The sequence below is a fragment of the Bacillus sp. SH7-1 genome (assembly GCF_008042405.1).
GTDB classification, from domain to species: domain Bacteria; phylum Bacillota; class Bacilli; order Bacillales; family Bacillaceae_G; genus Bacillus_A; species Bacillus_A thuringiensis_N.
Map to the genome: position 1 here is coordinate 1 of NZ_QNUD01000052.1, position 50,280 is coordinate 50,280.

Here is a 50,280-nt window from a genome sequence, read left to right on the forward strand (position 1 = left end):
TAAAAAAAGAATTGATATTGGTTTTTTCATGACATTTATCGACAAATTATTTACTTTTATCAATTATCAATTTATAATAATTACAACTTAATATACATACTACACAACATGTAATAATTACTTAGTTGAGCATATAGTTACCACTGGAGAGGGTTTGAAAAAAATTCAAAAATGATGGACGAGTACTCATACGGATTAATTTATATAAATATAAGGGGAATGAAACTGTAGAAAAGATGCGTGATTAGTATGCTCTAGTTTAAAAGGTTACTAATCGGTTGGGGAATTTTAGGTGATAAAACAGAGTCATAGATTTAATTGGATGTACAAGACTTGACTTGAGATTTATATAAAGTAGGTTATGACTCTTTTGTTTATTGTCCAAATGGATTTATTGCATAGTATTTTAGGTTCGCTATGGTAAATATAAAAGATATATTTATAGATTAATTCACGGACCCTATTTCAAAAAATGAAATACAAACGATTTTTAATTATTGACAAGCAATAAAACTAAATATATATTAAATTATAATAATTATTATAAGAAAATAATTATCGTTTATAAATAGGAGGTTCCACTTCATGAATCCAAATAATCGCTTAACAACAAACCAAGGTGCTCCAGTTGGAGATAACCAAAATTCTCGTACAGCTGGTCGCCGTGGACCGGTATTATTAGAAGACTATCATTTAGTAGAAAAATTGGCTCACTTTGATCGTGAACGTATTCCAGAGCGTGTTGTACACGCACGTGGTGCAGGTGCTCATGGTGTATTCGTTACGAAAAATAGCATGAAGCAATATACGAAAGCAGCATTTTTACAAAATGAAGGAACTGAGACGCCTGTATTCGTTCGTTTCTCAACAGTTATTCATGGCCAAGGCTCTCCCGAGACAGCACGTGATCCGCGTGGGTTCGCTGTTAAATTTTATACAGAAGAAGGAAACTACGATATCGTAGGTAACCATTTACCAGTTTTCTTCATTCGTGATGCAATTAAATTCCCTGACATGGTGCATTCTTTAAAGCCAGCACCTGATACAAATATTCAAACACCAGATCGTTATTGGGATTTTATGACGTTAACACCAGAATCTACTCATATGATGACATGGGTATTTTCTGATTATGGTACACCAGCCAACTATCGTGAAATGGAAGGATTCGGAGTCCATTCATTTAAATGGATTAATGCAAAAGGTAAAATTGTTTACATTAAATATCATTGGAAACCACAGCAAGGTGTACGAAATTTAAGTGCAAAAGAAGTAGAACAAGTACAAGGTAAAGATTTCAATCATGCAACTCGCGATTTATTCGATGCGATTGAAAAAGGAAATCATCCAAAATGGGATCTACACGTACAAGTGATGCAATTAGATCAAATGGATTCTTTAGATTTCGATCCATTAGATCCAACAAAAGTATGGCCAGAAGATTGTTTCCCACTCATTGAAGTAGGGACAATGACACTAAATCGTAACCCACAAAACTTTTTTGCGGAAGTAGAGCAAGCAGCCTTTACACCAAGTGCAACTATACCTGGTATTGAACCATCTGAAGATAAACTATTACAAGGTCGTTTATTCTCTTACCCAGATACACAGCGTTACCGACTTGGTGCAAATTATTTACAAATCCCTGTAAATTGCCCATACGCAACTGTTCGTAATCAACAACGTGATGGTGCGATGCAAGTAAATCAAAACCCATCTACAATAAACTATGAACCGAGCCGCCATACTGAAAATCCAGTTGAAGACTCAGCATACCGCGATTCAACTATGAGAGTAGGAGGCTATGTATCTCGTGAAAAAAATGAGAAACCGAACGACTTCAAACAAGCCGGTGAGCGTTATCGTTCATTCTCTAAAGAAGAGCAAGACAACTTAATTGCAAACTTAACTAATGACTTAAAAGACGTAAATGAACGTACGAAACTACTAGCTATTTGTAACTTCTTCCGTGCAGATCGCGAATATGGTATTCGCTTAGCAGAAGCATTAAAGGTTGATATTTCATCGTATGTAGGAATTTCTACAAAATAATAACATGCTTAATTTTATTTTACTCTCAAATTTAACTTAAAATATGTGAGAAAAGAAGTTGTCTCAAAAATTCGTTAAAAAACGACTTTTTAGGGACAACTTCTTTTTTTAGTTCTCTTCATCAATAGATAGGATTATTAATATTTGTTCATACAATTTATGCAGCATTTCCAAATTATTATTTTATTTTTGCTAATCCTACAATTGCAATGCAGGCATATAGGTAACATATATTAGCTGTATTTTTTTATTATCGTTATAGCAAGGTTCTACACGCTTCCCTATGGATATATTTTCATTTAGGGAATCTTGGCGAAGAACTAATGTATACTTGATATCTTTGTGAGAATAAATACTGAAAAACAGATAGTTAATCAATTTTAATTATGTAAAAAATACACAATTATAAACAGTGGTAATAATGGATTAATACTTCTCGTATCTAGGGGGAAGTACCTAATATCCTGAAGAGAGATTTCAAGGCATCTGATATTGAGGATAATAATTTGTGGGTATGCTTCAATTTGCTTGATAGAGTAAAGAAATGAGATAGAATAATAGATTTTATGAAAAGAGCCCTTAGGAGATAGGGGCTCTTTAGGGCACGCCTAATCACATGAATTGATTAGGAGGAATATAAATATTTTAACATATAGCTGATTCATTTGAAGGTAACAAAAAAATTACAGAATTTACGATACGAGAAAGCCCACGCAGGACTTTAGTCCTTCTTTAGACGTGGGAGTGTCAATCTTTCCATTGTTTCAATTTGAACTCCTGATCCAGTCTTACTTTTATTAAATGCACTGAGGTACTACTATTTTAGTACCTTTTTACATTTACAACCAAAAGTAATTATCATACCTGCAAGAACCAACAATATGCCTATTGCTGCACTGTTATTTGTAGTTGCACCTGCTTTTGGAAGCTCTTTATACGTATCTTCTTTTCCATCAGAATTACTGTTGTTAGAGATATTATTAATACCATTTTCTTTATCTTTCACTACCACTTTTTGTATTGTAATTACCTCATTACTACCAGAGTTACGACCAAGGAATTTTACCTCGGAAGTACCAGTTTTAAATATATCTATTTCACCAAAATGTCTTACTTTATCAGTAATATCACCATCTTCTTTCTCAATAGCGTTAACCCCAGACATTAGTGCAAATTTGTCTCCTACATTCATATTCACTTCAGTAGGTGCAGTTAACTCAGGCTCTTGAATCTCAATAGGTTTTTCTTTTTCTTTAACTGTTACAGTTTGTTTTTGAGTTGCCAAATGACCTGCAGAATCTTTAACTGTGTATTTAATCGTGTAAGTGCCAGGTGTATTTGTATCTACTTCACCTTCATATTTTATTTCTGATGTAAGGTCACCATCTTCTTTATCAGTAACACTTAAATCTCTCATTGGATCGAATTTATCTCCTTCCGAAATTGTAGTTTCTGAGGGTACTTTTAGTAATGGCGGCTCATCTTTTATTTCTTCTCTCTCTTTAACCGTTACCGTTTGTTTTGCGTTTACCTTATGACTTTTAGAGTCTTTAACTGTGTAAGTTAACTCGTAAGTTCCTGCTTTAGAGGTATCTACTTTACCTTCAACTGTTATTTTATTAGTAAGGTCTCCGTCTTCCTTATCAGTAGCAGACACTCCTGACATTGGATCGAATGAATCACCTATATTAATTGTCGCTCCAACAGGTACTGTAAAATTCGGTTTCATATCTGGAGTTTCTTCTACAATTACAGGTTTAGAATCTGTGGCTTCCCAAATAGGTGCGGTTAATATCGGATAGTTCAAAGCTTCTATTTTTTGTCGCGTTTCTTGCGATGCTTTCAGTCCCCATTGATCAAAAAACGGGAGTACATTTTGTTTCGCTACTTTGGATGTATTGTAAATAAATGCTTGAATTTTTTCTTCATCCGTTTTTGGAAGTTGATCCTTTGGTAACTCTCGATATAATTTGTGAAGATTCGGATAAAAATCTTCACCATATGCGAGATGAAGTTGCCAAAGCATAACAAGTTTCACAAACAAGTCATTAATATTTTTATAGTCTTTATCTGTTTGTTTTAAGTATGCAAAAGCTTTATCGTAATCACCTGATTTTTCTAAGCGTGTCGGTTGATTCGGGAATAATCGCTTTTGTGCAGCTAAAGAATATAGATTAACAGTTACTTCACCCATCCCTCTTAAATCATTCCACGTCCATGGATGTTGTTGTCTTGCATGTCCCGCTTCGTGCATTTGTCCCCATCCAAATTTATTTACATTTAAAGCACTTTCGATCGCGTTACCAGCAGTAGTAAATGCACCTCCATCTAGACTTGCATACATGCCCCATGTTGGTCTGTTAGGGTTTTCTATAAAGGCCCAAATACGTTGAGTCGAACGATGTAAAGGATTAGGATCTGTTTCAGATAATCCAGATATTTTATCTTGTGCTCGAATCATTTCATCATATGTTTCTAATAATGGGATAGGATCTTGATTTACTATATGCCTCTTTGCACTATCTTGAGTAACCGTAAGTACTGCTTTCTTTGATTTTAATTGAACAGCATGTGCATTTGGATACTTGTCCATCATCGCAATCCAGTCTGCTTTCGTATGCTTTCCTAATTCAAAGAACGGGACATGGCTCCCGCCTTGTGCGACTTTCACCTTAACTGTTCCTGTAGTTTGATTATTATCAAGTCCTAATAACCCACCATTTGGAGATGAAATCTTATTCGTACCAGGAGAAAGTTTAATTTCTTTTCCCCATTCTTTATCATAGCCATGTGTTCCAATAATCGCTCTAATCTTATTCGTTCCTGATACTTCAACTGTCACTTCTTCATTCGGTTGTATGTAAATTCCAGTTGGTGTATAGGTTTTTTGTTCACTTCTTCTCTCTCTTGTTGCTTCATCCTGATAGCTTCCTGTAGCTGGTAGGTCAAACTCCCGTAGTTCATACTGGTTTGTAGTTTGTTGATTAACTGTTTCAGCGTGTACATTTAAATTGTTTGTTATAATAGGTGTAAATAATGTAGTTGTCAAAATAGCAGATGTCGCAAGTACTTTCATCGGTTTTTGAAATATATAATGATTCCTTTTCTGCATATAAATAATCCTTTCTTTTTCAATTTGTTCCATTAAACTCCTTTTGTTGAATGAATGTAATTAATTTCAATCTCCTGGCGAGTTAATATTTCTGAAATTTCAGAAATATTAACTTGGAAATCTTTTTATAGTTTAATAAATATAAAACATACCAGAAGAAAGAAATTTTCAACCCTGTTTATACTAAATAATTACAAAAGATAAGGTATGAGAATGAAACGAACTCATTTCCTTTTTTCTTATTAATAAGAATTTAACATCGAACAAGTCTTACTGCAATATAATTTGACAATTATATCTTTTTTTCGACAATTTCCTTATCTTACTAAATGAGTATTCTCACATCTCTTAACAAAAAATTTAAAAAATATAAGCGACTTATCATAAGTCACTTATACGTAAAAACTTATTTTATTTTGGTCAATACATCTCAATTGACTCACCGGTCTTCCCACATGCTGATACATCATTTTATTCTCTAATATTCCGATTTCAGTCAAAAACATGACATACTTTCGAATAGAAACTCTTGAAACCCCTACTAATTGCGCCATTTCATCTGTTGTAAACGTCCGTCCATTCAGTGACTCAATTTTCTCCCAAATTAATTGTAACGTTTGTTTCGTTAACCCTTTTGGAAGCTCTTTAGTGACAATAGGCTCTCTTTTTTCCTTTTGTAAAATTAAAGAATCTAATTCCGATTGACTAATTTTTTGTTGTTCTTTCATGAAAGTAAGTTTTTCTCGATATATAGTTAATGCCTCTTTAAATCTTTCAAATGTAAAGGGTTTAATTAAATAATCTACTACGCCATAATGTAATGCTTTTTTAATACTCCCCATATCATGTACAGCTGAAATCATTATAATATCAATTTCTTTCTCTTGATTCCGAATATACATTAAAAGCTCAAATCCAGTCTCTTCAGGCATAAAAATATCAAGTAATACCAAATCTACTTGCGATTTCTCTAATACTTCTATCCCTTCTTTAACTGAGTTAACTGCTTGAACAAGTTCAAACCCTCCTACTTGTTCTAAATAATGTGTATTTAACATTGCTACCATCGGATCATCTTCTACAATTAAAACTTTAATCATATTTGCCCCTCATCCCTACTATTAGGTATTTCAATTGTTATCTTTGTTCCCTCTCCTAACGATGAATGAATATAAATCTCCCCATTTATTCGCTGTGTACTTTCTTTTACAAGATATAAGCCATAACCGCGATTATCTCCCTTTGTGGAATAACCTTTTGTAAACAATTTATCCAGCATATCTTCTGGTATTCCACTGCCTGTATCTTGTACTGTTATCATTAAGGCATCTCCATGTTCTATTCCAACTTCAACTTGTTTTTTCTCACAATTCATTACTGCGTCAAATGCATTATTAATTAAATTTCCAACAATCGTAATAAGTTCATGGATGATACAATCATCATATATATCTGGTAAGTCCGATTCTTCACTTATAATTAACTTTATATTTTTCTCCCTAGCATAGCTAAGTTTACCCAGTAAAAAACCAGCAAATACTGGACTTTTAATTCTTTTCATAACCCCACCAATTTCATATTGATGTTCTGATACCATACGACTTACATATTTCTGCAATTCTTCATACTGTTTCATATGTGTTAGCCCTAAAACGACATGCATTTTATTCATAAATTCATGAGATTGAGCCCGTAATGCTTCCGCATATAGCTTAATGCCAGTTAGTTCTTCTGCTAATTGTCTAATCTCTGTTTTATCACGAAATGTTGCAATTGCGCCAACTATTTCTCCCTTTACGTATAAAGGAACACGATTCGTAACAATTGTAATCCCATAAACAGTTTGTTCCTCGTTTAATTGTACATCTCCTGTTTGCAACACTTCTTTTATACGTGAATTTGGCGTATACACTTCAAGATTTTTACCGATAATATCTCCTGTAAGTCCACCTTTCTTTAATATTCGTTTTGCTTCATTATTTATCAAAGTTACATTGGCATCTTTATCTACAGCAATAATACCCTCTTTCACCGAAAGTAACATCGCATTTCTTTCTTCAAGAATTTTCGCTATCCTATGTGGCTCAAGACCAAATAAACTTTTCTTTATATGTCTAGCTAGCAATATCGCCCCTATAATACCAACTAATATTCCTACTCCAACACCGATATAAATAATATGTCTACTTTTTTTCACACTCTCTTTCACATTATCAGCTGAAATGCCAACAGCGACCGCACCAAGTTGCTGACCTGTTTCAGCAAAAATAGGTACGAATACTCGCATAGAAACCCCTAAAGTTCCTTCTGCAAGTGAAACATGTTCCTGTCCCTTCAATACAGGTCCCTCATCTCCTCCAATAAAATGATGACCTATTTTCTTTGGATCTGGGTGAGACTTTCTTATTCCGCCCATGTCCATAACGACAATAAATTGAACATCTGTATTTTTTAATATCCTATTTGTATACGTTTGGATTGCGGAAGTATCTGCTTTGCCAGTTAAACCATCGATTACAACTGAATCATTCGCCACAATACGTGCAATTATTTTTGCTTTCTCTGCTTGGCTATCCTCTGTTACCCGTTCTACATTATGACTAATTAATATATCTGTCACAAGTAAAGAAAACATTACAACTGTACACACTAATAATGTGATTGTTTTCCATAAATCCAATAGTCTTTTCCTTTTTTTCATCTCTTCATTGGCTCCTCTAATTCTTCTACGCGATCTTTGTTAAATATAAAATAAGTAAGCTGTTATTATACTTTAAATTTACTCGTTATTTTTTAAAGTTTTTCTATCGTTTCTTCTAATTTTTGACTAGCTACAAAATTTATCCTATAAAAAAAATAAAATAAGAAAAATTAAACATTATCATTATTTTTATAGCAAGGAGTATAAAATGATTACTTTAGTAAACCTATACTTCTCACAAAATACTTCTAAATTGCTCATAAAAGTTAATCTATCGTCTTGCCATCTAGCTAAGAAATACAATCTTTCATAAAGAGCTGAATCCTTATAAATAACTGTATAGTTATAAAGTTTTTTGATTTTATGAATACCTCAAAATACTAAATTGATGAACATAGGATGGAACCCTTAATTAAAGAAGAGAAAGCTCATATAGGTACGGACAAAAAATAGATTAATACATAAAAAAGGCTCCATTGCTGGAGCACTCAAGAAATGATATACACAAATGAATTAAAAGAAATAACAGACAGTTAAACTATACAAATAAGTCATAAATAAATCTATATATATTTTTAAAATTACATGTAAAATTTTTATTTTTAGGTGCTTCTTAAATAGATATTACTTTATTCATACAGCTACAAAAGATGAAGAAAATAAATTTCTATCTATTCGGGACGGACATAACTCTTATTATGTCGGTAAATCCGGTGAAATACTCAAATAGATATTATAAGCATAAAAAAATTAATTAATATATATCCATTTTGTCAGGTTGCTATAAAAAAGCTCCCTTTCTAGGGAACTTTTTTATTATCTTATTCAATGGTATATCGGCTATCTTCTGAAACATATAAACTTTTTGAATTAATTTCTATACTACAATCCCCTAATCGCCGCTTTACTTCTGATAGTAATTTTTCATTTGCTTCTTCTAAAGAACTTGCTGGAATCACCGTAGATTGTGAGCTTGATACTTTACCACTATACATCACTGAAAAATTCAATTCATATTGATGTATCAAAATTTCTCCACTCCCTTTTTCCCTAAGTTTTCTCACAGATCATTCTTATTTGTTGATTACAATTATAATTTTTGAAGATAGGTACACACTTTGATACATATCAGATTTTTCTTAGTTAGGTGATAGCACACCGCAATCTTGCACGTCAGCGATGCCAGAAATGGACTTCTCCTTTGGTAGCAAGAATCCCACTGACGTTAGTCAGCTGACCCTTTAGGGGTAGGAGTATTAATTAATTAATTAATTATATGCAATAACTTTTAAAAAAATCATTGTTCCATCTCAGTTCCCTCATAAATTTATTTAAACTATTTAAAACCTCGAATAACATATCAGATTTTATATCAATATCGAAGTTTATTGATATATGGTAATTCATCAGATAGAGAATAGTCTGTTAAAACTAAAAGTTTCTTAGCTTCTCTAATTTTTTCACTTTGTATATATCTACTTAAAGACATGCCAACCTCTTTTCTAAATAGGGGCCACCATATCAAAAAAAGAAAATTGTACATTAAGGAATATTTTTACATATAATTATGAAATAAAAACACAGAGAAAATGATTTTCCCTGTGTTTTTATTTCTGCTTTATTCTGCTGCTTTACGATTACTTGATTTATCAATCTTTCCTTAAACACAAATAATTTTACGATTTTATAGTCAACCTCTGAACTGGTATTTATCGCAAATAAATACATACAAATATAAAAAAATGGATAAAATCACTTGTAAAAATTCCCACTACTTATTCATGAATCTTATGAATTCACCACTTTATACACATTAAGAATTCCATTCCCGAATAAACTCCTCCTGTTTTCAACAGGATCCACTCCCCATTTATACAAATATTCCACCGCTTGATTAGGTTTATCCTTTAAATTTCGTTGCCCCACTATTAACGCTAACGCACCCGATACTTTCGGAACTGCTGTAGAGTTTCCTGCATCATAAAAATAATCTTGATCTGGACCAGTGCTAATTACTTTTTCTTTCTCATACATTTTTTGCTCGTCCCAAATATTAAAATCGAACTGTTTAAATAATCTATTATCTCCTCCTGGAGCTGCAATATCTATAAATCCATCTCCAAAGTTAGAAAACAGAGAAAGTTCCTTCGATGGTCCTATAGAGGAAACCGTCACCACACCTGGTAAGGATGCCGGAACATCTAAGAGTTCTCCATCTAATTTTATGCCATCATTCCGTAGTTTTTTTTGCAAAAATTTATACATTACATCTTTATCATTTACATCAAGCGAATTATTCCCAGCAGCTGCAACAACAATGCTTCCCTGTTCTTCCGCATACTGAATCGCATCTTTAAATGCTTTAATTTCAGCAATATTCGTTTTTGAGCCTTGTTGTTCAAGATAAGCTACACCATCAATTAAATAGTCTCCTAAACTCACATTAATAACATCTACATCATCCTTAGCAGCTTCAATAATCCCTTTAACAATCCACAAAGATTCAGCCGTTCTTTCCCCAAATACCCTATATGATTTTATCCCTACATTTGGTGCGACTCCCTTTAATTTTCCATTAGCAGCAATTTGCCCTGCAACATGAGTTCCATGCCCTAATTTATCAGTTAATTCGTTGGAATCCCCTGATTCATCACGCTCTTTCCCGCGAAATCCATTTTTCGGAACTAAATTTTTAGAACCTCCTACAATATTATTTTTTAAATCCGGATGCTCCATATCTAATCCTGAATCTATAATACCAACCGTTACATTTTTAGAACCAGAATATATCTTATAACTTTCTCCGTTGTTTGTAATCCCATGCATATCCCACTGCTTATCCCATAAAGAACCTTGCAGATTCGTTTCCATCTCTTTTTCCATATTCATTTTTGAGCCTAATGTCCGTAAAGATGGATTGTATGTATCAATTAATGAGTTTTCACCCAACACTTTGACTTTTTCTTCATTCCCCTTCACCTGTAATAGCCCTAACTCCTCAATAGAATAGACAACTTCTATATTATTTTTCTCTGCCAATCTGACTACATCATTATAGTTATCCGTTTCTTTCAGTAGAATAGTGTAATAATTATCTTCTTCAGCAGCACTAACGAAGTCATAAGGTAGTAAAAAAATCAACAAGACCATAAACAGAACTATTGTTTTTACCCTCTTAAAATTTTTCATTCGTTTTAAATCCCACATAAATTCCCCTCCTGAAATCTTATATTTAAATATAAAGTTACAACGAAAAAAATATCATTTGCCTCCAAGATTGTCAATATCAAGAAAAATGATCATTTCATCGAGAAACAAGTTATTTCACGTGATTAAAATTTAACCTGATAAAAAATGGAAATATTAATCTTTTTTTCCTTTTTTGTAAAAAATGATTGCACTTTCCAAGTAGTGCATGTTACATTCAAATAGTTAAGTTTAACAATAACTGGATAACTTAATATTTAATTTTAGATTTAAATTAGGGAGGAATTTTATTATGAAAAGCAAAAAAATCATTGCAAGTGCACTAACAGTTTCTTTACTATCTACTGGATTCATTAGTACAAAAGCTGCGGCTGAAGAAGTAGGTAACAATGTACCAAAGCACACAGCACAAGCACCTGTACAGACAGTTAATTTCAATCTAAAAACAACAATGGAAAATAACCTTTTAGTTCAATCTATTAGTCCTTCGGACCTTAAAGATATTGAAGGAATTTCCGAATATTTCAATTTAACACCCGAAGAAAAACAAGTGTTTTTAGATGCCGCAGCTAATAAAGATGATAGTGGTTTTGAAACTCGTGGAAAATTAAGTTGGGCTGCTAAAGCTATTAAAAAATTATGGAATGAGCTTCCAGGTCCTGTAAAAGATAGACTAGGAAGACAAAGTGCCTTAATTACTATCGCAAACAGAGTAGAACATTATACTGGCGCTTTAGAAGATGCGATTTATGCTGGTGTATTAGATGTTGTTGGTAATCCAACAGCTGCATGGTGGATCACTAAATCAATCACCCTATTACTGTAATCAATAGATTTTACTGGTTAATTGGTTAGAAATTTCATATAATTTTTGTAGTTACATCATCAACTGCAAAGGAGTAAAAATGAAAACTCAAACTTCAAAAACAAAATATTCAAGTTACATATTTAGATTTTTAGTTTGTTTTATTGTCCCTATAATTGGATTGATTTATATTTTTGTTAATCGGAGGAAATGGAGCAAACTTGATATAACCTTTTATCTTTTGATTGCTTTAACCAATCTTTCTTTAACTATAACCGTTACATTTTTTACACGTGACTTTTGGATAATTTCTATACATAATTTGATTTGTTTCATTATTTGTATAGTCTTTATCTTATGTAAAAGACGGTCAAAGTAATAAGGACTAATAATTCACAATCAATCTAACAAAAAGCTATTCTTTCTATATATTCATAGAAACGAATAGCTTTTTTTATGGTAAATAAGTAAGTAAATATAATGAGGGGTTAACGCACCTATACCCATCCTCTGAAAAGGATATCAAGGTAAAGTATTCTATAATAGGTGTAAGTCAAGTCGCTTTATATGGAAAATTAGGGATATTTAAAAAGTTGAAAAGGCGACTCTTTAAATAAAAAAGAACTGCCTTTTTTATTTAAAAATATTCCTTAACGTACAATTTTCTTTTTTCGGTCGTGTGACCCCATAGATACTATTTGTAAAAAAGCAATAGGAATATTTAATAAATATAAAAAGAATAGGGGAATTTAAAATGAATTGGGAACCTAGTAATTTAAATAATCTTTCTAAAGATGATGCAACTATTACTGTAGAAAAAGCTAATAAAATAATGATTTTCTTTTCAATTATAATTACTTTGTTTGTGTTTTTTTTGTATAGATTTATTTGGGGAGTAAGTACATGGGAAAATTCTATGCAATTTGTATTAGTTTGTTTAATAAGTTTTGTTTCTATCATTATACATGAATTGTTACATGCAATTGGATTTAATTTTTTTGGTAAAGTAAATTGGTCTGATATCAAATTCGGTATAGTATGGAAATCTTTAACTCCTTATGCTCATTGTAAAAAGGCAATAGGAATAAATGCTTATCGTATTTCAATTTTGATGCCTATTGTTATTTTGGGTATTTTACCTACTTTTATAGGTTTATTAATTGGTAATGGTTTTATAACTATTTTAGGTACTTTTATGATTTTAGGAGGATTAGGGGATGTTTTAATTTTTTATTTAATTTATTCTTATGATGCTAATTCTATAGTAAAGGATCATTCGGAAAAAATAGGTTGTGAAGTTTTTTATAAAGAAAATATTAATTGATATTACTATTAAATGTTATTTTTTAATGTTTTAGAAAGAAGGTTGGAAAAGTGTGTTAAAAAATTTTAATTGGATACAACAGCATGATTTAAAAGATTGTGGTCCAGCATGTCTTGCTATGACTTCTAGACATTACTTCCATAGTTGTCTATATACAACTATGGTATCACATTTAAATTAAAATACGGCTCTAAGAAGAAATTGAGCTGATCCTTTTGAAAATAAAAAAAAGACGCGATAAAGCGCCTCCCATTTGGGTAAATAAGAAGTAAGGTTTCCAAGATAACTGAAAAAATAGAACAGGTGCTTAGATTTTACCAGTTTTTTTCGCTGAATGAACATGCATTATTGCATACTAACGAAAATTTTATATCCCTACATTTATTTATGTATTTTTAGCTCATTTCTTTGTTCTTCAACTATGTTCAAAATGAGACAACTATTACTACATAAAAAGCAAAAAGAATTAAGTGAATATAAAGCTATTTACATGATTCAAGATCATCTGTACTTAGTATATGAAGCTATACAAAAAGACACCCAAGATGTATCAAAAATTTCCCTTCGTCTGTTTGACATCTTACAGAAAAACGGACGGAAATCCCATCGATATGAGAAAAAGACAGTCTTTGATATTTTAGGTGTCGTTTATCAGTTTACTGTATCCAATTTAAAGCAGAAACCTGCATAATCTTTAAAAATATACCTTATCCAGGTTTATTTGGTATGCTTATTTTTAAAAACAAATAAATAAAATATCAAGCATGTAGACAACAAGAACGGAAGTTCGTGGAAAATTCAACCATAGCTTGAAGTGTCCCCAAAACGAAAATTCTATTCATTATTGACTACTGATAATGATGACTTATGTTAACCTTTCATGTATACAACCAAGATTACACAACATATCACTTCTCCTAAATGGTATAATAAGGAAAAACAGAGTTCTGAATAATGCCTTTAGGAACCACTATTTATTACATCATTATTGAAACTAACTGTTCACCTGTATCTACGAAAGCACCAGCTATAATAGCTTTATTATGTTTACCAAATTGTTGTTTAACATTATTTAGCTCCTTTTCAAATGTTGCAACATTACTTTCTAATTTGAAATCTGTTAATGGTTCATTTTTAAAATCAGTTACCATAATAATTAACCCCTTTAAAAATATTTTATTAAGCTGCTTTGAGCGCAGTTAATTTAGCTTGTCTACGTAAATAAATATTATTAACAATTAAACTTACAATGGTAATTAATGCACCTAATACTTCTACAGTTGGCATGTTGTAACCATTAATAATTGAAATAATAAATGTAGTAATTGGAACCATATTCATAAACAAGATTCCATTGATTGGTGTAATTATTTTATTACCAAGATTCCAACAGAATACTGCTAATACACCAGCAATAAAGATCATATAAAATAATGCTCCGGATACATCAAATACCATTGTAAGAGTTGGCATTTTTAACCACCCTAAAGTTGTAGCTAAACCTACAATAATTACAATAGAAATAGAACCGAAGAAAGATGTTAATGTTGTATAACGAAGTGGTGACCAACCTGGGAAATAGTTCCCTCCCATTGTATAAATTACCCAGCAAAGAGCACCGATTAGAATTAAAAGCTCCGCAAATAAATTAGCATCTTCAGAAAATAATACACTTAAATCCCCTTTTGTAATGACTAAGACTACTCCTATTAAAGATGCGAACATACAAGTCAATGTTACTCCACTTGGTTTAACACGTTTTACTAACCAGTTAACCATTACGCCTAGAAGTGGTTGTACTGCCATCATAATAGAAGCAACTACAGCACCAGATGGCCCAGCCAATTTTTGACCTAAAAATACTAGAAAATTAAACCCTGCAAACCCCATAGTTCCAAAAAACAATAGTTTTCCGCTTTTTCCCTCCGGACTTATAAATTTTTTTCCTTCGATAGCTAGTAATAAAACTACAAATACAACAGTAGCGGTAACGTAACGAAGAGCTGTAAAGTAAAATGGATCCACTATTTTTAAAGCATCCCCCATAATGGGGAACATTCCTCCCCATGATAGTACCGCTATTAAACACATAATGATTCCTAACATGAATCTATTATTCTTCATTTGTATCATCTCCCATTATTCAATTTTTTTATGCTAATATATTTTGAAGTTGTCTAATCTTTACTTTTCCAGATAAGCTGTATGGTATTTCGGGAATAAAGTGAATATCAACATTTGATTTTGGTCCCATGATGTCTGTAATATCTCATAGAACAGGACCATAGGCATGTAAAACGCCGCTTTGCCAAATCTGCAGGATTTCAAAGTCTTCGTCATGCTTCGCGTACCTTGAAAGGAATCGAAACGATTCATGCTATATATAAACGAAAACGAAGTTTGCAGCCAAACCTAGTTTTTTCAACGTATAATGAATTACAACACATAAGATTCAACTGTATTCACCCTAACTTTCTATCTGTTAAAAAAACTTTGCAACAGAACCGCTTCTTTTAAATGGTGTGATTAGGAAAAATAAGAACGGATATGTACGATTATAAATTCGTGAAAGTCGAAATTATATTATTAATTTCATCAGGATACAGCCTTCGTATTGTCGGCTATGGCCCTCTCGGGAGAAGGTCGAGCTGAACCCATTTATATAAAACAAAAGAGCTGCACACCGAAGTACAGCTCTTTATCTTGTTTACCCTTGTGCTCTGTCTCACGGCAGAAAGAAAAGCGAACTGCGCACAATATTATCCAGCATTTCACGTTCCGCCGTTACTGTGGTCACCGTAATCCCGTGCATAACATTAACCAGGTATTGGGCCAATGCTTTCAAATTCCAGGTTTCCTTCAGCTCACCGGTCTGTACCGCACGTTCCAACAATTGGTAAAAGACTTCCTCATTCTCAGCCATATTGGCTTGGACCCGCTTAAATACCTCCGGATGGGAAGCTGCCAGCTCTAACGAGGCATTCACCATAAAGCAGCTTCTGCAGCGCGTATATTCGATGACCTCATGAAAATAGCGCAGCAGAAGTTCTTTCGCCGACCCTTGTTCATATAAGATAGCTGCCAGCTGCTTTTTGGATTGCTGGTCGTAACGCTCCAGCGCCTGGAGGTACAAGTCCTCTTTACTTCCAAACGTCTCATAAATGCTGCTTCGGCTAAGTCCAATCTGCTCCACCAAATCCTTCATGGAACAACCCTCGTACCCTTTATGCCAAAACACGTCGATAGCCAGATCCAATACTTTTGGAATTTCAAAACTTTTATTTCTGCTCATAACCCACCTCTTCTCAAAACAATCTTACGCGGCAAAACAGGTGCGTGAAACTCCGGTTTCACTTAAGCTTATACAAACTTCAGGATCTCGGCGTTAAACTTGTCCTTCTCTTCAAACACGAGTCCATGGCCGCTTTCTTCAAACACGATGACTTCCGCGTCTGGAAATCCGTTAATCTGAGGCTCAAAAGGCATTGTATCATGTTTGCCTTTGAAAATACGAACCGGCACATGAATTTGGGCCAATTCTTCCCGCGAATCTTCATAAGCAAGGCTCTTGAGCGACATTGCAAGAGCTATGGGATCGGTCTCCAGCGACATGCGGTTGTACCAGTCGACAAAAGCCTGACTCGGCTTTTGATGAAACAAAGAGCTGTTGAAGCCTTCAATCAGCTGTGGACGGTCCTGCTGTGCAGCTTCTACAAGGGACTCCACAACATCAACCGGCAAGCCGTAAGGATAATCCGGTCTTTTCGTGAAGAGAGGCGTAGCGGCGGAGGCAAGAACCAGCTTGGAAACGCCATAACCTTGATGTCTTGCCATATATCTCACCGCAACGGCCCCGCCCATCGAGAAGCCGACCAGTGTCGCATTTTCAATCTCCAGCTGCTCAAACACCCGGCGAATGTCATCCGCAAACTGATTGTACGAATAGCCGTTGAACGGGCGGTCAGATTTCCCGAAACCTCTCAAATCAATACCGATGTAACGAATTCCTTTGAACGGAAGAACGTTTCTTTGGTATTCATACATGGCTTGCCCGACAGGAAGGCCATGTATGAACACAACCGGCTTCCCTTCGCCGACATCTTCCACATACAAGGTTACGTTGCCTCCTACAGGTACATAATGACCGGAAGCTGTTGTTAATCTTTGAGTCATAATAATGATCCTCCTATATTATTCGATTTTTAGATCTTTGATGCATTCGGGAATAATCGTTCCAAAAAAGGGTTTTAAAAACCGTGTCCCTGAGACTCGACGGTTGCTTCCCGGAAAATTACAGCGCAGCCTCCAATATTTTGCGGCTTACATCTAAGGTAACATCCTGCGTTTCAGATAGAGCGGTCATACCGTGGGACTCTAACTGGTTGATGATTTCGTCAATATTTTCAGCACCAAGGCCGTAATCGGAGAGTCGGGTTTTTACCCCTAAGCTTTCAAAGAAATCTTGTGTTTGTCGAATCGCTGCATCGATACGTTCATTCTTGCTGCCTTCGCGAATATTCCAGACACGATCGGCATACTGAAGTAATTTAGCGTATTTTTGTCGACGACGCACCTTCATCACGGCAGGAATAACAACAGCCATCGTCTGTGCGTGATCAATTCCATAAAGCGCCGTGAGCTCATGGCCAATCATATGAGAGGTCCAATCTTGCGGTACTCCAGCACCAGTGGTACCATTCAGCGCCGACGTCGCACTCCATACAAGATTAGTCCTTGCTTCGTAATCTTGCAGATTATCAACAGTTTGAGGACCCACTTCAATCAAGGTTTGGAAAAGACCTTCGGAGATACGGTCTTGCACCCTCGCATCAACCGGGTAAGTCAGATACTGCTCAAATACATGCGAGAAGGCGTCGATAATACCGTTAGCCACTTGATGTTTAGGCAGTGTAAACGTAATTGTCGGATCCAATATGGAGAACTGCGGGAATACCAATTCGCTGAAAAACGGCAGTTTGCTCTTTTGTCCCTTATGGCTGATGACGGAGTAAAAGTTCATTTCGGATCCTGTTGCTGGTATCGTTAACACGACACCAAACGGGACAGCCTTCGTAATTTTCGCTGGCTTTACTTGCCCTCCGCTAAATATGTCGAAGAAGTTATCGGCTTCTAAATGAGCTCCAGCTGCCACAAATTTCGTCCCGTCAATAACAGATCCTCCACCAACCGCAAGCAAGAAGTCAATGTTCTCTTTGCGTACGAGCTCAATTGCTTTTACCAATGTTTCGTAAGCGGGGTTCGGCTCAATTCCGCCAAATTCAAATACATTACGTGTTCCAAGAGCCTCTTTTACTTTATCGAGAGTCCCGAATTTTTTAACGCTTCCCCCGCCATATAGAACTAATACATTGGTATTGGCAGGCACCAGTTTGTCAAGTTCGTGAAGTCGATCTTTACCAAATACAATGCGTGTTGGGTTATAAAAATCAAAATTTAACACAATAAATTCTCCTTTCAAAACCTTGGTAAGTTTCTTCCATATTTCTAAATGAAAAGTAATAAGATACTTTAATCATTGAAAAGTTCCACTGTGGATGTCGGCCGAATTGGGCCATAATGAGCCATTGACATTCGGATTCCCATCATCCCGAAGTATCCGCACCCATTCCATCGATGCTTGAATAATCGATGGAGCCACGCTCACCGCCACCATAGAATGTAAATCGGTCTCCAGCGACATGCAGTTGTTCCATCAAAAGCCTGGCTTGGCTTTTGATGGAACAAAGAGCTGTTGTTAATCTTTGAGTCATAATAATGATCTTTCTATATTTCCGATTTTTAGATTTTTGACACATTCCGGAATAATCGTTCCAAAAAGGGTTTTAAAAATTGAGTCCCTGAGACTCAACGGTTGCTTCCTCAATCTTTTCCAAAGTTGGCATCCGTCTTTCTTTAAATTGAAATTCAGACCAACCTCCAACTACTCTCACCCACTGAGGAGTATGTGTACACCTTGCCTGCTCTCTAAGCATTTCCATATTATAATGAAGACCGCCAGCATCCATCATGTTCCCTGTATGAGCTACTCCTTCTTGTTTCACTTTTTTCTGCTTGCAGGCGCACCATGTACCATAGTATATGCATATTCCACACCTTGACCATAAGCTCCAGTGTGCTCTTTCACAATTTCCATAACAGCATCATAAGTGTCTTTGCGTGCCCAGTCACGTTGGTATTCAAGTAAAACTTGAATTGCTGTCACTGGAATTGCTCCAGCTTGTTCTACACGACGCATAGCAGCGTTATGTGCTGTCAAACTAGTACCACCTGAAGCATCATCAACTGCATAAACTTCATAGCCAGCTTTAATTGCTTCAAGCACAGGGAATGCAAGGCAAACTTCAGTCCAAAGTGCTGCAAATATCAATTTCTTTCTACCTGTTGCTTTAACTGCCTCAACAAATTTTGAATCTTCCCAAGAGTTCATTGAACTACGTTCTATAATTTCATGGTTTGGGAATATGTCAAGAATTTGTGGCCAAAAATAACCAGAAAAGCTGCGTGTTTCAACTGTAGTAAGAATAGTAGGTACGTTAAAAGCTTTTGCTGATTTAGCAAGCAGCATAACGTTATTAATCAATGTTTGTCTGTCAATGCTTGCAACTCCAAAAGTCATTTGAGGCTGAAAATCGATCAAAATTACTACACTGTTCTCCGGTGTTAACAATTCTAAATTACTCATAATAAAACACTCCTTTTTTAATTTTGTTTCAAACTTTGCAACAGAACCTAAAATGCCCCTAATCTATCAGTTAACAATTATTCATTTGTAATCAGTCTTCTAAAAATGATAGCAGTGCTTCATTAAATTCTTTGGCATGTGTTGCATTAATCCCATGTGGACCACCCTTTATTAAAGCTACCTTAGAATTAGGAATTGCTTCATGTGTTAGCTTCCCACTATATTCAAATGGAGTAGTTGCATCTGAATCACCATGAATAACAAGGGTGGGTATATTAAAGTTGGCTAAATCTCCTCTGAAGTCCGTTTTGCTGAAAGCAGCGATACAGTCTAGTGTTCCTTTAGGCGATGCACCCGCTGCAATATCTCTATTGTAAAGCCGGAATGGTTCACTAACTAAGTCAGTTCTATCTCCAGCAGCAAAAAATCCTCTCGTAAACTCATCAAGAAATGCTAGGCGATCATTTTTCACTCCATTTTCAAACCCTTGAATTGCTGCATCATCTAATACTCCCTCAGGATGATCTGCTGACTTGTAAAGAAATGGTGGTACAGCTCCTGCAAATACAGCCTTCTCTATTCTTTTTGTGCCATAGTTTCCGATATAGCGAGCTACTTCTCCACCCCCCATTGAAAATCCGACCAGTGTGACATTTTGGAGATCCATATGCTCTAGTAACAGATGTAAATCAGTAGCAAATGTATCATAATCATAACCATTCCATGGCTGAGAAGAGTTCCCGAACCCTCGACGGTCATAAGTTATGACTCTGTATCCAGCCTCAACGAGAGCAGGAACTTGGTATTCCCAAGATCGGCCACTTAATGGCCAACCGTGAATTAATACTACTGGCTTCCCTGTACCATAATCCTCATAATATAGTTCAATGGGTGTTTGATTTTCGGTTCCTACAGTAACTTTTGCCATTCTTCTACCTCCAAAAAATATTCTGATATATATTTTTTTCTTCAATAATCCGGATGAATCTCGTAACCTATTTATAAATAAAGCCAATGAAGATACCTGTACCTAAAGTTAATAAAACTGAACCAATTGGACATTTTTGAGTTTTCTATATTAGAAACGTTTTGCTACTTCACGTGCATTTACAATTGCTACCTCTTTAATTTCTTGTGCTTTTTCAGGATTTGCATTCATTCCTTCAACTGCAAGATATTCTGTATCAGATACACCCATAAATCCTAATACAGCATTTAAGTGTTGACGACCAAAGTCCATTACTGCATATGCTCCTTCAGAGTAAATGCCACCTGTAGCTTGAATGTGAAGTGCTTTTTTACCTTCTAATAATCCAATTGGACCATTTTCAGTATATTTAAATGTTTTACCTGCGATAGATAGGTTATCTAAGTATGCTTTTACTACTGGTGGATAGCTAAAGTTCCACATTGGTGTTACAAATACATAACGATCTGCGTTCATAAATGCTTCTAAGTTTGTATTCATTGCTACAATTTTTTGCTGTTGGCTTTCGCTTAACGTTTCAAAGCCTTCACCTGCTGCGAATTTCCCCCAAGCTGCAAATACTTCTGTATCAATTTCTGGTACAGTTGTGTTAAATAGATCAATTGTTACAACTTCATCTTGTGGATGTTCATTTTTATATGCTTCGATAAATGCTTCCCCTACTGCCATACCGAAAGATGCTTCTGCTGAATTTGGATTTGCTGTAATAAATAGTACTTTTTTCATTTTTATTCCCTCCCTCATTAAATATCTTTAATTAAAGACTTTACACAAAAAGGTTAATTACTTACCTTATGTAAGTATAATACAAAACCAATCTTTTCCTGTCAATGAAAATAGTTACTTTTTTTTAGTAAGTGAATAAAATCTCCTATCTCGTTTTATTAAATTGGGTATCGCCACATTGTCATCAAGCTAAAAAATTGTATACATAAAATGAAAAAAACGATATTCTTTTTGTAGAAATATACAGAAAGAGTGGCGTTTTTGGTATGAATTTATCGATTTCTGATGAATTACAATTGTTTTCTAAAGAATTACAGAAACATATGTCACCACATGCTCTAGAGAAATTAGCTAGAGAGATAGGGTTTGTTCAACGAAAAAGTAAATATCGTGCACAAGATTTAGTAGCTTTATGTGTTTGGTTAAGCGAAAACATAGCAAATACTTTATTGACACAACTATGTAGTCGATTAGAAGTTAACACAGGTATTTCTATGAGTCCAGAAGGACTCAATCAACGCTTTAATTCCCAAGCTGTACAGTTGTTACAACAAATATTAGCCTCTTTACTTCATCAACAATTTTGTTTATCTAGCCAAATTCCAACATCGTATACAAACTATTTTCGTCGGATTCGTGTATTGGATTCTACACATTTTCAGGTTCCGGATAAATTTCCCTCTACATATCAAGGTTCAGGAGGTAGTGGTCAAAGTGCTGGTGTGAAAATTCAATTAGAGTACGATTTACTAAGTGGTCAGTTTCTACATGTTCATGTAGGATCGGGAAAACACAATGATAAAACTTATGGATCCACTTGCCTAACGTCTCTTCAACCACACGATGTATGTATACGTGATTTAGGATACTTTGACTTAAAAGATCTACATACTATAAGCGAGTGTGATGCTTATTTTATTTCACGATTAAAGCTCAATACTCGTATATATCAAAAGAATAGGGAACCTGAATACTTTCACAATGGAACAATAAAAAAGCATTCTGAGTACATTCAACTAGATATGGAGCAATTTATTGACCAATTACAGTCTGGTGAAACATATGAGATTCCTGAGATTTATATCGGAATGTATCAAAAACTTCCTGCAAGACTTATCTTATATAAATTAACTGAAACACAAATGAAACGTAGGCAAAAAGATTTAGCATCTAAAGAACATAAGAAACAAATCACCTATAAAGAACGCAGTAAGCGACTTAGTGCAATAAACTTTTACATTACGAATATCCCTTCGGAATATCTACCGAAGGAACAAGTATACGATTTTTACTCCTTACGATGGCAAATTGAATTGATATTTAAAACATGGAAATCATTTTTTCGTATTCATCATTGTAATTCTGTAAAATTAGAACGGCTAGAGTGTCATTTATATGGGCAATTAATTAGTATCCTTCTTTGTTCCTCCACTATGTTTCAAATGCGTCACTTACTCCTCGTCAAAAAGAAACGAGAACTAAGTGAATATAAAGCGGTCTATATCATTAAAGATTACTACCTACTTATATATCAATCTCTACAACAAAACACCCAGGAACTCTCAAAGACCTTCCTTCGTTTGTTCAATCTCTTGCATAAAAATGGACGAAAGTCTCATCGATATGAGAAAAAAACAGTCTTTGATATATTGGGTGTCGTGTACAATTATTTCGTTACTCACAATCATGTAGCTTAATTAAAAAAATGAAACCCGTTAGGCTTTATTTGGTATGCAGATTTTTAGAAAGCTGATATCAGCTCTTTAGAAAATAGAAAAAATCTAGTTGACGGACTTTTACTTAATCTTAGCTTGATGGCGATGTGGCTATGCCCTTATTCTCTTATTTTTGTGGCGAAACAGATTCCACTTTTAATTCTTTTATCCCTTCTTTTAATGTGTCAGCATCTGTCCTTAATGTTTTCCAACTGTCTTTAGCCGCATCCAAGTTATTCTTTAAGAATTTAAATCTATTTTGATCAGCTTTTTGAGATGCGGTCTTAATGTGTCCAAGTACTCCCGAATATTGAGAATCTAAGTCATGCCACTGCGTGGACATATAAGTAAGAGCGTTAATAGCATCATCGAGTGCATTATGCATTTCATTAATATTATTATAAGCAACTCCAACTACACGATTTAATGTTACTTTATAATCTACAGTCTGACGTAATTCTGCTAATGAAGGCTCTAACTTACCTAAATTATCTCTTGCTACACCCACTATGATACCGCCGATTATCGGTAGTCCCAAAATGGCACCCTTCATTACATTAAACCCATCAGATTCTAATTGTTTATAATAGTTTACTGATCCTAAAACTTCATCTAGACGCTTTTGATCAGCCTCAACATCTGCACCTTGGTTTTTTAAAATCGACTGCAGGAGATCTTTATTGCTTCCAAATGCTCTAATATCTCGTCCAATAGCTTCTCTTAAATTAGTTAATTCTTGTATTAATTGTTGTGCAGACTTTTGGTTTTGTTGAATTTCAGCTCGTAAATCTGTAATCCCTTCTTTTAAAGTCTCTTCATCCCCTGTATTAATCGCATCTACTATTGTTTCATAATAATTTTCAAATGTTGTATCGTATTCAATAATGCCTGTTAATGTATCTAAAAGCTGTTTTTTTACTTGAGTATCCCATGTAACGGCATGTGCTCTTGCATTTTTTTGATCTTGTACAATTCTACCAGGTAAATCCACATATCCATTAATATTAATTCCTTCAAAATTCACATCTGGATTTTTAATTAACATATAAGAATAGGCATTCATGGATTTTGCAAATAATCCAGCCTTTTGCAGTGTTTTTTTCATCTTCCCTTCATCTGCTGAAAGTGACGTATCTCCATTGTTGGTTTGTTCAATTTCACTTGCAAAAGCTGCTACTGGTGAGACTACTGATGTTGTTGTTATAGTTAAAAGAGTCGATGCAACGATTAGTTTGTACGGGATTTTTTTCATCATTTTATATTCCTCCTATATAGGTCTTAATTTTCAGTTCTATTCTTATTTAAAAGCGATGTCTTTCGAAATGAATTCTGCATCTTTATGAATATCATTCCAAACACCTCTTCACTATAATTTTTTTACAACTTTATTCATATATCTTGAACTTGTCTCTCTCCTTGCGCATTTGAGAGAGGAGAATTCTTTAGGATAGAGTTTTAAACTCAAGAAACTCGCATTATTATTTATTTCCATAGAATGTAAGGACCTTACGCCCCTCATTTAAACACTATATTTTTAATAAGTAAACAATAAAATGCCAACATTTATATTTGATATTTCAGACATTTTATAGTCATATTAAGAAATATATTATATCTTAAAAATCAAATACTTTTAATCACTTCACTAAGTGAAATAGTTCTACGCTGATAATGGAATCTGAAAATATAATAACCTTCATTTGGCTATATGAATCTCTTCAAAAAAATGTTTTTAATATAATTTAATAGTAAATTTATATATAAATCCTTTTTATTTAGATATGCAAAATTACATGTAAATATAGGGTTTTGGTGCAAAGATAAAATGAAAACCAATAAAATGCATATGTTCCTAACAAGGGCACGGCAACGATTACTTTTTTTTGGGGCCACGCATCATTTTAGTTAATAGAATTAGAGTTCCGTTAACTTTTTGAGTAGGGGTGATTTGTAATTATGGGGTATCGCTAGCATTTCGGAAAAACGCTAAGCAAAAAATACAATAAGCTGCCCATATGGACAGCTTATTTACATAATTATCGTTAGCGGAAGTATAGGAGAGTATAAGAAAATCACCTGTTATGGCAGTCAATTTTTAACATAGTAATGGAGTTAATGTAATTATCTTAAAAGTGCATCTTAACAAGGCGCATTAAAATGTATCGTTTTAATTTAACGCTTTTATAATGTCATCTACAAATATTTTATCGATTTCATGTCCTTGGTTCGTTTGTTCTGAATCCATAATTATTCCTTGTGATTTTTCTTTGTCAATCCACAAATAGTATGTTTGAGTTGTTCCACTTACAAAGTGAACATTTACTTTGAAATTTGGCTTGTGTGTACTGGATATATTTGAATGTGTATGCCCGATATGAGTGATAGCGTTCACGAATGCTCCAACATCAAATTGTTTTACGAATATGTAGGTTTTATCCCCCTCAACTTTAATAAACTCAATAGACTTATCTTTTATGGAGTGTACTCCTTCACCGTCCTTCGCTGTATTATGAAGTATAATACCATCTTCTGACTGTTCACAATCTCTTAGCATATATGCTATACCATGTGTTTCTTGAGGAGTAACAAGCTTATTACATATATCCTTTCTATAGTCGTTTTTGTACTTGTAAGTAAAAGTGAATTTTTCATCTTTATAAGTTACAGTTTGTAAAGTTGGTACTTTTGCTTCCTCGTCAGTTAAATAATTTTTAATTTGTATTTCGTCATTTTTCTTATCTTTTACATTTTGAGAAAATGTTTCAAATCGTTCTAGGTTTCTAGATTTTTCTTTAGGTATATGTATAATAATCTCATTTTTGTTCGCTTTAGTGGATGCCTCTTCACCGCCATTACTATATGCAGCTAAAGCAGCGATCGATAAGCATAATGCTCCAACAATTAATGTTTTCTTCAAATTGAGTTCCTCCCTAAAAAATATTATAAATTTAATCATAACAATAAATGACTATTCTTATTAAAAAACTTAGTACCTCAAATAAGCTAAGTTTAGATCATATATCTCTAATCAGGTAATTAATAAACATGCATGTGAAGTTAACATAACGCATCATTATCGGTAGCTAGAAAAAGGCGAATTCCCTTTGAAAGTAGGGATTCGTCTTTTTCTTTTTCTATAATTCTATTCATCTTTTTATACATTCCTATCCTGGCGAGGGTACAGGGCTCTTGTTTATTACTGGATTAGCCGAAAAACTGTATAAAATCCTGCATGTTCTTAGCGTGGGTTTTTCCAAAATGCTGGCGGTATCCTTTGTAGATTCGTAATACAAAAAAGAGAATCTTTATAACAAGACAAGGATTCTGCAACAAGAAAGAACAAACATATAATAATAAAAAGAATTACTTATGTTATAGTTTACATAGTCATTTAAGTCAGTAACAGAGTAACTCCAATTAAAAATCAAAATTTGAAACCAAATATTATTGAAGAGCAATCTGTAGATCACAGGTGTATGTCAAAAAGGAACGCACTTTAAATAAGTGCGTTCCTCTTCTTTTATAGCCTACAATCATTTTTTATATAGCAAGTGTAGAGATTGCTTGTTTGTAGATTAGTTGTTGTTTACCATGAACCATCATTAGGACGGTAAATTTATCTGTTGCAAGGATCTGCCACGTATTGGAACGCCATTTTGTAAAAATACAGTAACAATATGATCTTTTTGTTTTTTCCGGAGATGTGACCACTTTTTATTTGTCTGAAGGAGTTTTCCATTTACTTTTATATGGTTTTTCATCAACACTCATCCCCCTTTACCATCTAAATGCATATATACAATTATCGTATCACATTTAAATTAAAATACGGCTCTAGGTACATATTTCGCAAGAAATTTATCCCGAGTATACAATACATTCTCCATTTAACTGATTAAGTCTACACAAAATTAAATGTAGACTATTATTGCATTTTTTTAGTTTTTTTCATTACGGTACGTGAAATTATTATGTTAACCGTAAAAAAAGCCCCTTGAAAGGAGCACTATTTTACAAGATACTGTTCTATTTCTTTTAGTAATAGTTCTACACCTTCTGGACTTAATGTTATCTTACCATTTGCTAATGCCATGTTACGATTTGACACTTCTCCTGTTAATGCACAAACACCACCAGGCTGATACTTCTGTAAAATAATATTTTCCCCTTCTACAAAAATCTCTAATGGCGATTTTTCTTTAATCCCAAGCGTATTTCTAAGTTCCTTTGGAATTACTATCCGCCCTAATTCATCCACTTTTCTAGTTACTCCGGTTGCTTTCATCCAGCATATTTCCCCATTTCATTATCAATTTGCACCCAATTTATTCTTTACTATTGTAACAGGCTTTCACCATACATGAGAAACATAATGAACCAAAAACAGACCATAATAATAAGAAATTCTTTAACCCCTTTCTGAAAGAAAATACGACCTTCTTCCATTCTACACGCCTCCTTTTCTCTACAACTTTTTATATGTTAAAATATAGAGGAAAGAAATCTGCCAATTTCTTTCCTAGACGTTCACTCATGACTTCTGCTCTTTGTTTGCTTTTTGCAAATGAAGAGCTTTTATTTTGCATACTTATACTTACTTTCTAACATCGCATAGCGCAATAGCTTTAACTTTGTCTCTTTTTTCAATGCTTTCCACTCAGATACACCAATTTTCATTTTTCATTCCTCCAATAATTAAATTTGTTATTTAAATAGACTTATAAGTTCCAGTTATATATTTTTCTAATTTGTTTATCGCTAAATCCTTCATGGACAGCGAAGATTTCTGGAAAATCCGAGAGACACAAATCAATAATTGTATTATCAGTTGTTCTTATATAGTAATATTGAACAGCTCCCTGATAATCTGAATATAAATAGTACTTACGAATCTTATAATTTAATCCATTTTTCTCTAATACCTCATAAAGCTTATTTGTAGTTTCATCCATTACGTCAAAAATGGTTAACTGCTCCATCATTAACAGCTCCTCATTGCGTTAATTTACTAAACTAACTCTAAGAACAAGGTTGTTTCATTATGTTCATTGGTATGCACATGAAACTGTTTTCCCGTAGCTTCTAATGCACTAAAAAGCATTCTTTTATATCCTTGATCCATAAAATCTACACTGATTTGACCATGATTCATAATAAATTGAAGATCAGCCATCATCTTTTTAACTTTCCGTTCCATGTAATAACCTCCTCAACAAAGTTATATAACTTATAATTATTTTTAAAGAGGAGGTTGTAATATGGCGGTTAATAAAGACAAGTACACTCAAATTTTAGTTACTTTTACAAAAGAACAAGTAGAACAAATAGAAAATTATTGGCATGAAAATAAGCTGAAGAACCGAAACGAAGCAATTCGTCAGATCGTAGACAAAGGGTTAAGTCGTAAATAATGGCTACTCTTTTTATTTTTCCTAAAAAATCTAAAAACGCATATAAATTCCCTCTCTCCCTTTACATGCGTTTTTATAACAAATACGACTATTATATTAATAACTCCATTAAAAGCCCATACAACTAAATCTGAAGGGGCGTTTTTTAGTTAAACTGATTTTTTTCATGTATCCTTTAAACAAATGAAAAAAGAGCTGGATTTTCATCACAGCTCATGTATTGATTGGTTCTGTATGTGTACATGTAGGATATTGAGAACAACCAAAAAACTTATTTCCGGTTTTATTTGAATTACGAATCACTAAATCATGTTTACATGTTGGACATTTCCGTGCTGCAGGTGTTACCCCTTGATATACATTTTCAGCCGAATATTCGGGATTGATTTTATTAATCAGTTTTTGAAGTTCTACACGATCTATTAGTTTTACCTTGCAAGCTTCCGCTAATTCTTTCGCCTGCCTTGTATACACACTGTTCGTTACAACCCAGCCCTCTTGTGCCTTGTAATAGGCTTGTGCTGCATATATCTCCTGTACGGCACTGATGCCGACTCTATTTTTCATCCCGTAGCGTTTTGCCTGGATGACAATACGATTTTTCCCCTTTAACACCAGATCCGCTCCGAAATCATTTGACTGTTTTGTAACTGTTGGGGAATAACCCAACTCTCGAAAGAGAGCTTTTAGATATACTTCGAATTGATGTCCGTCCATTTTGTCTATATAACGAATACCGGACTTAGCCATTCGTTTTAATATTCTTCGCTCCTGGAACTTCCGGTACATAAATTTACAAATACGAAAAAGAACATACAGAATAAAACCATACATCAAAATTTGTAATATGTTTGGCATTTCTGGTAGATTAGACACTTCGCTCCACCTCTTTAATTGGTTTCATTTTCTTTGGTTGGCCTGTTTCTTTTGCCTGGTGCTCACTGACTTGTTTCTTTCGAACATCGTTCCAATCTTTTTCATTCGTTGGAATATCCTCTTTAAGATCTACAAAGCATTTCATTGTCTGAATGAAGTCTTTCCCAGCCTTATCATTATCAACTGCCATGATGACCTCTTTAATATCGTGCCCTTCTTTTTTCGCATCCATTAAAGATTGAATCACTGTTTTTGACTTCAATCCATGCATAGAAACCAGACGAGCGTTTTGTATATTATTTTGCTTGATACTCCAATGAGATAACATGTCGATAGGATCTTCATAAAAATAAATCTTATCCGGTTTACCTACATCAACCGTAAAACCGGCATTGATTTTTTCATAATTCGGTACAATTTGCTTAAAGCTTCCTCTTTTATTCTCCATTTTGACCGTACCTTGACGGTTCATACCAATTACTTGCCCTTTGCCTCCTTCTTCTCTCCATTTGAACACCACGTTATTTTTCTTATCCTGGGCGATGAGATCCTTTTTAATCAGCCAATTCACCAAGCGAGGATCTATTTTCCGTTCATGAATTAGATATTCTTTTATCTCTGTTTGCTTATTTACTTCCAGGTGTTTGGGATAACTAAATGGCTGCTGCTCTTTTCTGCGCTCCTCTTCAGCTTTTGAACGATCAAACTCTTTGTAGTCCCCCTTCTGAATGTCCATCACGGCTTGTGGGAATGTCATGTCATAGTACATCATCGCAAAGCTAATCGCTCCATATCCTTTTTCTCCTCGACTATTCCAGGCGTACTGATTCCCTTTAATGATGAGACTGTCATGCTCCGTATGACGATAATAGTTCCCTTCTTTCTTAAACGTTTCTCCTTTTGCTTCCAGATATGAAATCAAGTCAACTTTTCTTGCTTTCATCGCATCCTCCGCACTGACATATGCCATTACGGAATCCCCCCTTTACTCTATAAAATGAAATAAAAAAGAGGACTATTCCGTTTCCTAGTCCTCTTTTGCTACTTATAGTTGTTACATTTCATTTTTATTTGCCGAATAAGAATTTTAATCGCTTCTCCTGTACGCTGTATGATAAACGAGCGTCAAATTTCTTCCCGTTTTTGTTTGAGATAAACCCTTTGATCTGATCCGTTACATTCTTTTCTAATAACTTTTTCACATGGTTACTACTTAAATTTTTACCAGAGAATGTACCAAAAATAATGAAGTCACAGCCTTTTTTGTATTTCTCACATAAGTAGTTACTTTTCCCTACAAGAACCTTACTCTTACACAATGGACATTTACCAATGGTACGATCTTCAGTCGTTGGAAAACGGAATTTCAAACTTCTGTCCGCTTCCATATAGATAGCTGCTGTAAATTCTCCCTTTTCTCCTTGAAAGCCGTTGATAAAATCCGTTGTTTTATACTGAATTAACTTTTTCACCTGATCACCAGGGATTGCTTTCCCTTTCATCTTGGCTGGTAACATAAAATCACATCCGTTTTTATGCTCCGTGCAACCATAAAATGTTTTACGATGAAGCATATCCCCTTTTTTACATTTTGGACATTTACCAAATGACAGCTCCTCTTGTGTTGGGAACTGAAATTTAACTTTCCCTTCATGTAACACGAGATAAGCGGAAAACTCCTTCTCATTGGACTTAAATCCTTTTAAAAGATCTGTTTTCTTATCTTCAAACAGCTTTTTCGCTTGCGCTTCCGGAATCGCTTTTTCTTTAATTTTTTTCGGTAAGGAGATTTCACATTCCGGATAATTACTGCACCCGTAAAAGTTGCCTTTATGAAGGATTTTCCCTTTTCTACAAGGGCATTTGCACACCTCAATCTGCTGATTCCAGGTATTAATAATGCTATCCGACACCTTATCATCCATTGCGCCTAATTGTTCCACCGTATCTTTTACAAACGTATTTGTTTTTTCTACGAATTCTTCATAATTCATTTCATCCTTTTCAATCATGTAAATCATCCCTTCCATCTCAGCCGTATAAGCTGGATTTTTAATTGTATCTACCGGAAAAGCATCTATAAAAGCACGACCAATAGGTGTCGTTCGAATTTGATTATTGGTGACATCAATATAGCTACGATCTAACAGCTTCGGAATAAATGTTTCTTCCGTTGCCACTGTCCCAATCCGTTTCCCTTTCATGAGTTCCTTCAAATGTTCATCACCTAATTTACGTCCTGCCGTTTCCATAAAGGTTAAAATGGAACTTTCCGTATGAAAGGCTGGTTTCTTTGTTCGAGACTCAATCAAGTCATACTGAACGATTCTGAAAGAATCTCCTTCTTGTAAAATAGGTATCTGGAATGCTTCAACTGACCCCTCTTCTATATCCTCTTGAAACACACTTAGAAACCCTTTCTCTTGTAGGATTTTTTCTTTTGTACTGTATGTGTTGCCCTCTTGATCTATAAAATGTACTTCTCTTACCAGGTAGATTGCTGGTTTCATAAAGTTCCCGATAAATCGTTTTACAATTAAGTCATATAACTGTTTTTCTAATGGATCTCGATTGGTCCCGACATATAATTTTGTTGTTGGGATGATGGCAAAGTGACTACTGACTAATTCATCATTAAATGTAGTGTGTTTTTTTGTAATAGAAGATAGGATTACTTGTTGTACGAGATTTGCATAGGAACTCTTTTCTAATGCTGCCATTACTTCTTTCACTCGTTCCACTTGTTCTGTAGGTAAGTGCCTGGATGAAGAACGAGGATATGTGATAAAGCCTTCTTCATACAAACTCTGAATATGCTTTTTTGCTGTTTCCGCATTTATCTTCAGTTTGGCGTGAGCATCTTTGTAGATATCCGTTAAGTTATATAATAATTTTGGTTTCTTTTTTCTCGTACTCTCTTTAAATTCCGTTACAATTACATTCGTTTCTTTCAAGCTATCTCCAAGCTTTTGTAGTGGCGATGGATCTATCAGTTGATCTTCTGTTTTCATTACTGGTGATAAACCATTTTCCGTTAGTAGCTTTAAATTATAATAGGTTTGTTCTTTATAATTTTGGATAGCGATTTCCCTCTGACGGATTTCATTCAAGATACACATTTGAACACGACCAGAAGCCAATAAAAATTGATTTTTTGCTAGTTTGGATGTACATCCTCTTGTAACATTAATCCCTAGAATATAATCCAGGTATTGCCTTGCTTTAGCGGATTGCGCAAGCCCGTCATAGTCTGTTCCTGGTTCTAATCGGTTTAAGGCTCCTTCTAATTCTGCGGCCTCATAGGAAGAGATAAAAAGACGGGATTCTCGTTTGTCCACACCTGCATGTTCAACTATCTCACGATAGATAAGCTCACCTTCCCTATCCGCATCACAGGAGTTGACCACATGATCTACATCCGGACGATTTAAAAGCTTCACTAATATTTGAATTTGTTCAAGACTATCCGATTTCGCTTTATATTCCGGCTCTAAAATAATTGGCAAATGATCAAATTTGAATTCTTTGTATCGTTCATCCATTTCTTCCGGATGTTTTAGCTCTAATAAATGCCCACGGCACCAACTAATAATGTATTTTTCATTTTCATAGTAGCCATAATACGGCTTGCTCCCTGGATACCTTTGTGAGTTTCTAAATTTAGGTGATTTTAATAATTCAACAGCTACCTTTGGCTTTTCAGCAATAAATAACGTTTTTCCCATACGTAGTCCCTCCTATTAATCTGCAATTTCAGTTTTACGCTTCCATTTTTTATTTCTTCGCTTTTTCATCATTCTGTGAACGAATAATAACAATGTGTTCAAAAAGACTGCTACAAGGAACATACAGCTCGCAAACAGCCATACATTCATGACATTCTCTCCTTTCGTTTTACAAATGAGAAAGAGGGCTTTTCCTTTTACCCTCTTTCATTTCTAGATATAAAAAAATCACTTTCTGTTTTCTCAATTGAGTAACAAAAAATGATTTAATCTGGCGTTCCTGCTATACAATTTTTTATCGTTCTATTTCCATTGTTTCTCTTTTTCTACTTGATTTCTTTGTAATCCTTGACTGGTCTACATTACCTGGATCAATAGGCTCTCGCTCCTTTTCTTTTTCCTTGTTGTTCGTTTGTTTTCCGTTTAATGGTTGAAAACTTTTATCTACATCCATTTCATTTAAAGTTGTAGACTGATTCACCGTTATTCCTTCTTTCCCAAGTTTCTCATCCACCCGATTTTCTAATTTCATTACGTGTTCTTGGCTTACCAACTCATTATCAATCGAAACATACTTTGTTGTATAATATCGCTCTTCAGCTTTTACACGAGTGACAATACTATCAATATTATCTGGTGTTTCTTCATATTGTGAACGTCTGTACGCTTCGAATTTTCGGCTTAAATCTTTATCTAATGTAGTTGGCCCCTTTTCTTTTAAAGGCTGAATTTGTTTATCTAGAGAAGCAATAGGTGCATATCCATCTGCCTTCATTTCTTTATATAATTCCACTTCTTTTTCATTAAATGAGTAATCTTTTTGTCCCTCCGCTTTATCAACTAAGAGTCCATATCGTTCATCTTTTACGATTTCATCTAGACTCATATTTGCATCTTTTTCATAAACAACAAATGACAAATTCCCTCTTCCATCAAAGATAGAACTCTGAACCTTTTCATATAGATCTGGTTTCAAAATGTTATCTAAATAGACATTTTCTCGTTTCCCGTTCTTTTCCATTAGGGAAACGTATAAATCGTCCCGATCTGTTTTATCTTGATTCCATACAGACAAATAATTGATATCTTTCGTAACTGCATCCATCATGTGGATTCTTGCCAGTTCTTCATCTTGTATACCGTTTGCTAATACTTCAATTGTAACTAAGTGATTGGGTGTCTCTTTCAGTTTTTCTAATGTATTTTCTTGTGCTTTTTCCATCGGTATTTCTTTGTTATTTCTATAATTCATCACTTCATCTCGTAACGCTTGTTTTACTTCATCCGATAAATACCTTTTCTCGTTTAATACTTGTTCATACGGTGTCTTGTAGTCCCCATCCCCCATATCCAAACGATCCATACTCACAAGCTCCATTCTCCCAAAATCTCTATCTACTTCTTTTGGAATGGCAATATGATAACGAGTTTTATCATATGGTACGTATTCATCCCTTTCTCTTGCTTCCTCTTTTGCTTTTTCAATATTTTTAATGACTTCTACCATTTTTTCATTGGCCTCTCCAAATGGAATCAACTGACTACCCTTAAAATTTTCGTTTTCGCTCCACTGAACTAACATAGTTGGACGATTTATTTCATTTTGATTTAGTGCTGCATACTTTTCTTGATTCGCTTCGTTAAATGCATCAATAAATTCTTTATCACTCAATTTTTCTGCGCCTTCTACCGGCTCAAACGCTCTGTTTATATCCGTTTGTTCCCTTAACTCTGTAACGGAAACAAGTTCTTGTGTCGTGTTACTTAAACTCATAAATTCAACCAACAAAATATTTTTTTCGTCCTGTTTTTCATTTTGATTTGCCATATTTTCCACCTCTTTTTCATTTATTTGTTCTTTTTCCTTTTCTAGTGTGTTTTCAATTGTTTCAATAAACTCAATTGAAGTTTCATGTACTTCTTTCAACAACTTGGTTTTATCTTTCATTTCTTTTCCTTGTGTCCAGCTCGCTAAATATCCTAACGAATATTCGCTTGTATCAATTCCAAAATAAGAAGAAACGGCGTAAGCGGTCATCTCTGCTTGAAACTCTTTTTCTGGTGCTGTGTAATTCATAAGTGTCTCTGCGGTATGAAGTTTGGCATGCGCCAATTCGTGAAGAAGTGTTTTTACATTTTGTAATTCACTGTTTCTAGGGTTCAAGGCAACCTCTTTTGTTAGGGGATAGCTCACACCTTTTGCGACACCCAGTTCTGATTTTGGTGCAATGATTTTCACACCGTTTTTTTCCGCAATGGCTTCCATTCCTTTATACAAACTCTGGTAATCTGTAACGCTCCCTTCTAGCCAACGATTCGGAAAAATACGAGGTAGATCTTCCGCTTTTGCGTTTGTTTGCGACACATCGAACACATGGCCCACAGCAAAATATAAGCGACCAGGTATTACTTCTACGCTTTTAGATTCAATTTGTTTTTTCTCTTGCTCACTTGCTTTAGTTACTGTTTTCCAAGTGCCTTCTTTGTCTTTGAATTTTGCTACAGTTCGGTTTGGAACAAGAATTTTAATTCCTTTCTCACCCTTCTTAACCGGAAATCCTTTTTCTTTCCAAAAAGAAAAGGAACCAACTGCATTGGCTCCCTGGAATTGACTCTGTATTAATGAAATATTAGATGGTGAATAGTGATAAAACTTTGCCATAAACGTTAAGTACTCTTTTAAATCTCCCGGTGTACGAAAATAACCTTCTACGCTTTTTTCCATCTTTTTTGTTAAAGCTTGCACCGCTTCTTTCTTTTCTTCTGGTGATTTCGTTTGATACTTTCTCTTATAATTTTTACTCATGATCTTCTCCTACTCTTTCACTCGCTTTTTGCAATTCCTCCATTTCTTCTTCATTCCATCTCTCAGCTGTATCAAAGAAAAGTTCGTGAGTTTTTACATTAACCGGAACTAACATATTTTCTTGATTCATAACAAGGACTGCCAGTTCTCTCACTTGTTCTCTTGTAATTTTGATTGTTAGTTCTTCATCTTTTACAAGTAAAACAAGTTCATCTTCTCCAATTTCTTTAATGACTCCTAATGCCATATCTTCATGAAATAATAACATCCTAATAACCTCCTGTTTTTTTATAAAAAGAAACAATGTAGCTTACGTTACATTGTTCTTTGATGCCTCATGATCTATACGTTTTTGTCTTGCATGACTAATTCGTTCCGCTACGACTTCTTTTGCAACTTTCACGCCACCGACTTCTATTTTATCCGTTGTAATAATGCTTTCTAAATCCAGGTCATTAGCAAAAAAGTATCCATTCATTAATTCGATTAAAACTTGTGTATTTCTATCCGCACTATTTGCACCAAGACGAATTTTTGTTAGCTCACTTTTTAACACATCATGTAAGTTTTTTGATACCACTTCTGTTATATAATTTAACGACCATTCTGTATTTTTTGCCGCTTCATGCTCCTTGCAAATTCTTCCCATTGCTTCCCCTGTGTATCGAATTCCGTGTTCCTCCATGTAATCCTTTATATAATCCTCTGTCTCTTGATCCATCGTTACCTGTCTTCTAATTGTACTCATTTAATAACCCCTCTCATTTTGGTATGCACTTTCTTTTTGCATACGCTCATAATACTTTTGGTTCTTCCAGCTTTCATATTCACTTTTAAAAGCACGTTCCACTTTTCTCATAGAATACTGAATAGAAACATTCTGTTGAAATTTTTGAAATGGCTTTGATTTCTTCATGTGATGGATTCTCTTTTGTTCCTTATCATATGCCTTCATTTCTTGTAAAAAGGCATTCCCCATTCTTTTATACAAGTCATTTATTTTATTCGTCTTGTAATTTTCATATTGCTTCTTATCATACTTTCCTTCCCCATATGCTTCTTTAAAAACTTGCACTTCTTTATCTAGCTTTTGGAGAAACTGATCGTAATCTTTTTTATGATGATGTTGAATATATCGACTGCTTAATTTGTCAATTTCCGGCTTTAATGGTTGCATCGTATTGTAGCTATATTGCCACTGTCTTTTGTCACTTGGTAGCTGTTTATAGATTTGTAAAAATAACGGCTTAAGATGTTGATTGCGCCAATCAAAAACGGAATCCTCTTTTTTCCTTCCCACCATATTGTTTCGAATCAGATCATTAATTTGTTTTTGTTCCTGCTTACGATCTAACAAATTGTTTACGACTTTTCCCTTCATCGCATCTAACGTTTTTGGTTTTCTTTTACCACGTTCTCTCGTTGGAAATGGCTCAACAGTTGCCACATGAATATGAATATTATCCGTATTAAAATGAATGGCTGCCGACCAGATAGAGCTTTTTTCCATCCCCTCTCTTTTTTGCATTTCCTTCATCGCAAGCCGTGTTACATCCATTAACTTTTTTTCATCCAACGTTTTTGTTTTCTCATCATAAATCCCTTGTTTTTCTAACCAGGGATTATGAAAAGAAATGACATCTTGCCACATGATACTTCCATTCTCATGAGCGGTTTTAAACATTTCCTTTAAGGACTTTTTTTCACTTTCTGTTAAACGATTTGCGTGTTCCGTAAATAGTGCCGAGGTCTTTTCTGAATTCCCCATATAGTCTTGATACGTTTCGAACATTTTCGGATTCAGCTTCACTTCACTTTTCGCTTCCTCACGATCTACATAATCAATATAGTTCTGAAAAGCATCCGAACTTGGCAACACAAATTTTGTTTTTAAAACAACACCTGGTGTGACGGAAGACTGAACAGGAACGGCATTATTCATTTTCAACATCCTGCATCATCATTTGAATAAACTCATTCATTTTTTCCATTGCGCTATAACAATCACTCATCATATGGATATTCTTTTCAATGAGATTTTCTAATTCCATTTCCCTTTTATTTTGTTGCTGAAAAAATGCCAGCATTTCAATTTGGGCTTTCAAAAATTTTTGCCGAGATATTCCCTTTCTCTTTGCCATTTCATCTATTTTCTTTATGGCAATTGGATCTACTTCTCTTATTCTAATTTCCACTTTTCCCTCTCCTTTCTGCAATTCTGGGTAGAGATCAAAAAATAGTGAGAAGAGCATAAGGGGTTTTTGTTCCCACCTAAGGTGTGAAGCTAGGCGGAGCCTAGCAAAACGATGGGAACAAGAAAACCTGCAAGGTGAGTACTCACTGATGACATAAATTAAACTGTTGAGTACTCACTGACGATACAAAAACCAACAGATGAGCACTCAATGAGTACTCAAATTTAACTGGTGAGTACTCACTGACGACATGACTTTTTTCACTTTTTATTAATTTCTTGTGCCTTTTGCTCTAACTTTTTGATTTTCTCTCGTGCAATTTTTTGTTCCCCTTTAAACAATTCCACATTCTTTTCTGATGATTTTATTTTAGATTCTAAGGATGCTATTTTTGATTGTGTTTCCGTTTTTTCTGCTTCAGTTTGGTACTTCATTTCATCTTGTAATTCTTTTACTTTTTCATAAACTGTCTTCGCATTTTCTTCTTCCAGTTTGATTGCTTTCCCATATTTTTTTATCTTTGTTTCGATATCCTTTTTGTCTCTTTCTATAAAATCTAGCTCATATGTTTTTTTATCTTCAGCTATCAATTCGTCATTTGCTTTTGTTTTTCTTTGATCGGTAAAAATCGTCTGAACTAATTTATTCGGACTTTTTGTGGCTGCATTTTCTTCTTCATATTCGTTCACATCTTGTGTGAATTTACGAATATCCATTTGTTCTTTTTCACCATTTTCATTGTAAATATCGAAGGCTAACGCTCCCCAATTCGGAGATAAGTCTTTTACTTCTATTACGTATTTTCCGTTCTCCTCATACAATACTTTGACAGGTAATTGAACACCTGGATTTGCTTTTTGCTGTGCTTTAAATGTATATCCTGTTTCCTCATATCCTTCTAATCGAAAGTAAATTTGTATAAAGTTTTTATGTGGATTGTATTCCCTTTTCTCTACAATCAATTTCCCCATACCCGACAACTTAATTAATTTATTTGTCTCTGTATGGAATAGTTTTTCATCATTTGGCATGTAAATTTTTGATGTCAAGAAAGCGAAAAAACCCAAAAATAGAAAGCTGATAATTGTTAAGTATATCCACGACTTATTTTTTCTTAGATTGATTCTTTCACTCTTCTTACCAATCGCTCCTATCACACTCTCACCCCACCTTTTTCGTTATAAAACTTTCATATTTAACTCTTCTACACTTGTAACTCGCCATGTTTCATTTTCTTTTTTCATGATGATTCGTAACACATTGTTTACTTTTTCTTCTCGGTTTTGCGTTGAATCTGTTGTGACATTTATAAATTCGGCTAGTACATTTACCTCCTCTTTATCTGGTTCATTTTCTTGTAAATAAAACTTCATTTCTATTGGTTTTGTTTTATACGTATCTCCTAATTCGTATTTATCTGTTGGATAGAATTGTTGTAAAAGTTCTTCACTCATAATGGATTTTGCCTTTTCTTTTCGCTCACTGTACCCTTCTTTTTCTCTGTGAAATGATAATTGTATAAACGTTTCGGCTGTCGATAAATACGCCCTTCTCTGTTGTTCTTGTGCGGAAGGAAGCACCTTATCCAGTCGTTTTTTTAAGTTTTCATTTTGCTTTGTTAGTAATTCATTTGAAAGTTTTAACTGCTTTTCTTTACCATCACTCATTGATTTTTTGCTCAAATAGATATTAAAAGCTGTTACACCTACAACTAAAATGACAAACACAATAAACAAAGATTTTCGTTTATCTTTCATTCTTTTAGTCTCCTATTCTTTCGGTTTTTAGAACCTTCTTACATGACCAGTAAACACTTTTTTCCAATACGGATTGTTTAGATCTTCGATAGATACTCCTTTATTTGTTTGACAACCAATGAAATGATCCTTATCTACAACAAAACCAACGTGCCCATCTTTTTTATAAGTATCAAAGAATATTACGTCACCAGGTTTCATATCATTTGGCGATATCTTTTGACCAATTTTGTTCAGTGATTCTGTATTAACATCCGTTACAGGTCCTAACTCTCTTCCTACTTGCTTAAATGCCCAATGTACAAAACTAGAGCAATCAAATATATTCCTATCAATCTCGCTTTGCTTTCGTCCTCCACCTAAAACATAAGTACTTTTTCCTATCAATGGACGACCAACATCAACAACTTTTACACCACTACTTCCTCCGCTTCCAGAATTGCCTCCACCACCAGAAACAACAGAACCCGGCTGATAATATTTCAAAACCGCATCAACGTACAAGATATCCCCATAACACGCTTGAAACGGAACAGCTTCGGGTCTAAGGCAATGATACATTCCTGTGTGTGCTACTTTTTTGTATTGCTCCTGTGAGAATTTTATGGCTAATTCCTTTGTATATTTGCCCCCATTGGAGTTAATAAAATCAAAAAATCCTGTTCCGAAATTGTACGCCTGTAGGGCTGTTTTGATATGATCCATGTCACCAGGACTTGTTACACCAGCTCTTTCTATCGCATGTTTAAACTCCTGTACGCCAGCCCAGATACTGTAATCTGGATCTGTAATACAATTAGGTTTTTTACAATATTTCGTATTAAATGCACCCTCAGAACTCTGCATCGGATCGCTACCACGCCCTCCGCTTTCCTGCATCATTTGAGCAAGCATTAAAGCAACAAACGGTTCCACACCAAACTCTTTCGCATATTTCCGAATAGTTGGTTCCCATTTCAAAACTTCGGGCGAAACATTCATGACTTGCCCTTCACCTGTATAGGTAATATCACCTGTGTTTGTTCCACTATCATTTCCCATTGCTGCAATAAAAATACTTACAACTCCAAGTAAAAGAAAAGAAAAAAGACCCATCACAATTAACGCTAAAGTGATGAGCCATTTCTTTGGTATGATTTTTAAAACTAGATGCATGGTATTAAGCACCTCCCCCGAATAACATCAATTCTTCGTCCGTTACTTCTACATGAAAATGAATGTTTTTTACAGCCCCAATACTTATAATGACATCCCCTGTTGGCAAATGTGGAATCGCTGCAATCTCACTTTCACTCAACTGTCCTGCAAATACTTTTCGTAACATATCTAAACTGTTATTATCTTGCTGCATAATAAATTTGTACTGTGTAAGTTCAAAGAGCTTTTTAATTTCATCAATCATTTCTTGTGAAGATCCTTCCGGTACAAAATCTCGAATTGTATGACTTGCATATAAAAGACCTGCAAAGTATTTTCGATCCTCACGACTAAGTTTTGTTAAAAATTGTAGTGCATGGGCGCTTTCTTTTTTCGTGTTTATGATATGATGCGCCTCGTCAATAATAATGAAATAACGAATTACATCTTCAAATGCAAGTTGCTTTTTGTTAAAGGCTTTTAATTGAGGCGCACCATTTGAAATCATTTCATTCCAAAGGAGATTTAACACATTAAAGATCTGTGCCTGGAATACCTCTGGTTTAAAACTGGATATATTCCGTAAGGAAAAAGATACAACTTGTTCTTTTTTGAAATCTTCAATGGTAGTATGCCCATCAAATAATTCTGCATATGCTTCTACTAAATTCGTAAGATTTAATTCAATTAATTCTAAACGGTGAATTCTACTGTCTCCTAAATTATCATGATGTTTCTTAGCTGCCACATCTTGATATAATTCTTTACGAACAAACATTAAAAAGTCAGAGAAAATCGGATATTCTTTTGATTTTCTTGTTGTAATTTCATTTTTCACTCCTTTTTCGTCATTCCATAATCCCATACGAATATATAATTTACGAAGCAAATTTTCATATTCTTTAATTTCATCATCTTTTGCTTCTGGCGCAATGAATCGATAAATAATTGTTAGTTTAGATAAATGCTGGGTAAAACTAACTTCCTCACTTTCTGCTGTCTTATATACTTGAAGTGGGTTAATCTGACCTTGTGATCCATCTAACGCAATTGTCTTTCCACCTAGCTCTTCTATCGTATCTGTAAACTCTTCTACCACATCAAATATCCGAACAAAATGACCCTTACTTGCATAATCCACACTTTTCTTTTTTAATAATGTTGATTTCCCCGCACCAGACTTCCCAATCATTACACCGTTATAACTCTTTCTTTGATTGTCTTTATGGAAGATATCAAAAATAACATTTCCTTTTGTTTTCGTTGTTCCATAATACGTACCGTATGGATCGTGCAAATAGGAATAATGAAACGGACACCCACCAGCCAAACTAACTGCCGGAATTTCTTTCCCTTTTCTTCGGTTCACATAATTTTTTTGTGTATCAAAGCTCGTTACGAGTGCATCCCATTCATACTCTTGTTCATTTAAAAAGACAGCTCCTCGAAAGTTATAAGATTCTAATGTTTCCATAATCTCTTTTACTTGTTTTTCTAGCTCAGCTATTGTTCTAGCGGAAACATAAATACGAATGTGAATACGTTTCATGACCTCACCTTGTTTCAAATCCGTATAGAGAGCTTCCAGCTCTAAAAATTCATTTTTCGCATCGATCCGATCTATATTATCCTTCGCTGTATCATGCCGAACACTTTGTTCACTCATGGATTTATTAATCGATTCAACGACCTCTTTTCGATCATCACTCATGACATCTAAAGTCGTAATCACATTCGGCATATTCATAATTTGCTCTAACCAAAAATCATTTACTTCTGTTGGATAATCATAGACATGAATACAAGTACCTAATCCATCACCTGTTTGAAAATAACTTTCTTTAAAACTAATTCCCCCTTGTGGCTGAACTCTAGCCACTAAATAAGGGTTGTAACCTTTCTTCTTTTTTAGTTCTTCTTGTTTTTCCTTTTTGGATTTTTTACTTTTGAACGCAAACATATTGTTGCCCCCTTACTACCATATATTTTTCGTTCCTAATTTTGCATTTTGATTAAACAATTTAAACATAAGCTCTAACTTTTTCTCTTCATCCACCTCTAATAGTTCCGTAGAGCGTTTGATGTATCGCTTTGCTGCATCTACACGTTCTTTTACGATTAATTCCGTTTCTCCATAAATAAATAAGAAGGCTTCACGATTGGTTCTGCCCCATTCTAAAAACTGAAGTTCTTTTAACTTTTGATTTAAAATTCGTTCATACAAAGGACTGGTACATCCTTTAATTTTCTTCTCAATATATCGTTGTTGTTCGGTTGTTTGACATGGGAAGTTTAAAAAAACGAGTTTAATGGACTGTTTGTAGGCTTGATAAAAATACGCATGTGAGAAGATAACAAATGCTTGTTCATCGCTATTCTTAGAGAACATATCATCACCTTCGACTTGAAGAATTTCTAAAAACTCCTCATTTTTCAGTTCAAATATGCCATCCTCTGTTATGTCTACAATTTGCATAATTTCCGCAATACTTTTCTTTACCTTTGGTGGTGCTTCTTTCTTTTTTCTAGATAAAAAACCTAAAAGTTTTGGATTTTTCTTTTTCGAAGCGTCTTTCTTTGCCTTTTCTTTCTCCTGTTTTTTTACTTGTGGTTCTACCTTTGGTTTATCTTCTTTCTTTTTGTTGGGTACCACCTTCACAATTTCTTTTGGTTCAGAAAGTGATTCTTTTACATTCTTTTCGTTAAATCGAAATGCATTTTTCTTTGGTCTTTCTAGTTGTTTTGGCTCTTCTTTCTCTACATTTTTTTCACTGAATAACGCCATATGTGATCCCTCCCTTATTGATCGTTATCAATGGCGCAATATGCACCTTTCCTTCTTAGCAATGTAATAATCAATACTTCATACATTCGTTTTTGTGGATTCGTACTTGGTCGCCAAATCATGATAATTGCAATAGCTACCATGAAAAGAATAAATGGTAACTGAAAGGACTCATGTACGAAGTTCCTAAGAATCATCGTTACAACTAATAAACCAATTAATAAAAAGAAATCTATTAAATAAAGCACTTTATTAATCCGTAATTCTGTACTGATTTCCTTCGGAATCCGATAGCTTCTCATCGGGATTCCCTCCTTTTCGACAATAAAAAATAAGCGTACGATTACGCTTATTTTTTATCCGTATTCTTTTTATTTTTGTTCACAATATCTCTCCAACTTTTACCCGTATTTTGACCCATTTGATAAAAACGCTTTGTATTTTGTACCGTTTCAGAAGTATTAATTCGTTCTTGTACACCTCTTACCTTTTGTTTCACCGATGATGTCGTATTTTTAACTTTTTCGGTTGTATATTGTCCTAATGTCCGTGTTTCTTGACCTCTACTTGCTGCCACTTCTTTATCACTTTCATAAGGAATAATTGGGCTACTATGTGTCACCGTTACGATGTCGGCTGATGCCGGGCTACTTCCACTTGGTACTGATCTTGGTGTTTCCACTGATGCCGGGCTACTTCCACTTGGTACTGACCTTGGTGCTTCCACTGGTGCCAGGCTTCCTCCACTTGGTACTGATCTTGATGCTTCCACTAGTGCCGGGCTTCCTCCACTTGGTACTGATCTTGGTGTTTCTACTGGTGCCAGGCTTGATGTTTGGCTTCCTTCACTTGTTCCCTGCCTTACTATTCCTGGTGTTTGACCTCCTTCACTTGTTCCCTGCCTTACTATTCCTCGTGTTTGACTTCCTTCATTTGCTCCTTGTCTTACTGTTCCTGGTGTTTGACTTCCTTCATTTGCTCCTTGTCTTACTGTTCCTGGTGTTTGACCTCCTTCAATCGCTCCTTGTCTTACTGTTCCCGGTGTTTGACTTCCTTCACTTGCTCCTTGTCTTACTGTTCCCGGTGTTTGACTTCCTTCAATCGCTCCATTTGATTTTCCAGCTTCTTTCATTTCATCTTGAAGACTAGCTGTTCCCGATTCTTGACCATTTGCTACCCCTAGATTTTCATTCCCTTCTTTTTTCATGTCTTCTTGAATAGATGGCATACCACCATTCTTTTTATCTTCTTCCTTATTTAAGTTACCTTTTTCTTTTTCATTTTTTGCTAAATCATTACCATTTACTTTTTTCTGATCCGCTTTTTTCATTTGATCTTGCAAGGACTCTTTATTTTCAGACCCATTCCCTTTTTTCAAACCGCTTATAAGCCCTGCCACGCCACCTGTTGCCATCGCTGCCACACTTGCTGTTTTAGCTGCTGCAACACCCGTTCCTTCTGCTGCACCTTTCGCTCCTTTTCCAATCATATTTCCGAGACTCTTCATAGGTTTTGAATTTGCAAGACTGCCAATTCCTTTACCAAGTGCGAAACCACCTACTAACATACCCCAACTGCTCTTTAATCCAATATCTATACCGAATAACCTTTCTACGGCTGCTGGACCATCTAGAACAGCCATACTAAATGCGGCTAATGCAATCAGATACGGTACACCATTTAATTTGTCATGGAGAAAAGCTGTTCCTATTAGGTATAACTTTAAAGATAGGAATATCATAATCGTTGCTATAAATATATTGAGGATATTAGATAATACAGCTTTTAACTTTTGACCATTCGCAACATCGGCTGGTGCTAATATATTTGCTAACAAGTAGTTAAAAGACAATTCATAAAATAATCTAGCTAACTTAATACTTACTAACAACAAAGTTAATCCTGTTATCAGTAAAGTAAAGAATATATTCCAGAAATTCCAATGCCAGCGATAATACTTTTCTGGAAAGAAATCAAACCATCCATCTTTTAATTCGGCTAAAGATGCGACTCCTAAAGCATCCATTACTCTTTTATTCTGCAAAATTTTCTGACCATCATCCGATAAATTTTTATCCTTTGTGAACGCAAAATCTTTATCTATTTTTTCAGTAATATCTATCTGTCTAATATTTTTTTCAGGAATATTGTTTTTCGGATTCATATCCTCATTCTTTTTCCATCCATTTTGATCTATTACTGCAACATCCGTTATATTCTTCTTAATAATTTCATCACTTAAAGAACCCTTTTGTTCAGATTTCACAACCGCTATGGCATCATCGGTGAACTTATCGACCTTTGTCATACCAGTACTTAATAAACAAAGTACACTCAATGTTATGAAAATATTGATGATAATTTGAGAACGATTCATTTGTTTGTTCATAATAAACATGTAGCCAATATATAAAAACGAAATGGCTAAAAGAACGACAAACAATGGATATAACATATCAACAAAATTTTGTATTTCCGGTGAATTAAAGAATCCTTTGATCCCCAGTATGGCATCTGTCACACCTTCTAAAGCATCTACAACTAAAGATAAACCTACAATTAAGAACCATCCTAGCCAACGCAATACATAATTCACGATGTCTCCTACTTGAAGATAATCCGAGAACGATTCTAAAACCTTTAAAATCTCTTCATCTTTCACTATTTACCCTCCTCTCATGCTTGCTATTGTCCCAATACTTCTTTTGCTGTCCAACTCACCCTTTCATTTAGTCTGTCGATACGAATAATCAATTTCCCTTTTTGTTCCCGATCTACTGAAAGGAAAAGAACCGCATCTTCTAGACCAAGAATGACCTCATTTTCTTCTGTCACAAATGGCGAGTAGCTATCTAAAATCACTTGCATTTTATCTGTGATTGTCGGTACACGCATTGCCTCTTCCTCCTTTATGTTTGGAATCAAAAAAGCACTCAATTATTTGAGTGCTTTCTAACTTGTTACTTGTTCTTTTTCTTCTAAATCACGCAAGATTCGATTAATCTTATTTTCGACTGCTTGATAAACACTTTTGTCGATGTGGTCATTATGAGCTAACATTTGAAATTCACTGTAAAACTCGCCCATTTCTTGATTTTCAACTTCATCTATTGATTTACCTAATTGTGCTAAAAAGAACTTATCAACCAGTTTCAAAACCGCTAAATCAGATTCAAAAAATTCATTAACCGTTTTTCCCTTCCAATTTTCAATGGAAAGGGAATCAAACGGGCTATCTTCCTGCTGAAACGCCTCTTCCGGAATCTCTTCATCAATTCCCATCATTGTTGGTTCTTCTACTGGCTGCGGTGTCTCTATTTGGGAAGAAGCTTCTTGTTCTTGTACTTGTTCTGGTTCTGATGTTTTTTTCTCAATTTGTTCTGATTTTCTCTCTCCTAAAAAATCTACAATAAGTTCTTTCGGTTCCACATCAACATGTAAGGAATCAATATCTATATCTAAAATAGATTTATCTGTATCGAACTCTTGCTCTAAGTACTCCCATCTGTATTTTAAGGCTGTTTCTCCCGTATTATAAATCGGGCGAGGTCTGATCCGTTTTCTGTTATTATCCTGACGTTTTATGACACGAATAACGGCACTTTCTCCTTCTTTAAAATTCATAAGTTCATTTGCTGTTAACAGTGGTCGTTGATCTAGACTTTCCGTTTTATTTTTTTCAGTAGAAAGACCTTTTCCGCTTCGGGAAGATAGATTAATCGTCTGATTCCCTAGTTTTTTAGAAACTTTTTCGGCGGTTTCTTGATCGTTAGTTAGAATGTAAATTGTATTCCCACAGTTTCCATCAATCGTATCTGCATCCTCACCATACTTATTTTTCAATTGTGCATATGCCTGGATTACAAGGTTAAAGCGAACATTTCTACCAAGACAAACCGTGATAATATTTGCCATTCCTTCAATACTCGGCATATTTCCAAACTCATCTAAGCAAAAAACCACTTCACGGTGACATTTCCCTCCACGAGCGAGGGATGCACCCTTTGCCAATATAAAATAAAGCTGCCTTACAAAAATAGAAGCAATCACATGATTTGAAGAATCAAAGTCTGGTGTAATCATAAAAATAGCGACTGGTTTATCGAAATAGTCCACTGTTATTACTTGTATGTCTTCATTTTCTTCTACTACTTTAAATTCTGTATCACCTGTCTTTTCATCTATTTTCATAATAGAAATAGATGTTTTCTTTTTCTTATTTCCTTTTTCATTAAATTGAATGGTATCCCCAACTTTTATTACTTTCTTAAAATCTAATGCAAAACGTCCCGTAATATCTGATTTGATAGACTCCTTTGAGCCATCCGGAAATACAATTTCTATTCGTTTTCTAGGTGTCACTTTTCCTTTTATTGTTTTTCCAAAACCTACACGTTTTAAATCCACACTATTTTTTGCTGTCATTTTAGCGATTTCATCAAATGTAAAAATAGATAAACCGTTCATTGTTTGTGTAAAAATACCACCTCTAGCTTGCCCTTTTGAGAAATTAGAAGTTGCATATTGCATTTTCGCAACACTGTCTGATGGCAAATTCTCAAAATATAAATCTAAAGCATTTTTCGGCGGTTCCTCTGGATCTATAATTATTTCTTTCGAACCAAGTTCCGATAGCATGTTAGCTACTGCATACATCGTTATTTTTTCTTCTGTTCCTTCTGCAATACATTTATCTGTTATGGCTAAAATCATGGCGTTACATAAGCTCATAGCGCAATCTTGCCAAAAAGGATCTTTAACACCTGGTTTATAATACAAAGTGTGTGAGAGTGTTTTACATAGTGCTTGCGCTGTTGAATAATCTCCATCTTTATAAGCATCTTTGACAAGCTGCAATAAGTTATAACTCATAGAATCAAGTGGAGTTAATAAATTCAAAACTTCAATGTGATACCCTCGTTCTTCCAGCGTTTCTTTTGATGCGCTGAACAATTCCCCCTTTGGATCGTTAAAAATTAAAGATGGCTTATGTTCCGCTCTAGAATAGACATCAATTGTAGGAAATACAAAGGTTTCTCCTTTACCAGAGCGTGTTGTACCAATGATTAAATTGTTTACCGGGCTATCATCAATAAATACCTTGTCACCTAATCGGGAGATAACAACACCACCGCCACCTTTAAATGTTTCCTCTCGATCTGGTACAGCTCGGTACTGCTTTTTCAGCTCTTCAACTGTTGTAAAACGACTAGATCCTTTCTCATGATTATTTAAGTTTTTAAAGGAAGATTTCAATTTGTACACTGTTCTTGCAATGGTTCCAATCACTACAAGGAAAACAAGCATGTAGTAAATCGGATGTTCTGCAATTGGCATCTGAAAAAGAAATCCTACCTCCATATGAAATGGTTTGGGATGTAATAAATCACTAAATGTTGTTTCTATCAGCTCTAAAGTTAGGTTTAATAAAAAATTAGCGATTAAAAACATTCCAACAAACAAAAAAGCACTCAATGGAATGAGTACTTCTTTTTCAGCTAATTTATATTTGATTGATATCTTTTCACTATACATATCAAAGCATCACCTCTGTTCAATCTAGCCACACGTATTACTTCTTTAAGCCAAAGCCCGAATCATAATTATATTTTTCATACTCTGTTATCTTATCGAAATCATTCGATACATCTAAAGATATGATATACCCAAATTTCTTAGTAATTTGGGCATCTGATGGCTTTTGTTGAAAACTTGCTATTACTTTTATGTCGGAATCCTTCATCTGTTGAAGAAAGTATATAAAATCTTCCTGACATATATAATTGGTTTCATCTACAATTACATATTCATATTGTTTAGCTATATTTATCACATCTTCTGTAATATTAAAATTCTCATACCCCTCATTCGATTCACAATCCAAGTGTTGTAAAGTCACATGACCCTCTGTTTGCTTCCCGAATCCTTCGTCTTCGTATTCCCTCAGTGGATCTAACACTAAAACTTTTGATAAACTTAAAGCTATTTTCTTCAATTCCCTCGTTTTCCCTGTTCCCACTCGACCTACCACCATTAAACTTTTATCTAGACTTGAAATTTGTACTAAATTTGCACTATTAACAAACATCCATATGACCCCTTTCAACTTAAAAAGGTACTCTTTTTATGAGTACCTTTTTGGCAATATCAGTTGGCTTTTCTTTATTTACTCGCTACCATCTTTTCATTTTGTTTCAGAACTGGCTTTTCTTGATTCTTTGGTTTCTCTGGATTCGTTGGTTTTTCCGGTTCTGT

Annotated in this window: 42 protein-coding genes and 5 pseudogenes; 8 read left to right on the top strand and 39 right to left on the bottom strand. The window is 34.5% G+C overall.

Features of this window, described 5'->3' with window-relative positions; genetic code table 11:
• Nucleotides 1–585: 585 nt before the first annotated feature.
• A complete protein-coding gene (locus DN390_RS28380) occupies nt 586–2,052 on the top strand; it encodes a catalase (RefSeq protein WP_147809116.1) in 1,467 nt (488 codons plus the stop codon).
• A gap of 817 nt (nt 2,053–2,869) precedes the next feature.
• On the opposite strand, the gene DN390_RS28385 is transcribed toward DN390_RS28380, so the two are convergent.
• From DN390_RS28385 to DN390_RS28415, 5 genes are all read right to left on the bottom strand, one after another.
• Nucleotides 2,870–5,164, bottom strand: a complete 2,295-nt coding sequence (locus DN390_RS28385) for a M60 family metallopeptidase (protein WP_147809152.1) — start codon at nt 5,162–5,164, stop codon at nt 2,870–2,872.
• A 392-nt stretch (nt 5,165–5,556) separates the two neighbouring features.
• Nucleotides 5,557–6,264, bottom strand: coding sequence for a response regulator (locus DN390_RS28390; RefSeq protein WP_147809117.1), 708 nt, complete (start codon nt 6,262–6,264; stop codon nt 5,557–5,559).
• Nucleotides 6,261–7,865: a sensor histidine kinase gene (locus tag DN390_RS28395; RefSeq protein ID WP_147809118.1), complete on the bottom strand. Its 1,605-nt coding sequence runs from the start codon at nt 7,863–7,865 to the stop codon at nt 6,261–6,263. The genes DN390_RS28390 and DN390_RS28395 overlap by 4 nt, the downstream gene beginning before the upstream one ends.
• Nucleotides 7,866–8,686: 821 nt before the next feature.
• On the bottom strand, nt 8,687–8,893 hold the full coding sequence (locus DN390_RS28400; protein ID WP_000581809.1) for a hypothetical protein: 207 nt from the start codon (nt 8,891–8,893) through the stop codon (nt 8,687–8,689).
• Nucleotides 8,894–9,653: 760 nt separating this feature from the next.
• Nucleotides 9,654–11,072, bottom strand: coding sequence for a S8 family peptidase (locus DN390_RS28415; RefSeq protein WP_147809119.1), 1,419 nt, complete (start codon nt 11,070–11,072; stop codon nt 9,654–9,656).
• Nucleotides 11,073–11,364: 292 nt separating this feature from the next.
• On the opposite strand from DN390_RS28415, the gene DN390_RS28420 reads away from it, so the two are divergent.
• The 4 genes and pseudogenes from DN390_RS28420 to DN390_RS28440 form a co-directional block, all read left to right on the top strand.
• Nucleotides 11,365–11,898: a hypothetical protein gene (locus DN390_RS28420; protein ID WP_139889360.1), complete on the top strand. Its 534-nt coding sequence runs from the start codon at nt 11,365–11,367 to the stop codon at nt 11,896–11,898.
• Between the two features lie 733 nt (nt 11,899–12,631).
• Entirely contained in the window at nt 12,632–13,201 is a 570-nt protein-coding gene (locus DN390_RS28430) for a DUF3267 domain-containing protein (RefSeq protein WP_001103976.1), read from the top strand.
• A gap of 52 nt (nt 13,202–13,253) precedes the next feature.
• A pseudogene (locus DN390_RS31730) lies at nt 13,254–13,337 on the top strand (cysteine peptidase family C39 domain-containing protein); the annotation flags it as partial.
• Nucleotides 13,338–13,577: 240 nt separating this feature from the next.
• Nucleotides 13,578–13,892: pseudogene (locus DN390_RS28440) on the top strand (IS4 family transposase); the annotation flags it as partial.
• Between the two features lie 286 nt (nt 13,893–14,178).
• On the opposite strand, the gene DN390_RS30915 reads toward DN390_RS28440, so the two are convergent.
• Nucleotides 14,179–14,352 (bottom strand): hypothetical protein, encoded by a 174-nt coding sequence (locus DN390_RS30915; protein ID WP_179955795.1) that lies wholly within the window; start codon nt 14,350–14,352, stop codon nt 14,179–14,181.
• Between the two features lie 28 nt (nt 14,353–14,380).
• Nucleotides 14,381–15,325 carry a DMT family transporter gene (locus DN390_RS28445; RefSeq protein ID WP_147809121.1) on the bottom strand — a complete coding sequence of 315 codons (945 nt, stop codon included), beginning with the start codon at nt 15,323–15,325 and terminating at the stop codon, nt 14,381–14,383.
• Between the two features lie 144 nt (nt 15,326–15,469).
• On the opposite strand from DN390_RS28445, the pseudogene DN390_RS28450 reads away from it, so the two are divergent.
• Nucleotides 15,470–15,718 (top strand): annotated as a pseudogene (locus DN390_RS28450) (DDE-type integrase/transposase/recombinase); the annotation flags it as partial.
• 208 nt (nt 15,719–15,926) lie between these two features.
• Here the strand turns inward: DN390_RS28450 and DN390_RS28455 are convergent.
• From DN390_RS28455 to DN390_RS28485, 7 genes and pseudogenes are all read right to left on the bottom strand, one after another.
• The gene (locus tag DN390_RS28455) at nt 15,927–16,493 is read right to left on the bottom strand and encodes a TetR/AcrR family transcriptional regulator (RefSeq protein ID WP_147809122.1); all 567 of its coding nucleotides are present in this window, start codon (nt 16,491–16,493) and stop codon (nt 15,927–15,929) included.
• Between the two features lie 68 nt (nt 16,494–16,561).
• Nucleotides 16,562–17,374: an alpha/beta fold hydrolase gene (locus DN390_RS28460; protein ID WP_147809123.1), complete on the bottom strand. Its 813-nt coding sequence runs from the start codon at nt 17,372–17,374 to the stop codon at nt 16,562–16,564.
• Between the two features lie 118 nt (nt 17,375–17,492).
• Nucleotides 17,493–18,662 (bottom strand): iron-containing alcohol dehydrogenase, encoded by a 1,170-nt coding sequence (locus DN390_RS28465; protein ID WP_147809124.1) that lies wholly within the window; start codon nt 18,660–18,662, stop codon nt 17,493–17,495.
• Nucleotides 18,663–19,062: 400 nt separating this feature from the next.
• Nucleotides 19,063–19,230, bottom strand: a pseudogene (locus tag DN390_RS28470) (amidohydrolase); the annotation flags it as partial.
• Nucleotides 19,231–19,259: 29 nt separating this feature from the next.
• Nucleotides 19,260–19,904 carry a hydrolase gene (locus tag DN390_RS28475; protein WP_147809126.1) on the bottom strand — a complete coding sequence of 215 codons (645 nt, stop codon included), beginning with the start codon at nt 19,902–19,904 and terminating at the stop codon, nt 19,260–19,262.
• A 91-nt stretch (nt 19,905–19,995) separates the two neighbouring features.
• Nucleotides 19,996–20,832, bottom strand: coding sequence for an alpha/beta fold hydrolase (locus tag DN390_RS28480; RefSeq protein ID WP_147809127.1), 837 nt, complete (start codon nt 20,830–20,832; stop codon nt 19,996–19,998).
• 150 nt (nt 20,833–20,982) lie between these two features.
• Complete coding sequence (locus DN390_RS28485) at nt 20,983–21,618, bottom strand: FMN-dependent NADH-azoreductase (RefSeq protein WP_147809128.1); 636 nt, start codon at nt 21,616–21,618, stop codon at nt 20,983–20,985.
• Between the two features lie 266 nt (nt 21,619–21,884).
• Between DN390_RS28485 and DN390_RS28490 the strand changes: the two genes are divergently transcribed.
• Nucleotides 21,885–23,315: an IS4 family transposase gene (locus DN390_RS28490; protein WP_147809129.1), complete on the top strand. Its 1,431-nt coding sequence runs from the start codon at nt 21,885–21,887 to the stop codon at nt 23,313–23,315.
• A gap of 145 nt (nt 23,316–23,460) precedes the next feature.
• Here DN390_RS28490 and hblA read toward each other — a convergent pair whose 3' ends face one another.
• The 6 genes and pseudogenes from hblA to DN390_RS28525 all read right to left on the bottom strand — a co-directional run bounded on the left by hblA (nt 23,461) and on the right by DN390_RS28525 (nt 28,530).
• Nucleotides 23,461–24,588: a hemolysin BL binding component B gene (hblA, locus tag DN390_RS28495; protein ID WP_147809130.1), complete on the bottom strand. Its 1,128-nt coding sequence runs from the start codon at nt 24,586–24,588 to the stop codon at nt 23,461–23,463.
• A gap of 912 nt (nt 24,589–25,500) precedes the next feature.
• Complete coding sequence (locus DN390_RS28500) at nt 25,501–26,250, bottom strand: YhfM domain-containing protein (RefSeq protein WP_147809131.1); 750 nt, start codon at nt 26,248–26,250, stop codon at nt 25,501–25,503.
• Between the two features lie 623 nt (nt 26,251–26,873).
• Nucleotides 26,874–27,010 (bottom strand): annotated as a pseudogene (locus DN390_RS31435) (RNA chaperone Hfq).
• Between the two features lie 329 nt (nt 27,011–27,339).
• Nucleotides 27,340–27,618, bottom strand: coding sequence for an AbrB/MazE/SpoVT family DNA-binding domain-containing protein (locus DN390_RS28515; protein WP_147809132.1), 279 nt, complete (start codon nt 27,616–27,618; stop codon nt 27,340–27,342).
• A gap of 433 nt (nt 27,619–28,051) precedes the next feature.
• Nucleotides 28,052–28,315, bottom strand: coding sequence for a hypothetical protein (locus tag DN390_RS28520; protein WP_147809133.1), 264 nt, complete (start codon nt 28,313–28,315; stop codon nt 28,052–28,054).
• Between the two features lie 26 nt (nt 28,316–28,341).
• The gene (locus DN390_RS28525; protein ID WP_147809134.1) at nt 28,342–28,530 is read right to left on the bottom strand and encodes a hypothetical protein; all 189 of its coding nucleotides are present in this window, start codon (nt 28,528–28,530) and stop codon (nt 28,342–28,344) included.
• Between the two features lie 61 nt (nt 28,531–28,591).
• Here DN390_RS28525 and DN390_RS30920 point away from each other — a divergent pair, with 61 nt between their 5' ends.
• On the top strand, nt 28,592–28,744 hold the full coding sequence (locus tag DN390_RS30920) for a ribbon-helix-helix domain-containing protein (RefSeq protein WP_000290205.1): 153 nt from the start codon (nt 28,592–28,594) through the stop codon (nt 28,742–28,744).
• Between the two features lie 213 nt (nt 28,745–28,957).
• On the opposite strand, the gene DN390_RS28530 is transcribed toward DN390_RS30920, so the two are convergent.
• The 19 genes from DN390_RS28530 to DN390_RS28615 all read right to left on the bottom strand — a co-directional run bounded on the left by DN390_RS28530 (nt 28,958) and on the right by DN390_RS28615 (nt 50,113).
• On the bottom strand, nt 28,958–29,620 hold the full coding sequence (locus DN390_RS28530; protein ID WP_147809135.1) for a restriction endonuclease: 663 nt from the start codon (nt 29,618–29,620) through the stop codon (nt 28,958–28,960).
• A complete protein-coding gene (locus tag DN390_RS28535) occupies nt 29,613–30,590 on the bottom strand; it encodes a DUF3991 and TOPRIM domain-containing protein (RefSeq protein ID WP_147809136.1) in 978 nt (325 codons plus the stop codon). The genes DN390_RS28530 and DN390_RS28535 overlap by 8 nt, the downstream gene beginning before the upstream one ends.
• Nucleotides 30,591–30,687: 97 nt before the next feature.
• Nucleotides 30,688–33,345, bottom strand: coding sequence for a type IA DNA topoisomerase (locus DN390_RS28540; protein ID WP_147809137.1), 2,658 nt, complete (start codon nt 33,343–33,345; stop codon nt 30,688–30,690).
• Nucleotides 33,346–33,360: 15 nt separating this feature from the next.
• Entirely contained in the window at nt 33,361–33,495 is a 135-nt protein-coding gene (locus DN390_RS31440) for a hypothetical protein (RefSeq protein WP_255255171.1), read from the bottom strand.
• 145 nt (nt 33,496–33,640) lie between these two features.
• Nucleotides 33,641–36,151, bottom strand: a complete 2,511-nt coding sequence (locus DN390_RS28545) for an LPD25 domain-containing protein (protein WP_147809138.1) — start codon at nt 36,149–36,151, stop codon at nt 33,641–33,643.
• Complete coding sequence (locus DN390_RS28550; RefSeq protein WP_147809139.1) at nt 36,144–36,419, bottom strand: hypothetical protein; 276 nt, start codon at nt 36,417–36,419, stop codon at nt 36,144–36,146. Before DN390_RS28550 ends, DN390_RS28545 begins: the two co-directional genes overlap by 8 nt.
• 42 nt (nt 36,420–36,461) lie before the next feature.
• On the bottom strand, nt 36,462–36,899 hold the full coding sequence (locus DN390_RS28555) for a hypothetical protein (RefSeq protein ID WP_147809140.1): 438 nt from the start codon (nt 36,897–36,899) through the stop codon (nt 36,462–36,464).
• A complete protein-coding gene (gene mobP2 / locus DN390_RS28560; protein ID WP_147809141.1) occupies nt 36,900–38,093 on the bottom strand; it encodes a MobP2 family relaxase in 1,194 nt (397 codons plus the stop codon). It lies immediately after the preceding gene.
• Nucleotides 38,086–38,346, bottom strand: a complete 261-nt coding sequence (locus DN390_RS28565; RefSeq protein WP_147809142.1) for a hypothetical protein — start codon at nt 38,344–38,346, stop codon at nt 38,086–38,088. Before DN390_RS28565 ends, mobP2 begins: the two co-directional genes overlap by 8 nt.
• A 260-nt stretch (nt 38,347–38,606) precedes the next feature.
• Nucleotides 38,607–39,503: a hypothetical protein gene (locus tag DN390_RS28570; protein WP_147809143.1), complete on the bottom strand. Its 897-nt coding sequence runs from the start codon at nt 39,501–39,503 to the stop codon at nt 38,607–38,609.
• 21 nt (nt 39,504–39,524) lie between these two features.
• A complete protein-coding gene (locus tag DN390_RS28575; protein ID WP_147809144.1) occupies nt 39,525–40,103 on the bottom strand; it encodes a MerR family transcriptional regulator in 579 nt (192 codons plus the stop codon).
• Nucleotides 40,104–40,130: 27 nt separating this feature from the next.
• The gene (locus DN390_RS28580) at nt 40,131–41,258 is read right to left on the bottom strand and encodes a bifunctional lytic transglycosylase/C40 family peptidase (protein ID WP_147809145.1); all 1,128 of its coding nucleotides are present in this window, start codon (nt 41,256–41,258) and stop codon (nt 40,131–40,133) included.
• A 4-nt stretch (nt 41,259–41,262) separates the two neighbouring features.
• Nucleotides 41,263–43,200, bottom strand: a complete 1,938-nt coding sequence (locus tag DN390_RS28585) for a VirB4 family type IV secretion system protein (protein WP_147809146.1) — start codon at nt 43,198–43,200, stop codon at nt 41,263–41,265.
• A 15-nt stretch (nt 43,201–43,215) separates the two neighbouring features.
• Nucleotides 43,216–44,025, bottom strand: coding sequence for a hypothetical protein (locus DN390_RS28590; RefSeq protein ID WP_147809147.1), 810 nt, complete (start codon nt 44,023–44,025; stop codon nt 43,216–43,218).
• Between the two features lie 14 nt (nt 44,026–44,039).
• Nucleotides 44,040–44,327 (bottom strand): DUF5592 family protein, encoded by a 288-nt coding sequence (locus DN390_RS28595; RefSeq protein ID WP_001258281.1) that lies wholly within the window; start codon nt 44,325–44,327, stop codon nt 44,040–44,042.
• Between the two features lie 47 nt (nt 44,328–44,374).
• The gene (locus tag DN390_RS28600) at nt 44,375–46,687 is read right to left on the bottom strand and encodes a pLS20_p028 family conjugation system transmembrane protein (protein WP_147809148.1); all 2,313 of its coding nucleotides are present in this window, start codon (nt 46,685–46,687) and stop codon (nt 44,375–44,377) included.
• 23 nt (nt 46,688–46,710) lie between these two features.
• Entirely contained in the window at nt 46,711–46,920 is a 210-nt protein-coding gene (locus DN390_RS28605) for a hypothetical protein (RefSeq protein ID WP_147809149.1), read from the bottom strand.
• A gap of 57 nt (nt 46,921–46,977) precedes the next feature.
• On the bottom strand, nt 46,978–49,560 hold the full coding sequence (locus tag DN390_RS28610) for a VirD4-like conjugal transfer protein, CD1115 family (protein WP_147809150.1): 2,583 nt from the start codon (nt 49,558–49,560) through the stop codon (nt 46,978–46,980).
• A gap of 37 nt (nt 49,561–49,597) precedes the next feature.
• The gene (locus DN390_RS28615) at nt 49,598–50,113 is read right to left on the bottom strand and encodes a hypothetical protein (protein WP_147809151.1); all 516 of its coding nucleotides are present in this window, start codon (nt 50,111–50,113) and stop codon (nt 49,598–49,600) included.
• Between the last annotated feature and the right edge of the window lie 167 nt (nt 50,114–50,280).

What these genes read in the sequence shown, in the direction of transcription:
- DN390_RS28380 (WP_147809116.1), top strand. Translation starts at nt 586, where the DNA reads ATGAATCCAAATAATCGCTTAACAACAAACCAAGGTGCTCCAGTTGGA.
- DN390_RS28385 (WP_147809152.1), bottom strand. Translation starts at nt 5,164, where the DNA reads ATGCAGAAAAGGAATCATTATATATTTCAAAAACCGATGAAAGTACTT.
- DN390_RS28390 (WP_147809117.1), bottom strand. Translation starts at nt 6,264, where the DNA reads ATGATTAAAGTTTTAATTGTAGAAGATGATCCGATGGTAGCAATGTTA.
- DN390_RS28395 (WP_147809118.1), bottom strand. Translation starts at nt 7,865, where the DNA reads ATGAAAAAAAGGAAAAGACTATTGGATTTATGGAAAACAATCACATTA.
- DN390_RS28415 (WP_147809119.1), bottom strand. Translation starts at nt 11,072, where the DNA reads ATGTGGGATTTAAAACGAATGAAAAATTTTAAGAGGGTAAAAACAATA.
- DN390_RS28420 (WP_139889360.1), top strand. Translation starts at nt 11,365, where the DNA reads ATGAAAAGCAAAAAAATCATTGCAAGTGCACTAACAGTTTCTTTACTA.
- DN390_RS28430 (WP_001103976.1), top strand. Translation starts at nt 12,632, where the DNA reads ATGAATTGGGAACCTAGTAATTTAAATAATCTTTCTAAAGATGATGCA.
- DN390_RS30915 (WP_179955795.1), bottom strand. Translation starts at nt 14,352, where the DNA reads ATGGTAACTGATTTTAAAAATGAACCATTAACAGATTTCAAATTAGAA.
- DN390_RS28445 (WP_147809121.1), bottom strand. Translation starts at nt 15,325, where the DNA reads ATGAAGAATAATAGATTCATGTTAGGAATCATTATGTGTTTAATAGCG.
- DN390_RS28455 (WP_147809122.1), bottom strand. Translation starts at nt 16,493, where the DNA reads ATGAGCAGAAATAAAAGTTTTGAAATTCCAAAAGTATTGGATCTGGCT.
- DN390_RS28460 (WP_147809123.1), bottom strand. Translation starts at nt 17,374, where the DNA reads ATGACTCAAAGATTAACAACAGCTTCCGGTCATTATGTACCTGTAGGA.
- DN390_RS28475 (WP_147809126.1), bottom strand. Translation starts at nt 19,904, where the DNA reads ATGAGTAATTTAGAATTGTTAACACCGGAGAACAGTGTAGTAATTTTG.
- DN390_RS28480 (WP_147809127.1), bottom strand. Translation starts at nt 20,832, where the DNA reads ATGGCAAAAGTTACTGTAGGAACCGAAAATCAAACACCCATTGAACTA.
- DN390_RS28485 (WP_147809128.1), bottom strand. Translation starts at nt 21,618, where the DNA reads ATGAAAAAAGTACTATTTATTACAGCAAATCCAAATTCAGCAGAAGCA.
- DN390_RS28490 (WP_147809129.1), top strand. Translation starts at nt 21,885, where the DNA reads ATGAATTTATCGATTTCTGATGAATTACAATTGTTTTCTAAAGAATTA.
- hblA (WP_147809130.1), bottom strand. Translation starts at nt 24,588, where the DNA reads ATGATGAAAAAAATCCCGTACAAACTAATCGTTGCATCGACTCTTTTA.
- DN390_RS28515 (WP_147809132.1), bottom strand. Translation starts at nt 27,618, where the DNA reads ATGAAAGCAACCGGAGTAACTAGAAAAGTGGATGAATTAGGGCGGATA.
- DN390_RS28520 (WP_147809133.1), bottom strand. Translation starts at nt 28,315, where the DNA reads ATGATGGAGCAGTTAACCATTTTTGACGTAATGGATGAAACTACAAAT.
- DN390_RS28525 (WP_147809134.1), bottom strand. Translation starts at nt 28,530, where the DNA reads ATGGAACGGAAAGTTAAAAAGATGATGGCTGATCTTCAATTTATTATG.
- DN390_RS30920 (WP_000290205.1), top strand. Translation starts at nt 28,592, where the DNA reads ATGGCGGTTAATAAAGACAAGTACACTCAAATTTTAGTTACTTTTACA.
- DN390_RS28535 (WP_147809136.1), bottom strand. Translation starts at nt 30,590, where the DNA reads ATGGCATATGTCAGTGCGGAGGATGCGATGAAAGCAAGAAAAGTTGAC.
- DN390_RS28540 (WP_147809137.1), bottom strand. Translation starts at nt 33,345, where the DNA reads ATGGGAAAAACGTTATTTATTGCTGAAAAGCCAAAGGTAGCTGTTGAA.
- DN390_RS31440 (WP_255255171.1), bottom strand. Translation starts at nt 33,495, where the DNA reads ATGAATGTATGGCTGTTTGCGAGCTGTATGTTCCTTGTAGCAGTCTTT.
- DN390_RS28545 (WP_147809138.1), bottom strand. Translation starts at nt 36,151, where the DNA reads ATGAGTAAAAATTATAAGAGAAAGTATCAAACGAAATCACCAGAAGAA.
- DN390_RS28550 (WP_147809139.1), bottom strand. Translation starts at nt 36,419, where the DNA reads ATGTTATTATTTCATGAAGATATGGCATTAGGAGTCATTAAAGAAATT.
- DN390_RS28555 (WP_147809140.1), bottom strand. Translation starts at nt 36,899, where the DNA reads ATGAGTACAATTAGAAGACAGGTAACGATGGATCAAGAGACAGAGGAT.
- mobP2 (WP_147809141.1), bottom strand. Translation starts at nt 38,093, where the DNA reads ATGAATAATGCCGTTCCTGTTCAGTCTTCCGTCACACCAGGTGTTGTT.
- DN390_RS28575 (WP_147809144.1), bottom strand. Translation starts at nt 40,103, where the DNA reads ATGAAAGATAAACGAAAATCTTTGTTTATTGTGTTTGTCATTTTAGTT.
- DN390_RS28580 (WP_147809145.1), bottom strand. Translation starts at nt 41,258, where the DNA reads ATGCATCTAGTTTTAAAAATCATACCAAAGAAATGGCTCATCACTTTA.
- DN390_RS28585 (WP_147809146.1), bottom strand. Translation starts at nt 43,200, where the DNA reads ATGTTTGCGTTCAAAAGTAAAAAATCCAAAAAGGAAAAACAAGAAGAA.
- DN390_RS28590 (WP_147809147.1), bottom strand. Translation starts at nt 44,025, where the DNA reads ATGGCGTTATTCAGTGAAAAAAATGTAGAGAAAGAAGAGCCAAAACAA.
- DN390_RS28595 (WP_001258281.1), bottom strand. Translation starts at nt 44,327, where the DNA reads ATGAGAAGCTATCGGATTCCGAAGGAAATCAGTACAGAATTACGGATT.
- DN390_RS28605 (WP_147809149.1), bottom strand. Translation starts at nt 46,920, where the DNA reads ATGCGTGTACCGACAATCACAGATAAAATGCAAGTGATTTTAGATAGC.
- DN390_RS28610 (WP_147809150.1), bottom strand. Translation starts at nt 49,560, where the DNA reads ATGTATAGTGAAAAGATATCAATCAAATATAAATTAGCTGAAAAAGAA.
- DN390_RS28615 (WP_147809151.1), bottom strand. Translation starts at nt 50,113, where the DNA reads ATGTTTGTTAATAGTGCAAATTTAGTACAAATTTCAAGTCTAGATAAA.